Source organism: Salmonella sp. 2020_1395 (assembly GCF_043848115.1).
Taxonomy (GTDB): domain Bacteria; phylum Pseudomonadota; class Gammaproteobacteria; order Enterobacterales; family Enterobacteriaceae; genus Salmonella; species Salmonella enterica.
In genome coordinates this window covers 287,688-345,358 of record NZ_JBCMFH010000003.1, presented here as the reverse complement: position 1 = coordinate 345,358, position 57,671 = coordinate 287,688, and the positions used below count along the sequence as shown (strand labels likewise).

At 51.2% G+C, this 57,671-nt stretch carries 50 protein-coding genes and 2 pseudogenes (2 of these 52 cut by a window edge); 41 read left to right on the top strand and 11 right to left on the bottom strand.

Annotated elements, in window-relative coordinates; genetic code table 11:
- Positions 1 to 125: the beginning of a fimbrial protein gene (locus ACH0WD_RS06500; protein ID WP_000062038.1), read on the bottom strand. It extends 412 nt beyond the left edge of the window; only the first 125 of its 537 coding nucleotides appear in the window; its start codon is at positions 123 to 125; its stop codon lies beyond the left edge, outside the window.
- A gap of 663 nt (positions 126 to 788) precedes the next feature.
- Here ACH0WD_RS06500 and ACH0WD_RS06495 point away from each other — a divergent pair.
- The 9 genes and pseudogenes from ACH0WD_RS06495 to ACH0WD_RS06455 all read left to right on the top strand — a co-directional run bounded on the left by ACH0WD_RS06495 (position 789) and on the right by ACH0WD_RS06455 (position 7,548).
- Positions 789 to 1,523, top strand: a complete 735-nt coding sequence (locus ACH0WD_RS06495; RefSeq protein WP_001005862.1) for a membrane protein — start codon at positions 789 to 791, stop codon at positions 1,521 to 1,523.
- A pseudogene (locus tag ACH0WD_RS06490) lies at positions 1,496 to 1,796 on the top strand (hypothetical protein). Before ACH0WD_RS06495 ends, ACH0WD_RS06490 begins: the two are co-directional and overlap by 28 nt.
- 510 nt (positions 1,797 to 2,306) lie before the next feature.
- Complete coding sequence (locus ACH0WD_RS06485; protein ID WP_000868293.1) at positions 2,307 to 3,881, top strand: EAL domain-containing protein; 1,575 nt, start codon at positions 2,307 to 2,309, stop codon at positions 3,879 to 3,881.
- A 99-nt stretch (positions 3,882 to 3,980) separates the two neighbouring features.
- On the top strand, positions 3,981 to 4,724 hold the full coding sequence (locus ACH0WD_RS06480; RefSeq protein WP_000081365.1) for a transcriptional regulator: 744 nt from the start codon (positions 3,981 to 3,983) through the stop codon (positions 4,722 to 4,724).
- A complete protein-coding gene (locus ACH0WD_RS06475) occupies positions 4,697 to 5,185 on the top strand; it encodes a hypothetical protein (RefSeq protein ID WP_000545949.1) in 489 nt (162 codons plus the stop codon). The genes ACH0WD_RS06480 and ACH0WD_RS06475 overlap by 28 nt, the downstream gene beginning before the upstream one ends.
- Positions 5,186 to 5,586: 401 nt before the next feature.
- Positions 5,587 to 6,111, top strand: coding sequence for an Ail/Lom family outer membrane beta-barrel protein (locus ACH0WD_RS06470; RefSeq protein WP_000830237.1), 525 nt, complete (start codon positions 5,587 to 5,589; stop codon positions 6,109 to 6,111).
- 143 nt (positions 6,112 to 6,254) lie between these two features.
- Complete coding sequence (locus ACH0WD_RS06465; RefSeq protein WP_000610827.1) at positions 6,255 to 6,896, top strand: helix-turn-helix transcriptional regulator; 642 nt, start codon at positions 6,255 to 6,257, stop codon at positions 6,894 to 6,896.
- A 10-nt stretch (positions 6,897 to 6,906) separates the two neighbouring features.
- A complete protein-coding gene (locus tag ACH0WD_RS06460; RefSeq protein ID WP_000737127.1) occupies positions 6,907 to 7,131 on the top strand; it encodes a membrane protein in 225 nt (74 codons plus the stop codon).
- Positions 7,132 to 7,188: 57 nt separating this feature from the next.
- A complete protein-coding gene (locus tag ACH0WD_RS06455) occupies positions 7,189 to 7,548 on the top strand; it encodes a DUF4156 domain-containing protein (RefSeq protein ID WP_000722978.1) in 360 nt (119 codons plus the stop codon).
- Positions 7,549 to 7,617: 69 nt separating this feature from the next.
- Here the strand turns inward: ACH0WD_RS06455 and mdsC are convergent, their stop codons facing one another.
- From mdsC to mdsA, 3 genes are read right to left on the bottom strand one after another with little or no spacing between them, the layout of a single operon-like run.
- Entirely contained in the window at positions 7,618 to 9,075 is a 1,458-nt protein-coding gene (mdsC, locus tag ACH0WD_RS06450) for a multidrug efflux transporter outer membrane subunit MdsC (protein ID WP_001616214.1), read from the bottom strand.
- A 16-nt stretch (positions 9,076 to 9,091) separates the two neighbouring features.
- Complete coding sequence (gene mdsB, locus ACH0WD_RS06445; RefSeq protein ID WP_000673140.1) at positions 9,092 to 12,259, bottom strand: multidrug efflux RND transporter permease subunit MdsB; 3,168 nt, start codon at positions 12,257 to 12,259, stop codon at positions 9,092 to 9,094.
- Positions 12,256 to 13,482, bottom strand: a complete 1,227-nt coding sequence (gene mdsA, locus ACH0WD_RS06440; RefSeq protein WP_001254848.1) for a multidrug efflux RND transporter periplasmic adaptor subunit MdsA — start codon at positions 13,480 to 13,482, stop codon at positions 12,256 to 12,258. The genes mdsB and mdsA overlap by 4 nt, the downstream gene beginning before the upstream one ends.
- Positions 13,483 to 13,758: 276 nt before the next feature.
- Between mdsA and golT the strand changes: the two genes are divergently transcribed.
- The 13 genes and pseudogenes from golT (at position 13,759) to foxA (ending at position 29,970) form a co-directional block, all read left to right on the top strand.
- Entirely contained in the window at positions 13,759 to 16,047 is a 2,289-nt protein-coding gene (golT, locus tag ACH0WD_RS06435; RefSeq protein ID WP_000083302.1) for a gold/copper-translocating P-type ATPase GolT, read from the top strand.
- Positions 16,048 to 16,058: 11 nt separating this feature from the next.
- Positions 16,059 to 16,523 carry an Au(I) sensor transcriptional regulator GolS gene (gene golS / locus ACH0WD_RS06430; RefSeq protein WP_001020583.1) on the top strand — a complete coding sequence of 155 codons (465 nt, stop codon included), beginning with the start codon at positions 16,059 to 16,061 and terminating at the stop codon, positions 16,521 to 16,523.
- A gap of 77 nt (positions 16,524 to 16,600) precedes the next feature.
- On the top strand, positions 16,601 to 16,795 hold the full coding sequence (golB, locus tag ACH0WD_RS06425; protein WP_001159470.1) for a gold resistance metallochaperone GolB: 195 nt from the start codon (positions 16,601 to 16,603) through the stop codon (positions 16,793 to 16,795).
- A gap of 291 nt (positions 16,796 to 17,086) precedes the next feature.
- The gene (locus ACH0WD_RS06420) at positions 17,087 to 18,340 is read left to right on the top strand and encodes an MFS transporter (protein WP_000288503.1); all 1,254 of its coding nucleotides are present in this window, start codon (positions 17,087 to 17,089) and stop codon (positions 18,338 to 18,340) included.
- Positions 18,341 to 18,528: 188 nt separating this feature from the next.
- Entirely contained in the window at positions 18,529 to 20,487 is a 1,959-nt protein-coding gene (locus tag ACH0WD_RS06415) for a site-specific DNA-methyltransferase (RefSeq protein ID WP_000910350.1), read from the top strand.
- Positions 20,488 to 20,496: 9 nt separating this feature from the next.
- A complete protein-coding gene (locus ACH0WD_RS06410) occupies positions 20,497 to 23,469 on the top strand; it encodes a type III restriction-modification system endonuclease (protein ID WP_023785350.1) in 2,973 nt (990 codons plus the stop codon).
- 276 nt (positions 23,470 to 23,745) lie between these two features.
- A complete protein-coding gene (gene ssaA, locus ACH0WD_RS06405) occupies positions 23,746 to 23,847 on the top strand; it encodes a small effector SsaA (protein ID WP_000934834.1) in 102 nt (33 codons plus the stop codon).
- Between the two features lie 116 nt (positions 23,848 to 23,963).
- Complete coding sequence (locus ACH0WD_RS06400; protein ID WP_000393704.1) at positions 23,964 to 25,367, top strand: cytochrome ubiquinol oxidase subunit I; 1,404 nt, start codon at positions 23,964 to 23,966, stop codon at positions 25,365 to 25,367.
- Positions 25,364 to 26,374, top strand: coding sequence for a cytochrome d ubiquinol oxidase subunit II (cydB, locus tag ACH0WD_RS06395; RefSeq protein ID WP_000151047.1), 1,011 nt, complete (start codon positions 25,364 to 25,366; stop codon positions 26,372 to 26,374). The genes ACH0WD_RS06400 and cydB overlap by 4 nt, the downstream gene beginning before the upstream one ends.
- Complete coding sequence (locus ACH0WD_RS06390; RefSeq protein WP_305954967.1) at positions 26,320 to 26,505, top strand: DUF2474 domain-containing protein; 186 nt, start codon at positions 26,320 to 26,322, stop codon at positions 26,503 to 26,505. The genes cydB and ACH0WD_RS06390 overlap by 55 nt, the downstream gene beginning before the upstream one ends.
- Positions 26,424 to 26,616: pseudogene (locus ACH0WD_RS06385) on the top strand (hypothetical protein). The gene ACH0WD_RS06390 and the pseudogene ACH0WD_RS06385 overlap by 82 nt, the downstream one beginning before the upstream one ends.
- Positions 26,617 to 26,711: 95 nt before the next feature.
- Positions 26,712 to 27,716, top strand: a complete 1,005-nt coding sequence (foxR, locus tag ACH0WD_RS06380) for a ferrioxamine uptake transcriptional regulator FoxR (protein ID WP_000074598.1) — start codon at positions 26,712 to 26,714, stop codon at positions 27,714 to 27,716.
- 145 nt (positions 27,717 to 27,861) lie between these two features.
- Complete coding sequence (gene foxA, locus ACH0WD_RS06375) at positions 27,862 to 29,970, top strand: ferrioxamine B receptor FoxA (protein ID WP_001127726.1); 2,109 nt, start codon at positions 27,862 to 27,864, stop codon at positions 29,968 to 29,970.
- Between the two features lie 40 nt (positions 29,971 to 30,010).
- Here the strand turns inward: foxA and ACH0WD_RS06370 are convergent, their stop codons facing one another.
- A complete protein-coding gene (locus ACH0WD_RS06370; protein WP_000433132.1) occupies positions 30,011 to 30,643 on the bottom strand; it encodes a LysE family transporter in 633 nt (210 codons plus the stop codon).
- A 231-nt stretch (positions 30,644 to 30,874) separates the two neighbouring features.
- Between ACH0WD_RS06370 and yahO the strand changes: the two genes are divergently transcribed.
- Positions 30,875 to 31,150 carry a DUF1471 family periplasmic protein YahO gene (yahO, locus tag ACH0WD_RS06365; protein WP_000848026.1) on the top strand — a complete coding sequence of 92 codons (276 nt, stop codon included), beginning with the start codon at positions 30,875 to 30,877 and terminating at the stop codon, positions 31,148 to 31,150.
- Between the two features lie 135 nt (positions 31,151 to 31,285).
- Here yahO and prpR read toward each other — a convergent pair whose 3' ends face one another.
- Entirely contained in the window at positions 31,286 to 32,911 is a 1,626-nt protein-coding gene (gene prpR, locus ACH0WD_RS06360; RefSeq protein WP_000205272.1) for a propionate catabolism operon regulatory protein PrpR, read from the bottom strand.
- 265 nt (positions 32,912 to 33,176) lie between these two features.
- Here prpR and prpB point away from each other — a divergent pair, with 265 nt between their 5' ends.
- The 4 genes from prpB to prpE all read left to right on the top strand — a co-directional run bounded on the left by prpB (position 33,177) and on the right by prpE (position 38,774).
- Positions 33,177 to 34,064: a methylisocitrate lyase gene (prpB, locus tag ACH0WD_RS06355; RefSeq protein ID WP_000052221.1), complete on the top strand. Its 888-nt coding sequence runs from the start codon at positions 33,177 to 33,179 to the stop codon at positions 34,062 to 34,064.
- Between the two features lie 122 nt (positions 34,065 to 34,186).
- Positions 34,187 to 35,356, top strand: coding sequence for a 2-methylcitrate synthase (prpC, locus tag ACH0WD_RS06350; RefSeq protein WP_000132749.1), 1,170 nt, complete (start codon positions 34,187 to 34,189; stop codon positions 35,354 to 35,356).
- 39 nt (positions 35,357 to 35,395) lie between these two features.
- Entirely contained in the window at positions 35,396 to 36,847 is a 1,452-nt protein-coding gene (locus ACH0WD_RS06345; RefSeq protein ID WP_000107078.1) for a bifunctional 2-methylcitrate dehydratase/aconitate hydratase, read from the top strand.
- Positions 36,848 to 36,887: 40 nt separating this feature from the next.
- Positions 36,888 to 38,774, top strand: a complete 1,887-nt coding sequence (prpE, locus tag ACH0WD_RS06340; protein WP_000010212.1) for a propionate--CoA ligase — start codon at positions 36,888 to 36,890, stop codon at positions 38,772 to 38,774.
- Positions 38,775 to 38,877: 103 nt separating this feature from the next.
- On the opposite strand, the gene hemB is transcribed toward prpE, so the two are convergent.
- A complete protein-coding gene (gene hemB / locus ACH0WD_RS06335; RefSeq protein WP_000130724.1) occupies positions 38,878 to 39,852 on the bottom strand; it encodes a porphobilinogen synthase in 975 nt (324 codons plus the stop codon).
- 512 nt (positions 39,853 to 40,364) lie between these two features.
- On the opposite strand from hemB, the gene ACH0WD_RS06330 reads away from it, so the two are divergent.
- Both ACH0WD_RS06330 and iprA read left to right on the top strand, forming a co-directional pair.
- Positions 40,365 to 43,337: an autotransporter outer membrane beta-barrel domain-containing protein gene (locus ACH0WD_RS06330; RefSeq protein ID WP_000556510.1), complete on the top strand. Its 2,973-nt coding sequence runs from the start codon at positions 40,365 to 40,367 to the stop codon at positions 43,335 to 43,337.
- 85 nt (positions 43,338 to 43,422) lie between these two features.
- The gene (iprA, locus tag ACH0WD_RS06325) at positions 43,423 to 44,046 is read left to right on the top strand and encodes a hydrogen peroxide resistance inhibitor IprA (RefSeq protein WP_000950242.1); all 624 of its coding nucleotides are present in this window, start codon (positions 43,423 to 43,425) and stop codon (positions 44,044 to 44,046) included.
- Positions 44,047 to 44,089: 43 nt separating this feature from the next.
- On the opposite strand, the gene ampH is transcribed toward iprA, so the two are convergent.
- Positions 44,090 to 45,247, bottom strand: coding sequence for a D-alanyl-D-alanine-carboxypeptidase/endopeptidase AmpH (ampH, locus tag ACH0WD_RS06320; protein WP_000830777.1), 1,158 nt, complete (start codon positions 45,245 to 45,247; stop codon positions 44,090 to 44,092).
- Between the two features lie 346 nt (positions 45,248 to 45,593).
- On the opposite strand from ampH, the gene sbmA reads away from it, so the two are divergent.
- Together sbmA and yaiW are read left to right on the top strand one after the other, a co-directional pair.
- On the top strand, positions 45,594 to 46,814 hold the full coding sequence (sbmA, locus tag ACH0WD_RS06315; RefSeq protein WP_000477024.1) for a peptide antibiotic transporter SbmA: 1,221 nt from the start codon (positions 45,594 to 45,596) through the stop codon (positions 46,812 to 46,814).
- Positions 46,815 to 46,828: 14 nt separating this feature from the next.
- A complete protein-coding gene (gene yaiW / locus ACH0WD_RS06310; RefSeq protein WP_001271421.1) occupies positions 46,829 to 47,923 on the top strand; it encodes a surface-exposed outer membrane lipoprotein YaiW in 1,095 nt (364 codons plus the stop codon).
- A 37-nt stretch (positions 47,924 to 47,960) separates the two neighbouring features.
- On the opposite strand, the gene ACH0WD_RS06305 is transcribed toward yaiW, so the two are convergent.
- A complete protein-coding gene (locus ACH0WD_RS06305; protein WP_000763139.1) occupies positions 47,961 to 48,269 on the bottom strand; it encodes a YaiY family protein in 309 nt (102 codons plus the stop codon).
- Between the two features lie 267 nt (positions 48,270 to 48,536).
- On the opposite strand from ACH0WD_RS06305, the gene ACH0WD_RS06300 reads away from it, so the two are divergent.
- A complete protein-coding gene (locus ACH0WD_RS06300) occupies positions 48,537 to 48,752 on the top strand; it encodes a DUF2754 family protein (protein ID WP_001239242.1) in 216 nt (71 codons plus the stop codon).
- A 25-nt stretch (positions 48,753 to 48,777) separates the two neighbouring features.
- Here the strand turns inward: ACH0WD_RS06300 and ddlA are convergent, their stop codons facing one another.
- Positions 48,778 to 49,872 (bottom strand): D-alanine--D-alanine ligase, encoded by a 1,095-nt coding sequence (gene ddlA / locus ACH0WD_RS06295; RefSeq protein ID WP_001096588.1) that lies wholly within the window; start codon positions 49,870 to 49,872, stop codon positions 48,778 to 48,780.
- Between the two features lie 77 nt (positions 49,873 to 49,949).
- Here ddlA and ACH0WD_RS06290 point away from each other — a divergent pair, with 77 nt between their 5' ends.
- The 5 genes from ACH0WD_RS06290 (at position 49,950) to adrA (ending at position 54,474) form a co-directional block, all read left to right on the top strand.
- Positions 49,950 to 50,663 (top strand): extensin family protein, encoded by a 714-nt coding sequence (locus tag ACH0WD_RS06290; protein WP_000480792.1) that lies wholly within the window; start codon positions 49,950 to 49,952, stop codon positions 50,661 to 50,663.
- 168 nt (positions 50,664 to 50,831) lie between these two features.
- The gene (locus tag ACH0WD_RS06285; RefSeq protein WP_000446765.1) at positions 50,832 to 52,043 is read left to right on the top strand and encodes a multidrug efflux MFS transporter; all 1,212 of its coding nucleotides are present in this window, start codon (positions 50,832 to 50,834) and stop codon (positions 52,041 to 52,043) included.
- Between the two features lie 296 nt (positions 52,044 to 52,339).
- Positions 52,340 to 52,600 carry an anti-adapter protein IraP gene (iraP, locus tag ACH0WD_RS06280; protein ID WP_001518423.1) on the top strand — a complete coding sequence of 87 codons (261 nt, stop codon included), beginning with the start codon at positions 52,340 to 52,342 and terminating at the stop codon, positions 52,598 to 52,600.
- 349 nt (positions 52,601 to 52,949) lie between these two features.
- Positions 52,950 to 53,270, top strand: coding sequence for a phosphate starvation-inducible protein PsiF (gene psiF, locus ACH0WD_RS06275; protein WP_000705165.1), 321 nt, complete (start codon positions 52,950 to 52,952; stop codon positions 53,268 to 53,270).
- Between the two features lie 91 nt (positions 53,271 to 53,361).
- On the top strand, positions 53,362 to 54,474 hold the full coding sequence (gene adrA / locus ACH0WD_RS06270) for a diguanylate cyclase AdrA (RefSeq protein ID WP_000484097.1): 1,113 nt from the start codon (positions 53,362 to 53,364) through the stop codon (positions 54,472 to 54,474).
- A gap of 14 nt (positions 54,475 to 54,488) precedes the next feature.
- Here adrA and proC read toward each other — a convergent pair whose 3' ends face one another.
- On the bottom strand, positions 54,489 to 55,298 hold the full coding sequence (proC, locus tag ACH0WD_RS06265) for a pyrroline-5-carboxylate reductase (protein ID WP_000412193.1): 810 nt from the start codon (positions 55,296 to 55,298) through the stop codon (positions 54,489 to 54,491).
- A gap of 139 nt (positions 55,299 to 55,437) precedes the next feature.
- Here proC and ACH0WD_RS06260 point away from each other — a divergent pair, with 139 nt between their 5' ends.
- The 4 genes from ACH0WD_RS06260 to ACH0WD_RS06245 all read left to right on the top strand — a co-directional run.
- Entirely contained in the window at positions 55,438 to 55,893 is a 456-nt protein-coding gene (locus ACH0WD_RS06260) for a YaiI/YqxD family protein (protein WP_000158137.1), read from the top strand.
- A 184-nt stretch (positions 55,894 to 56,077) separates the two neighbouring features.
- Complete coding sequence (gene aroL, locus ACH0WD_RS06255; protein ID WP_000983569.1) at positions 56,078 to 56,623, top strand: shikimate kinase AroL; 546 nt, start codon at positions 56,078 to 56,080, stop codon at positions 56,621 to 56,623.
- A gap of 26 nt (positions 56,624 to 56,649) precedes the next feature.
- On the top strand, positions 56,650 to 56,841 hold the full coding sequence (yaiA, locus tag ACH0WD_RS06250) for a protein YaiA (protein WP_001143161.1): 192 nt from the start codon (positions 56,650 to 56,652) through the stop codon (positions 56,839 to 56,841).
- Between the two features lie 250 nt (positions 56,842 to 57,091).
- Positions 57,092 to 57,671, top strand: partial view of an AroM family protein gene (locus tag ACH0WD_RS06245; RefSeq protein WP_001276437.1) — the 5' portion only. It continues 98 nt past the right edge of the window; only the first 580 of its 678 coding nucleotides appear in the window; it begins with the start codon at positions 57,092 to 57,094; its stop codon lies off the right edge, out of view.

Genomic DNA, 57,671 nt, shown 5'->3' with positions numbered 1-57,671 from the left:
ACGACAGAGCACGTTTCATCAGAGACTTCCCCTTGAAAGGTGATGGTGTTATCAGAAACAGCCATCGCGCTGCTGGAGACAAGAAGTGAGCCTGTGATCATTGCTAAATACTTTTTCATAGACATATGATAATGTTCCTGTATTAATCTTTACTTTTTCAGGACGAGTGCAATTCGCCCGAATGTTTCGTGCTTATGGAGGAGTGGTAAAAATAACGATCATTAACTCTATTTTTGGATGTGAGCTATACCCTCCTGACTATTGATAATGCGATATAAAACAAACAGACTTATTTCTCTTATCATGAAATAGAGCGATAAGCGCTTTCGTCCATACATCTCATTGGTACAACTGATAGTGTTATCATTTGATTGAGTGTAATCCGATAACAATTCTCTCCGCGTCTGAATAGATAGACTATGTTGCAATACAAACCTGCACATTTTTGCTATGTAAAATCCGTATCAGTTAAACCTCCCGATGGATAATACGATGGTGAGATTAAGGTAAATTTTCTGAAATGTGCTTCTGAAACAGTATAATTAGTCTTACTTTTTTCTTACTTTTGGCCTTTCAGAAGTTTCCTGAGTTTGCGTTAAGGTAAAGAAAAGTGTTCAGATTTACCTATAACTGTTTGATTTGTAATGTGCAGGTAATACTTGTGTCAATTATTGTTTACTATAAGTGAGACTTATAAGTTAAACTCAGGTTAATTAGGGGGCTGAATTCTTTTTTGAGCATGATAATATGTCGTCTGAATGATGGATGCAGTTACCTTTAGGATTGTCATGAATGAAAGCATATTTTTACTTGATAAGCGTGTTGTATTTGATAGTACGAAGATGACCTTATCGCATGGTAATGAGATAATCAGAATATCAGAAGCTGAGACCCATCTGCTTCTTGCTTTTTGGCATGGTCTTTACAAAAAAGAAGATATTATTCATTTTGTTTGGGAAAATCGTGGAGGCTGCGTCTCAGAATCAAGTTACTATAAACTCATTAATCAAATGAGAAATGATTTTAGTAGCATCGGTCTACAGCCATCTGATATCGTAACTCGCCCTCGGGTGGGGGTATCGCTGTCTGTTGCCATTGAACCTATAAAAAAAATCACCTCCCTAAAGGTGAGTGATGAAAACGTTAAAGGCACCCCGACTCGGGAGAACGTATTTTACAAAATTAAACGTCACAGCGTATTTGTGGTATTAACAGGAGCTATTCTTCTGGCATTGCTCTATGGTGTATTTACTATATATAAAGCGCCTGTTCGTAACAGCCCTGATAGTTTTTTTACATATCTTGGCGAATATAACGATTATGCAATCTATAAAACAAAAGAGGATAAGGTCACATTAAGTGAAGTAGTTTTTGCTTTTAACTCTCTAAAAATTAAAATTTACCGGCAAAATGGACGCCATCTTTATTATATCAGGGAGCCTAACATGAATATTTTTCTGCAATGCTTAAATCCTGTTGAAATGGCGGTGCCAAAATGTATTACAGTAAAAGAACGTTACTGATTATATTTGTAATATTTATCGCCATTGCCGCAATCGGATCGATAATAGCGCTTGAGTGGGTAAATCGTGACTCTTATAGAACCAATAATCTTATATGCACGACAAAATCAGAAGCGTATATTGAACCACGAAAATTGTACATGGATGGTGGACTTGTGCTGGATCTTAAATCCGGCAGGATTACCCTACACTACGATGTTACTACCGATACGAAAGAGAAACGGCTTTTTTTTCGTGATATCTGCATCAGCAAACTACGCAGAACGGGTATGAAAACATTTACTTTTAAAGTCAATTCAGTTAAGACTTTTGAGTCTGATACTGCTGGCGATTTGTTTTCCTGGTTGAGACTGTTACAGCCTGGTACGATTAATGAGTTAAAGATGGTCAAAATTGGGAAAAATACCTACATGTTTTCGCTTAATCGGCATTTGTATAATGTGTGTACCACCAGTAGTAACGTTGAGTTGTAGCCAATAATCCCTGTATTGATGGGAATTCGTTCCGTGATTTATGCCTCATCAGGCAGCGAACCTGGCATCAGACTAACATATTGAATGCGTCTGTATTTTAGATATCTGCTATCGCTTATTTTAACGATAGTATCCTGCACCTGTTGGGTATTGATATTTTCTTGTCTATTTTCGGCACAGGGAGTGCCATCTTGCTATCATTAAGAACGTATAACCTATCTCTCAATATTGCTTTTCTATATTAATGTTACTTTAGTTATCCTATAAAAGCGTACAGTGGCAAAAGGAAGGCCGGTAAGAGGGCAATGATTTGAAAGTAAGAAAGCTATTTCTGATGTTGTTTATTGCCGTTCCACTGATCGTAATGATATTGGTGGGGTTACTCGCGGGTATCTTCCAGCTAAAACGAGATATCGCCGTCAGCGCCAATACGCTGCTGCGGTTTAGCGCGGATATATCTGCCGCCTCCTGGCAAGTCGCCGGAAAAGCCGCCAGACTGGCTGAGAGTTCCTGTACTGACACGCTGAAAGAACTGTCCAGAACGCGGGCCTTCACTCCTTATGTCCGTGACATTGGGTTTCTGGAAAATGGTGATATCACTTGCTCCTTTGTCACAGGAACCGAACGCTATCATTTTTCCCGGCTGGCAGGGCTTTCTTTACCTGCTTCTTATCCGGAACGGTGGTTGCGATCTATCGGTAGTATGGCCGAAGGACCCGATCGCCTTGTTGTGGTTTATGTGAAAAAAGTAGCAGCGAATAAAGCGGCCTTCGTCATTGTGGATTCGCAGTATGTCCAGGAGCTCATGGAGATATTGGCTGCAGAGAGAGCATCAGCCTTTAGCCTGACATTCGGCGCAGGGGAGGCAATTACCAGCGCTGCGACGTTGCGCGGTAAGGCGTTTTTAACGCAGCGCTTCACCTCAACCGATCACACTATCCAGCTGATGGTGCGAACCCCTTTCTCAACGTTATCGGCATACTGGTTACAAAACCTTTTTATTTTTGTTCCGCTGTCATTGTGTCTTTCTGTAGGGATGATATTGTTCTACAGGCGCTGGTATTTAAAACGTTTATCTCTGGCCCGGGAGATTGCCAGGGGAATAACGCACAATGAGTTTACGGTACATTATCAACCTGTTTTTAATGTTAAACACGGTAGTTGCGGTGGCGTGGAGGCGCTAATGCGCTGGCCGCAACCGGATGGCCGTTTTATAACCCCGGATATTTTTATTACCGCCGCAGAAAATGAAGGCATGATTATTCCACTCTCTCGTCATCTGTTCGAACTGATTGCTCATGACGTGATAAACTGGACTGTACCGGATGATTTCTATATCAGCGTAAATATATCGCCTGCGCATCTTATGGATGACGGTTTTATACAAGATATAGAGGCGCTCAGGACTCGTTTGGGAACGATAACGCTTATGTTGGAGCTCACCGAACGTAGCCTGATTGTAGAACCTTCACAGGTCGCAGAAAAACTTTCAACGCTCCGTGAAAAAGGCGTGTTAATAGCGATTGATGATTTTGGAACCGGCTATTGCTCACTCTCCTATCTCCAGCAATTACCTGTAGACTCTCTTAAAATAGACAGAACGTTTATCGATACCATTGATACCAGCAGCAATGATGTTCCTGTCCTGGATACTATCATTACGCTGAGTCAGCGACTGGGGCTCAATGTGGTTGCCGAAGGGGTCAGTACCCAGCACCAATTGCGTTACATCTTAAGCCACGGGGTAGGATTCGTTCAGGGATTTCTTTATGCCAGGCCGATGGGGGCTAATGACTTTATGAGCTGGCTTGGCAAGTCGGCCCAGAGGCAAAATGGTCTGCTCAAGGGGGAAAACGAATCTGCGAGTGGTCTGGTGGCTGAATAATACAGGAGCTCGCTACGGAAAAAAATTCAATAGCGCGATATATCCTGGTAATATGTTTATGCCGTGAAGAAACGTGATAGCACTGGGGCGGATATTTTTATGAGTCAGAACAATTATCTGATTGACAAAAGAGTTATTCTTGATTGTGAACGAATGACGCTTTCCTGCGCCGGAGAGTCGATAACGATATCTGAATCGGAACGCAGTTTGCTTATCGCTTTTCATGAAGGCCTTTTTAAAAAAGATGATTTAATTAACTATGTCTGGGGGCGCAAAGGTGTCGTGGTCTCTGATGCCAGTTATTATAAATTGATTAACCAGCTACGAGGGTCATTTGATAAAATTGGTCTTAAGGGGGCGTCTGTTGTGACTCGTCCTCGCGTGGGTGTTTTACTCTCAGTTTCCATTGAACCGTTGAGTGATGAGGCGCAAAATACGCCGTTGCCTGCTGTTGCTGAAACAGAATTATCGACGGTTGAAGTGCGACGCGATGACACTATTATCCCCCCAATACCGGGCGCTGTGAATAAAAAAGATTGGCTCTACTTTTGCTTGGCCGCGCTTCTAATGTTTTTTATGATGTATAAAGTTAAGGGTGAAAATATTGATTACTTTACCCTTCAGGGTTCGTATGATGGATACACTTTTTATAGTGTCGGGCATGATAAAACCCATCTGACGGATATCGTTGAAGCGTACTCTGAGATGAGTAATGAAATACATAAACAAAACGGAAAAATCATTTATTACATTCGCGTTCCTAATACAAATATTTTTGTCCAGTGTCTTAACCAACTTGATATAGCGGAGCCGAAATGCATTTCTATAAAAGAACGTTATTAAGCGTGGCGACGCTTGGTATGTTGGCTGTTTCAGTCGTACTGATGGTAGTTTGGGTACGAAACAGTAGCCATAGTTCTATTAATACTAATGAATTTTTATGCACGACAAGAACGGTAACGACGATACAGCCTAAAGATATCCATGCCGATGGCAGTCTTGTTCTTGATTTTAAGATGAAGAGAATTACGCTTCAATATGAAATAAAAACAAAAGATAACGGTGTAAAAATATTATACCGGGACGTATATATGAAAAATTTACATCGAACAGCGCCTGGTGTTTATACGTTCGAAGTATCCCAGGTAAAAGTCTTTGCCACGGACACGGCTGGCGATCTGTTATCATATTTACGGGTTCTGCATCCGGAAGCGGCTAATGAGATTCGAATATCTAAAGTGGGTGAGAAAACCTTTTTTTATTCTCTTAATCGGCAGCTTTATAACGTTTGTACCGCGCAGTAGATCTGAATGTTGTCTGAATGTGTCAGAAAGCGAGTTGCGAAATTGCCCTCCGCAAGGGTAAAGGTTAACTCAATAATCAATTAAAATACATGCAAAACAATGAGTTATGAATTTTTTACTCGTCAGGGAGGTAACTGATACTCGCTGATAACCTCTCGCAGTCCGCCTGACGGATGCGATGCCAGGATCGGGTCTGAAGCAACTATGAATCCGCCATTAATAAAAAAGTAAGAACTCTGTAAGACTGATTTCATATCCATTATCGAATATATCAGGTTATATTACCTCCGCAGTTGGCATGACTGGTAATAAGCGCATTAGGTGCTCTTAATCTAAATGCTATTTGTGTGCCATAAGTTCCGGTACCGCCTTAATTATATATCAAAAATGGAGTGGTTTTAATGAAAAGACGGTCTTCGTTCCTTGTTTTTTTAGGTTTATTATTAGCGTCACCTTTAGCTTTGGCTAACGATCAGCACACCGTATCGTTTGGTTATGCACAAACTCATCTCAGTTCATTGAAAAATAGCGATAGCAAAGATCTGCGAGGCTTTAATTTTAAATATCGTTACGAGTTTAATGAGACCTGGGGGATGTTAGGCTCATTCACCGCGACGCGCAATGAAATGGAGAACTACACCTGGAAAGAGGGGAAATTGCATAAAAATGGTTCCGATTCTGTAGACTATGGTTCTTTGATGTTTGGACCAACATATCGTTTTAATGACTATGTGAGCCTGTACGGTAATGCGGGTATAGCGACGATGAAATTTAATAAACACTCAAAAGAAGACTCCTTTGCCTACGGCGCTGGCGTAATATTTAATCCAGTTAAGAGTATATCTATCGATGCATCATGGGAAGCCAGTCGTTTCTTCGCTGTGGATACCAATACATTTGGTGTCAGCGTAGGTTATCGCTTCTGATATTAAAAGTATAAGCGTTACGTTTATGGCAAGGAATTAAAAATAATATGGCGCTGCTACAGAATAGGGATGGTTATGAGCGCTCAGGTAATCTTAAGAGGAAGATAAAACACTCACCGTAGCGTTATTCTATTGATGAAATTATGATAAATTCACTATCGGAACAACTTCCGTTAAAAACGATAGGTATAGTTTTAACGGATGATTATTATACTTATTTAGGCATCGCTTCACTCTTTGAGGATGGGAAGTGCTTTATGTTCCCACTCAATGGAGAATATAATTCGTGTCAGATATCAGCTAGCGAAGATATCATAATTATTATTGATGGACGAGTTTTGATTCAGGGGGTCTGGAAAGGTTTTAAGGCGCTCATGCAGCATTATCCACATGCTCGTCGAATCTGGCTCACGCGCAGAGATATTGGAAAACTTTATCCACATGGCTGCGATAGAGATCCTGATATCGATCCCGATTTGGCAAAGCCTGTTTTTATTGAGCATTTCATTAAATACGCTTGTGCAAACGAAGTAGCGGTCGGTGAACTTGCGCCGTTGACAAAAAAGGAGGAGGAGTTGTTATGGCACTTTTTATATAAAAAGTCGATGAGTCAGATCGCCAGTAGCTATGGCATGAGTCGTAAGACTTTGTACATTCATAGATTGCGTATCTGTCGTAAATATGGCTTCAAACGCTTTTTCCATTTGCTATTTATTTACCAAAGAAGTCGCCATATCTTCGCATCTAAAATTTGCCGTGTAGACAAAAACGCCGATCAGGCTTGAAGCAAACAAGATGAAAAAGTTAACGATGAGAGAGTGTGAAAGCATCAATCCTACTATGCTGCTTGCCATTAAGATACTTATCTCGGCGCTTGACGAAAAAACAAAAATAAGGCTCAGAGAGCATATTGAAAAAACTGAACAAGAAATAGCCTCAAGCATACATGATAGCATCATGACAGAGACTTTTCTTCAGCAAATGAAAGACATTCGTTACATCTTAAATATAGTTCCTTGACGGCGTTCAGAAGCAAGAACGCGTTATTATTTAATGATTAATAGACCAGGTATTAGTATGAAAAAGATCTTAGTATGTTTCGTCGGCTTGGCTTTAACCGCATGTAGTGCTAATTCGTTGAATTATGGCGCTGAACAGGTACGGGTGATGACCAGCGAGCCAGGTAAGGAATGCAGTTACTTAGGGGATATCACGGGCAGCCAGGGGAATTTCTTTACCGGTGGCTGGACTTCCAACAGTAACCTGGAAACGGGTGCCCGTAACGATCTGAAAAACAAAGCTTATAAAATGGGCGGAAATACGGTAGTCCTGTTAACCCAGCGTGCAGGCCAGACAGGAAGTTCATGGCACGGTTCGGGCTCAAGCAAACAAACGAATGTCACGTTAAGCGGGAACGTTTATCGTTGCCCTCGTTAACCTTATTTTGCAGGTAATATATGCCTGTTTAGCGCGCGCGCCGCACTGGCGACGCGCGCGCTATTTGGGCTAACCTTGCTTTTTCTCACTGTATTCCCGCCAACCGCCGCCTAATGCTTTATACAGGTTAATGATATTTAACTGTTGCATGAGCCGTGTGCGCACCAGACGCTGCTGCGCGCCATAAAGCATACGATGGGTATCAAGCAGCGTAAGGTAGTCATCGACGCCTTCCTGAAAACGGAGTCCGGCCAGCTCATAGGCGATTTGACTGGCTTCAACCGCGCGTTGTTCTGATTGCACCTGGTCATTCAGCGTACGCTGTCCCGCCAGACCATCCGCCACGTCGCGAAAGGCTTGCTGAATAACGTTTTCATAGCTGGCGATTTCAATCTGTTTTTGGACATGCGCCCTATCCAGGTCAGCGCGTAATGCGCCGCCGTGAAAGAGAGGCAAGGTGATTTGCGGTAGAAAACGCCAGCTTCCCGATCCCGGTTCAAAGAGTCCGCTAAGAGACGCGCTGGCCGTTCCCGCCGTGCCTGTCAGGCTGATGGTCGGGAAGAAGGCGGCGCGCGCTGCGCCTATCCGGGCGTTTGCGCCACGCAGCCTGTACTCGGCGGCGCGAATATCCGGGCGGCGTACCAGCAGATCTGACGGTAATCCGCCTGGCAATGTGGTCGGGATCGCGCCTTCCGTAAGCGTGACCGCCTCGTTTAGTCGACGCGACAGCTCAGGCGTGAGCGGCTGGCCCAACAGCAATTCAAGCGCGTTACGATCCCGCGCCAACTGTCGCGTATACGCCGCGCGATTGATTTCCGCAGAACGCAGCGCGATCTCCGCCATACGCAGATCGAGCTGTGTGGCGTTGCCTGTTCGGGCAAGCTGGGTTGTCAATGTGTATGAACTTTTTTGCGCGGCCAGCGTATCTTCGGTTAAGCGCAGCAGCTCCCGGTCAGCCCGTAGCGTCAGCCAGGCGCTGGCGACTTCGGAAACCAGGCTCATTCGCGCCGCAATGTACGTCTCATCAAGCGCCATATAGGCGGCTAATGCCTGGTCGCTAAGGCTTCGCACTCGCCCCCAGAGATCCAGTTCCCAGGCCGTCGTCGCCCCAGCCATCTCGTAGCGTCGGTTAATCTCAGGCTCGTCCGTGACGCTGAGATCGGCGGGAGTGCGACCGGCGTCCATGGCGGTGGCGATGCCGAGCGTCGGCAGCATCTCCGCGCGCTGAATACGGTATAACGCCCGGGCGGCTTCAACATTGAGCCCTGCCTTGCGTAAATCCCGATTATTGCGTAACGCGATCGCGATCAGTTCCTGTAGAAGCGGATCGTGGAAGAAATCACGCCAGCCAATGTCAGCGGCATCCGGCGCGCCAGAAACGGTTGACGTTGCGTAGGGATAGACCATCGCAGTCGGCGATGCGGGGCGTTCGTGCTTCGGCGCCATCGTACAGCCAGCAAGCGTGGTGACGAAAGCAAGCGTCGCCAGCGTGGCGGTCTGCCGATAGCCTGTAAAAGTGATCTTCATTATGCCATTCCCATCATTATGCTTGCTGATCATGCGAATCAACGCGGTTCTCACGCTTTAATGCCATCCTGCGAACCACCACGTAAAATACAGGCGTCAATAACAGGCCGAAGAGCGTGACGCCCAACATGCCGGCAAACACGGCGATGCCCATCGCATGTCGCATTTCCGCGCCGGCACCCGTCGCGAGTACCAGCGGTACTACACCTGCGATAAAGGCGAATGAGGTCATCAGGATAGGACGCAGACGCAGGCGGGACGCTTCCAGCACGGCGGTCAGCGGGTCTGCGCCGTCGTGTTCTTTGGCGCGGGCAAACTCGACAATCAAAATGGCGTTCTTGGCCGCCAGGCCGACCAGCACCACGAAACCAATCTGCGTAAAGATATTGTTATCTCCGCCAGATACCCACACGCCGACAATGGCTGAGAGTAATGACATAGGCGCAATAAGCAGGACGGCGAAGGGCAGCGACCAACTGTTGTACTGCGCCGCCAGGATCAGGAAGGCCAACAGCACCGCCAGCGCAAAGATAGCAAGCGCGGAGTTGCCGGCCTGTTTTTCCTGATAAACCAGATCGGTCCATTCGAAGACCATCCCTTCCGGTAACGTTTCACGCACGATCTTTTCAATCGCGTCCGTCGCCTGTCCGGAGGAGAAACCCGGAGCCGGTCCACCGCTAATATCTACCGAGGGGAAGCCGTTGTAATGGATGATTCTGTCCGGCCCCGACTGGCGCATAATCGTGACGAAAGCGCTAAGCGGGATCATCTCGCCCTTCGCATTGCGGACTTTAAGCAGGCCGATATCCTCTTGCTGCATACGGAATGGCGCATCGGCCTGCGCCATCACCCGCCAGGTACGGCCAAATCGGTTGAAATCGTTGACGTAAAGCGAGCCGAGGTTAATTTGCAACGTTTCAAAGATGTCGGTGAGCGATACCCCCATTGATTTCGCCTTCACTCGGTCGATATCCACCTGTAATTGCGGGGCGTTCGTCTGGAAACTGGCCAGCATATTGGCCAGTTCGGGCGTCTGCATCGCCTTAGACATAATCTCGCTTTGCACCTTTGTCATCGCTTCAAATCCCAGTTCCGCACGATCTTCAATCTGCAATTTAAAGCCGCCCGTCGCGCCAAGCCCTGGAACCGGCGGTGGCGGGAAGATGCCAATAAATCCGTCGGGAATGTGGCTAAATTTGTGCATTAGCTTTCCGGCGATAGCGTTAGCGGAAAGCGAAGGATCTTCACGCTCGTCAAAGGGTTTCAGCATGGCGAACATCAGCGCCGAATTTGGCACATTTACCGGGCCGTTAACCGACAGGCCGGGGAAGACGACGACGCTTTCGACGCCGGGTTCCGCCAGTGCGATAGCGGACATCTGTTTTACGACCGCCTCTGTGCGATCCAACGATGCGCCGCTTGGGAGCTGGGCGATGCCGACGAGATAGTATTTATCCTGCGCAGGCACAAACCCGTTCGGCACCTGATGGAAGCCAAGCCAGGTCAGCCCCACAAAGCCAGCATAGAGCACCATCACAATGACGCTGCCGCGCACGGCCCGACGGACGGCGCTAACATAGCGGTTCGACGCGCTGTCGAAGAAACGGTTAAAGCGATGGAAAAAACCGCCAGTGACCGTGCCCATCAACCGCGTTAGCCAGTCAGCCTTCGCAGTATCGTGGTGCGGTCTTAGCAAAATGGCAGCCAGCGCAGGGGAGAGCGTCAGCGAGTTAATGGCCGAAAGGATGGTCGAAATAGCGATGGTCAACGCGAACTGACGATAAAACTCACCCTGCAGGCCCGCCAGGAATGCGGAAGGGATAAAGACCGCCGTCAGCACCGAGGTAATAGAAAGAATGGGACCAGTGACTTCATCCATCGCCTTCTTTGCCGCCTCTCCGGGACTTTTGCCCTGCGAGATATGCCGTTCCACGTTTTCGACCACAACGATGGCGTCATCGACAACGATACCTATCGACAGGACCAAACCAAACAGCGAAAGCGTATTCAGCGAAAAGCCAAACAGGTGCATCAAGGCAAAGGTGCCGACCAGCGAAACGGGAACCGCCACCAGAGGAATAATGGACGCCCGCCAGGTTTGCAGGAACAGCACCACGACAAGGACGACCAGCACAAGGGCTTCCAGCAACGTAATCGCCACCGATTGTAGCGATGCGCGCACGAAGACCGTAGGATCATAGGCAATCCGGTATTCGATATCCTGCGGGAAGTTTTGCTGCAACTCATCCATTTTGCCGCGAATCGCGTTAGAAACGTCAATCGCATTGGCGCCCGGACTTTGAATAATCTGTAACGCTGGCGCCGCTTCGCCATTCAGTAAACTGCGCAGCGTATAGGCATCAGCGCCCAGCGTGACGCGGGCGACATCACGCAGACGCGTCACCTCGCCGTCAGCGCCGATTTTTACCACAATCTCGCCGAACTGTTCTTCGCTGGTCAGGCGGCCCAGCGTGTTTACCGTCATCTGAAAAGCGGCGGAGGCCTCCGGCTGCTGCCCGACGGAACCGGCGGCGACCTGTACGTTTTGTTCCCGCAACGCCGTAACGATATCACTGGCGGTAAGACCGCGGTTGGCGATTTTCGCCGGGTCCAGCCAGACGCGCATGGCGTACTCGCCCGCGCCCCAGACGAGAACATCGCCGACGCCAGGTAAACGGGCCAGCTCGTCGCGAACCTGCCGGATGGCGAAGTTAGACAGGTAAAGCGAGTCATAGCGTTTTTGCGGCGAGACAAGATGGACCACCATCAACATATCGGGGGACGTTTTCTCCGTTACAATGCCAATTCGCTGGACTTCTTCGGGCAGGCGAGGCAGCGCACGGGATACCCGGTTTTGCACCTGAATTTGCGCCATATCAGGATCGGTTCCCTGTTCGAAGGCGATAGAGATAACCATGCGGCCATCAATGGCCATCTGGGTATTCATATACAACATGCCGTCAACGCCGTTGATCACCTGTTCCAGCGGCGCGGCTACCGTATCGGCAATCACTTGCGGGTTAGCGCCGGGGTAGCTGGCGCTAACCTGTACCGTGGGCGGCGTAACGGCCGGATATTCACTCAGCGGCAGTTTTAAAAAGGCGATAGCGCCAGCCAGCAGCATTAACAGCGACAGGACGATGGCGAAGATGGGGCGTGCAATGAAAAAGTGGGTGAATTTCATTGGCGCACCGCCTTCGGCGCACTGTCGCCGTCCGCTTTAGTCAATGTCGCGGTCTGTTTGTCGGTCACATTCTGCCGCATCGGCACCAGACGCGGCGCAACGGTCATGCCAGGACGCACCAGCCCCTTGAGGATGATTTTTTCTCCCGGCAGTACTCCCTGTGTAACGACGCGGAGTCCATCGACCATTTGTCCCAGCTCAACCGGACGATACTCCACCTGATTCTCCTTGCCGACGATCAGCACATAGTTTTTGCCCTGATCGGCGCTCACCGCCAGATCGTCAATTAGCACGGTTTCCCGCGGCTCGCCGATGGGCAAACTGATTCGGGCAAACAGGCCGGGAGAAAGCATTCCGTCGGGGTCAGGAATCACGGCACGCGCCCGGATAGTGCCGGTGCTGCGGTTCATCTGATTGCCCATAAAGTCGAGTACGCCCTGATAAGGCAGCCCGTTATCGGTGGTTAACCCCATGTTGACTACCGGTGGATTTTTGTCGGAGCGGGTATGTCGTAACGCCTTCAGCCAGGTGGCTTCGTCAATATCGAAATACACATACATGGGATTGTGAGACACGATAGTCGTCAGAAGCGTGGCGTTACCCGCTACGCCGCCGCTGACCAGATTGCCCCGGGTCACCAGTATGCGGTCAACGCGTCCGGCAATGGGCGCGGTAATACGGGTCCAGGAGAGTTCAAGGCGCGCTGCGGCGACGGCGGCTTTGGCCGATTGCATCTGCGCCTGTCGCGCATTACGCGTGGCGGTGACATCGTCAGCGTTTTTACGTGATACGGCGCCGCTGGCGACCAGTCGTTGAATGCGATCGAAATCCGCCTGCGCCTGGCGGGCCAGTACTTCAGCCTGACGTAATTGCGCGACGGCGGTGTCGAGGGCGACCTCGAACGGGCGCGGATCGATCTGGAACAGCAGTTGTCCGCGGCTTACCAGACGTCCTTCCGGAACGCTGACGGCGTCAAGGGTTCCTCCCACGCGCGAACGCAGCTCCACGGTCTCCGGCGCGGCCAGAAAACCGGTGAATTCCGCCGTAGGCGCGAGTGTGCGGCTAAGGGCTTTAGCAACCGGTACCGACGGCGGAGGCGGCGCGCTGGCCGGTGGTCCGACGGCGTTGTCTTTATCCCATAGTGCTTCGCCGGCCATATAAATCACGCCCCCGATGGCGGCGATGACGCCGGCTATCAACATAATTTTGAATGTTCTACGCATGTCGTTTCCCTCTTTACCGCAGCGTGTCGGCCATTCCGCAACGCTGCCGCAGAATTTTTGGCAAAGGCTAGGCGTTACAACGAAGGAAAGGTCAAGCGTTCCTGACGGGTTTTTTCGGGGCGTGGGTCGGCATCGTGGCGTAAATGTCTCGCATCATCCTCTTTTATGAGCCATCTCACATTCTCGCCGAACCGTGCAGCCTGAATACGCTTGACCTTCCCACAATGGCAAGCTTTAGGCTTTCTGATACCGAATAGTCAGGATGGGGAACTCGTCATGAGTCAGTCAGAAAATCGTCACGACACGATAAGCTTGCTTATTGAAGGTATGACCTGCGCGTCGTGCGTCGCTCGCGTTGAAAAAGGTATTAAGGCTGTGCCTGGCGTAACGGACGCTACGGTGAATCTGGCGACGGAGCGCGCCACCGTTCGCGGGACGGCGTCGGCGGAGGCGGTGATCGCGGCGATTGAAAAAACGGGGTATGAGGCGCGACCGATAGAGACGGCGGGGCAGGGTGAAGACGACTCTGAAGAGAAAAAAGAGGCCGAGCGCGTCAGGCTGAAGCGCGATCTGATTCTCGCCAGCGTGCTGGCGCTCCCCGTTTTTGTGCTTGAAATGGGTTCGCACCTTATTCCTGGTATGCACGAGTGGGTGATAAAAACGATTGGCCTGCAACAAAGCTGGTACTGGCAATTTGCACTGACCCTGTTGGTGCTGACGATCCCCGGTCGCCGTTTTTACCTTAAAGGGTTCCCGGCGCTGGCGCGTCTGGCGCCGGACATGAACTCGCTGGTCGCCGTGGGAACCGCTGCGGCGTTCGGCTACTCGCTGGTGGCGACCTTTACGCCCGACCTGTTGCCTGAAGGGACGGTAAACGTCTATTACGAGGCCGCCGCAGTGATTGTCGCGCTTATTCTGCTGGGGCGCTTTCTGGAGGCAAGGGCGAAGGGGCGGACTTCCGAAGCGATTAAACGTCTGGTGGGGCTACAGGCGCGGGTCGCGCATGTGTTACGCGAGGGCCGCATCGTGGATATCCCTGTCGACGAGGTTGTGCTGGGAGACTGTGTGGAGGTTCGGCCAGGCGAGCGGATACCGGTTGACGGCGAAGTGACCGAAGGCCGCAGCTTCGTTGACGAGTCGATGATTACCGGCGAACCGATACCGGTAGAGAAATCCGCAGGAAGTGCGGTGGTGGGCGGTACCGTAAACCAAAAAGGCGCGCTCACGCTGCGGGCGACCGCCGTCGGCGGACAGACCATGCTGGCGCAAATCATTCGTCTGGTGGAACAGGCGCAGGGTTCAAAACTGCCGATTCAGGCCGTCGTGGATAAAGTGACGCTGTGGTTTGTCCCAATGGTAATGCTTATTGCTGCGCTGACCTTTGTGGTATGGCTGGCGTTTGGGCCGTCGCCTGCGCTGACTTTCGCTCTGATCAATGGCGTTGCGGTTCTGATTATCGCCTGTCCTTGCGCGATGGGCCTGGCGACGCCGACCTCCATTATGGTGGGAACCGGTCGTGGGGCGGAAATGGGCGTGCTGTTCCGTAAGGGGGAGGCGTTACAGCTACTCAAAGACGCTAAGGTGGTGGCCGTAGACAAAACCGGGACGCTTACCGAAGGCCGCCCGGTACTGACCGATCTCGACGTGGCCAGCGGCTTTGAGCGCCGTGAGGTGCTGGCGAAAGTCGCGGCGGTAGAATCGCGTTCAGAGCATCCGATTGCCCGTGCGATTGTCGTGTCGGCAGAAGAGGAAGGGATCGCGCTACCAGGCATGAACGGCTTCGAATCGGTGACCGGGATGGGCGTATACGCTACCGTTGCCGGTACGCGTGTTGACGTGGGGGCTGATCGCTATATGCGCGAAATTGGCGTGGATATTAGCGGCTTCGCCACCACCGCCGAACGGTTAGGGCAGGAAGGGAAATCGCCGCTCTATGCGGCTATTGACGGTCAACTGGCGGCGATTATCGCCGTGGCCGATCCGATCAAACCCAGTACGCCCGCCGCAATTAACGCTTTACATCAGCTCGGCATTAAGGTCGCCATGATCACTGGCGATAATGCCCGCACGGCACAGGCTATCGCCAGACAGTTAGGAATTGATGATGTGGTTGCCGAGGTATTGCCAGAAGGGAAAGTCGAGGCGATACGGCGCCTGAAAGCGGCGTATGGGCAGGTGGCGTTTGTCGGCGATGGCATCAACGATGCGCCAGCGCTGGCGGAGTCCGACGTGGGGCTGGCGATTGGCACCGGCACCGATGTGGCGGTGGAATCCGCCGACGTCGTACTAATGTCCGGCAACCTGCAAGGCGTGCCGAATGCTATCGCGCTGTCTAAAGCGACCATCCGCAATATCCACCAGAATCTGTTCTGGGCCTTTGCTTACAATACGGCGCTGATTCCTGTCGCGGCAGGCGCGCTATTTCCGGTCTGGGGCATATTATTGTCCCCGGTATTCGCCGCAGGGGCGATGGCGATGTCGAGCGTGTTCGTGCTGGGCAACGCTTTGCGGCTGCGCCGTTTCCGGGCGCCGATGGCAACCCCATCCGACACATCCACGACATGAGGAGGAGCGTCATGAACATCGGTAAAGCAGCTAAAGCATCGAAAGTTTCGGCCAAAATGATTCGCTACTATGAACAGATTGGTCTGATTCCCGCGGCAAGTCGGACGGATTCCGGCTATCGGGCCTATACCCAGGCTGATGTTAATCAATTGCATTTTATACGCCGCGCGCGCGACCTCGGCTTTTCAGTTGCTGAAATCAGCGACTTACTGAATCTTTGGAATAACCAGTCGCGGCAAAGCGCTGACGTCAAACGCCTGGCGCAGACGCACATTGATGAACTGGACAGACGTATCCAGAACATGCAGCACATGGCGCAAACCCTCAAAGCGCTGATTCACTGCTGCGCCGGCGACGCGCTGCCAGATTGCCCCATTCTGCATACGCTTGGACAACCTGACGATAGCGAGCCGGAGGCGCGTACCGGAGCGGTATTGCGCCGTCCTCGTCGCCACGGACTGGCAAAGCGTCTGTAAGTCCTGAGATTACGCTTGACCTTCCAACACTGGCAAGGCCCAGACTGGCAACAGTTCCCACACAAAAGGAGTTCACTATGCAGTTCCATATTGATGACATGACCTGCGGCGGCTGCGCCAGTACGGTAAAAAAGACGATTCTGACTCTTGATGCTAATGCGACGGTGAGAACCGACCCGGCGACGCGTCTGGTTGACGTTGAAACGTCGCTATCCGCGGAGCAGATTGCCGCCGCCCTGCAAAAGGCTGGTTTCCCGCCGCGCGAAAGGTAATCGGCAATGGCGATCGGTCTGGCGACAGGCCGGTCGCGATACGCTAGCCACGCTTCGCTTTTCTTTGCGTGAGATAATCCCCATAAAAAATGTGACAAATCATGTGCCAGTAAGCTTTGTTAATAATATGTAATGATTTGTCTATTTTTGCTAACATTTTACCTGCTATATACAAAAAGATAACAAATAAGTAGCGCAACGCTACCTTGTTACGTCGCTTTGACGACGAGAGCGTTCCAGCGTTTCGCCGCTTCAAAGCTTGATGTTATTTTTTGATGCAGGACACTACCTATGTACACCCCCCTGAACTGGACGACGACACAACGACATGTGGCGTTTGCCAGCTTTACCAGTTGGATGCTGGATGCGTTTGATTTCTTTATCCTTGTCTTTGTACTTAGCGATCTCGCCGAATGGTTTCACGCTTCCGTATCGGACGTTTCCATTGCGATTATGCTGACCCTGGCGGTACGTCCCATTGGCGCGCTGCTATTTGGCCGAATGGCGGAAAAGTACGGACGTCGACCGATACTGATGCTCAATATTCTGTTCTTTACGGTGTTTGAACTGCTTTCCGCCTGGTCGCCCACCTTCATGGCATTTCTGATTTTTCGGGTCATGTACGGCGTGGCGATGGGCGGGATATGGGGCGTCGCGTCATCACTGGCGATGGAAACCATTCCCGATCGTTCGCGTGGCCTGATGTCGGGCATTTTTCAGGCGGGCTATCCCTGCGGCTATCTGTTCGCCTCGGTTATTTTTGGCCTCTTCTACAGTATGGTAGGCTGGCGCGGTATGTTCCTGATTGGCGCCCTGCCTGTTGTCTTGCTGCCTTATATCTGGTTTAAAGTGCCGGAATCCCCCGTCTGGCTGGCGGCCAGAGCGCGTAAAGAGAATACCGCGCTGCTTCCTGTTCTGCGCAAACAGTGGAAGTTGTGTCTGTATCTGGTGCTGGTCATGGCGTTCTTTAACTTTTTCAGTCACGGCACGCAGGATCTCTATCCTACCTTCCTGAAGATGCAGCATGGTTTTGATCCGCATCTGATCAGTATCATTGCGATTTTTTATAACATTGCCGCCATGCTCGGCGGTATTTTCTACGGTACGCTATCGGAACGTATTGGGCGTAAAAAAGCGATCATGATCGCCGCCTTTCTTGCGCTTCCGGTACTCCCGCTATGGGCATTTTCCAGCGGATCATTCACGATTGGTCTGGGCGCGTTCCTGATGCAGTTTATGGTGCAGGGCGCCTGGGGTGTCGTGCCGACCTGGCTGAACGAGCTGGTTCCGGCGAATGCGCGCGCCGTGCTGCCAGGGTTTGTTTACCAACTCGGTAATTTACTGGCGTCGGTTAATGCGACGTTACAGGCCCGCATCGCGGAAACGCATGGCGGAAATTACGGGTTGGCAATGGCGATCGTGGCTGGCGCGGTGGCTATTTTAATCTGTGTATTTGTGGCATTTGGTCGCGAGACCCGGGGAGTCGTCATCTCCGGTACAGATAGCGACGCCCTCCCGGAGTCGGCCATCAGTCATCGCACGTAAACACTACGCTCCTGGCGCATACTGTCGCCGGGAGCACGCCTTCCCCCCGTCGTTTTCACGCCCTTTCAACGAACAACAAAGGTTAATGATGGCATCTGCCTTTCGTGACCATTACAATCATCGCTTACTTTTTTCTTTATAAGAAATTGATTGTTGGACCTTAAAATTATCAACGGAGCGAAGATATCATGTTGAAAGATAACCAAAAACATAACGAGTCTGTTGCCCCGAATAGCGCCTTTCTGTCTGAGTTACAACGTGCATTACCGGAATTTTTTATCGCCGATCGCTATAACGAGCAGGGTGAACTGATCGCGAAAGGCGGATTTGATCTCGCCAAATTTGAGCGCGCGCTGAAAGCGCGTAATATTGATGAGCTGACTAGCGGTTATCAGATTGATTTTATTGGCAAAGATTACGCAAAAAAACAGGCGGGTGAAAAATCCGTTACCGTTATCGTTCCTGACGTGGAACACAATACTCTGGCAGAAAATAAAAACAGCCATAATCTTTTTCTGACCGGAGATAATCTGGATGTGTTACGCCATCTGCAAAATAATTACGCCGATACCGTCGATATGATCTATATCGATCCCCCTTATAACACCGGATCGGACGGGTTTGTCTATCCCGATCATTTTGAATATAGCGATCGGGCGTTGCAGGATATGTTTGGTCTTAATGATACTGAACTGGCACGTTTAAAATCCATTCAGGGTAAATCGACGCACTCCGCGTGGTTATCTTTCATGTATCCGCGTCTTTTCCTGGCCAGGAAGCTCCTGAAAGATACCGGGTTTATTTTTATCTCTATCGACGATAATGAGTACGCCAATCTTAAATTAATGATGGATGAGATTTTTGGCGAAGGCGGATTTGTCACCAATGTGATGTGGAAGCGCAAAAAAGAGATTTCTAACGACTCTGATAACGTTTCCATCCAGGGGGAATACATTCTTGTTTATGCCAAAACCGGTCAGGGCGCTTTACGTTTAGAACCGCTTTCTAAAGAGTATATTCAGAAATCCTATAAAGAACCGACCGAACAGTTTCCAGAAGGGAAATGGCGACCGGTGCCGTTAACGGTGTCAAAAGGGCTGAGCGGCGGCGGTTATACCTATAAAATTACCACGCCGAACGGTACGGTACACGAAAGACTATGGGCTTATCCTGAAGCCAGTTACCAAAAACTGGTGGCCGATAATCTGGTCTATTTTGGCAAAGATAACGGCGGTATTCCCCAGCGAGTCATGTACGCGCACCACAGTAAAGGGCAGCCAACGACCAATTACTGGGATAACGTAGCGTCGAATAAAGAGGGGAAAAAGGAGATTCTGGATCTCTTCGGCGACAACGTTTTTGATACGCCGAAACCGACCGCATTATTGAAGAAAATCATCAAGCTCGCTATCGATAAAGACGGCGTCGTCCTGGACTTTTTTGCCGGTTCCGGCACTACGGCCCATGCGGTGATGGCGCTGAATGAAGAAGATGGGGGGCAGCGCACGTTTATTCTGTGTACTATCGATCAGGCATTAAGCAATAACACTATCGCGAAAAAAGCAGGTTATAACACTATTGATGAAATCAGCCGCGAGCGAATTACACGCGTTGCGGCGAAGATCCGCGCCAACAATCCCGCGACCAATAGCGACCTCGGTTTTAAACATTATCGTTTTGCCACTCCGACACAGCAGACGCTGGACGATCTGGATAGCTTCGATATTGCTACCGGCCATTTTATCAATACCAGCGGTCAACTGGCCGCTTTCACCGAGTCAGGATTTACCGACATGATCAATCCTTTTTCCGCCAGAGGATTGGGCGTGCCGGGCGGCGCAAGCGGCGAAGAGACCTTATTAACGACATGGCTGGTCGCCGATGGTTATAAAATGGATATTGACGTACAGACCGTTGATTTTTCCGGCTATTGCGCCAGGTATGTTGATAATACGCGCCTGTATCTGATTGATGAACGATGGGGAACCGAGCAGACCCGCGATCTTCTCAACCACATTGGTACGCATCAGCTTCCGGTTCAGACTATTGTCATTTACGGCTACTCTTTCGACCTTGAATCCATTCGTGAACTGGAAATCGGCTTAAAACAGCTTGATCAAAAAGTGAACCTGGTGAAGCGTTATTAAGAGGGGATGATGATGAATATTTTACTGGAAGAACTTCCCCATCAGGAACAGGCGTTAGCGGCGATTCTGGCGAGTTTCACCGGTATCGATCACGCGCAGGCCGATCATAATCACTATGCTAATCCGCTGATTAAGGAACGTTACGACGATAAGGCCAATATTGACGTTAAAATGGAGACCGGGACGGGCAAAACCTATGTCTATACCCGGTTGATGTATGAACTGCATCAGAACTACGGGCTCTTCAAATTTGTGCTGGTGGTGCCGACACCAGCCATTAAAGAAGGCGCGCGGAACTTTATCACCAGCGATTACGCCAGACAGCATTTTTCACAGTTCTACGAAAATACGCGGATGGAACTTTGCACCATTAACGCCGGTGATTTTAAAGTAAAGTCGGGGCGTAAAAATTTTCCGGCCCAGCTATTAAGTTTTACTGATGCCAGCCGTCGTGATAGCCATACGATTCAGGTTTTGCTGATCAATGCGCAAATGCTCAATTCCGCCAGTATGACGCGAGACGATTACGATCAAACGCTACTGGGTGGGCTGACGTCGCCTGTTAAAGGGCTGCAAATGACGCGACCGGTGGTCATTATTGATGAACCGCATCGTTTTGCGCGAGATAACAAATTTTATCGAGCGATTCAGGCTATTCAGCCGCAAATGATCGTCCGCTTTGGCGCTACCTTCCCGGATATTGTCGAAGGTAAGGGTAAAAATAAATGTGTACGTAAAGATTACTATCGCCGGCAACCGCAGTTTGATCTCAACGCGGTGGACAGTTTTAACGATGGTTTGGTGAAAGGTATTGATATTTATTACCCAAATCTCCCCGAAGAACAGGCCAACAATCGTTATATCGTTGACAGCGTCACGGCAAAGAAATTAATCCTCCGACGGGGGAGCAAAATTGCCGAGGTTGGCGTGGGCGAAAATCTCGCCGATGTCGATGCAGGATTTGAAGGCAGTATCGAATATGCCGGCAGTAAAATGTTGTCGAACGATCTGGAGCTGGAGGCAGGAATGGCGCTGGTGCCAGGAACCTTTGGCGCGAGCTACCAGGAACTGATTATTCAGGACGCCATTGATAAGCATTTTGATACCGAGCAGGCAAATTTCTTACGCAGCAATGAGCCAGAAAATAATGCCCCGCGTATTAAGACCTTAAGCCTTTTCTTTATTGACAGTATTAAAAGCTATCGTGATGACGAAGGCTGGTTGAAAGTCACTTTTGAGCGTTTGCTGAAAAAGAAACTGACGCAACTGATTGACGATTATCAGCGCAAGACCCTGCCGCGAGAAGTGGAGTATCTGTCGTTTCTGCAGGCCACGCTCGCCAGCCTGCACTCGGATAACCAAAACGTCCACGCTGGTTACTTTGGCGAAGACCGCGGAAGCGGCGATGAGGCGATCCAGGCTGAAGTAGATGATATTCTGAAAAATAAAGAGAAGTTGCTCAGTTTTTCAGACCATCACGGCAACTGGGAAACGCGCCGCTTTCTGTTTTCAAAATGGACGCTTCGCGAAGGCTGGGATAACCCGAATGTTTTTGTCATTGCTAAATTACGTTCTTCCGGTAGCGAGTCGAGCAAAATTCAGGAAGTGGGGCGCGGCCTGCGGCTACCGGTAGATGAAAACGGCCATCGCGTTCATCAGGAAGAGTGGCCGTCCCGACTGTCGTTTCTGATTGGTTATGATGAAAAAGCGTTTGCCAGTATGCTGGTTGATGAGATTAATCGCGACAGCAAAGTTCAGCTTAACGAGCAGAAGCTGGATGAGGCGATGATCACTCTCATCGTCACCGAGCGGCAAAAAGTCGATCCTGCGTTTACGGAGCTTCGTTTGCTGGAAGATCTGGATGATAAAAAACTGATCAACCGGAGTAATGAGTTTAAACCCAGCGTCACGCTTAACGGGGAAACCAAAAGTGGTTTTGCGTGGCTACTGGAGTTCTACCCTGAGCTGACGCAGGCGCGGGTGCGAGCGGATCGCATTCGTGACAATAAGCCCGCCTCCCGGCTGCGAGTCAGGTTACGCAAAGAGAATTGGGAACAACTTAGCAGTATCTGGGAGCAGTTTTCCCGCCGTTATATGCTGCAATTCGAGCGTAGCGGCGCTTCTCTGGAACAGATTGCCGCCGAGGTGCTGCGCGATCCGGCGCTGTATATACGCCAGAAGCCAAGCCAGGTGCAACAACGGCTGGTATCGAATGAAGATAATGGCCGTTTTGAAGTGGCGCAGCGGGAAGGCGAATTAGCCGCCAGCGAATTTATGGCGGGCATGAAATATGGCCATTTTCTTAAGCAACTGGCGTTACGCACCAGTCTGCCGGTTAACGTCCTGCACCCGGTGTTAATGGCGATGCTGCGTGATGTTTTGCACGGAGATTCACGCTATTTAAGCGAGATCTCGTTGGACAATATGACCCGCGCATTACAGACGCGGATTAATGCGCATTTTGCGCAGCGCCACGATTATCTGCCTCTCGACTTCCAGGCTTCAACGTCGGTATTTGATTCCACGGCACGGCAGTTCAGAGAGGAGATTAGCGCTGAAATTGTGGGAAAAAATGTGGATGAGAATGCGATAGACGATCCCCGTTCTCTCTATCAAATACCGCCGTTGCGTTATGACAGCGTCGATCCAGAATTGCCGCTATTAAAATACGATTATCCGCAACAGGTTTCTGTGTTTGGCAAACTGCCTAAGCGGGCCATTCAGATCCCCAAATATACGGGGGGCTCTACTACGCCGGATTTTGTGTACCGTATTGAGCGTCAGGACGCCGACAGCGTTTATTTACTGGTTGAAACTAAAGCAGAAAATATGCGCGTAGGCGATCAGGTTATTCTTGATGCGCAACGTAAATTCTTCGATATGCTGCGTCGGCAAAATATCAATGTCGAGTTTGCGGATGCGACCAGCGCGCCGGCGGTATTTTCTACGATCAATGGCTTGATTGAGGGGAAGGCAAACTAACGGGTTTGAATAGACCTTAACGGTTATCTTTTTGATAGACCATATAAAATGGCCGCCGCGCAGCGAGCGTTGCGGTCATTCTCCCTGTGCTAATCCCCCGCCCCGTAAACCGCGTTGACTTGAAGGTTATCGTTTTACGTCTATTCTTAACTTTCAGCTACGCGTATTTTGCTGAAATTGCAAATAGTCTTGAGGACGCTGTTTTTTTGTTTTGCCGTTATTTTTATAACGGCCAGGTAGATATTGCCAAGTGAATGTAACTAAGGGAGACATGTTATGCTAAATAGATACTACCGTTTCGCTGTCGAAAAAGACGACCCCTCCGAAGCGCCAGAGTCGGGCGATAAGCCTGACAGCCAACCGCAAAAAAAATCGTAATTTATCTGGATATTCCCCGACGTTTATACGTTTGGGGAAAATAACCGTTTCGTTTCAACCTGGTTGCGAACAGTGAATATTTTACACGAAGTGACTATATATAAACGGGAGGGAACATGGAGTTTGATGCATTCTTTTTAGCGAGACTCCAGTTTGCCTTTACCGTCTCTTTTCATATTATTTTCCCCGCGATTACGATTGGCTTAGCCAGTTACCTGGTGGTACTGGAAGGTTTATGGCTAAAAACGCGTAATCCTGTCTGGCGCTCGCTCTATCAGTTCTGGCTCAAAATTTTTGCCGTCAACTTCGGGATGGGCGTGGTCTCCGGTCTGGTCATGGCTTACCAGTTCGGAACGAACTGGAGCGGTTTCTCCCAGTTCGCCGGCAGTATCACCGGGCCTTTATTAACCTATGAAGTGCTCACCGCATTCTTCCTGGAAGCGGGATTCTTAGGCGTGATGCTTTTTGGCTGGAACAAAGTCGGGCCGGGCCTGCATTTCTTGTCTACCTGTATGGTGGCGTTGGGCACGTTAATGTCGACGTTCTGGATTCTGGCGTCTAACAGCTGGATGCATACCCCGCAGGGATTTGAAATTCACAACGGTCAGGTGGTTCCGGTGGACTGGTTCGCGGTGATTTTCAACCCGTCGTTCCCATATCGCCTGTTGCATATGTCCGTTGCGGCGTTTTTAAGTAGCGCGATGTTTGTCGGCGCGTCCGCTGCCTGGCATTTACTGAAAGGTAACGATACGCTGGCTATCCGCCGTATGTTCTCGATGGCGTTATGGATGGCGGTCGTGGTGGCGCCCGTTCAGGCATTGATTGGCGATATGCACGGCCTTAATACCCTGAAGCATCAGCCGGTCAAAATTGCCGCGATTGAGGGGCACTGGGAAAATACGCCCGGCGAGCCAACGCCGCTTACGCTGGTAGGCTGGCCGGATATGGAGGCGGAACGGACCCGCTATGCGCTTGAGATCCCGGCGTTGGGCAGTCTGATCCTGACGCATAGCCTGGACAAACAGGTGCCTGCGCTAAAAGATTATCCCAAAGAGGATCGCCCCAACTCTACCGTGGTGTTCTGGTCTTTCCGTCTGATGGTGGGCATGGGCGTACTGATGATCTTCCTGGGGCTGGCCAGCCTGTGGCTACGCTACCGACGCCGACTGTATCATTCGCGGCCCTTTATGCACTTTGCGCTGTGGATGGGGCCGTCCGGGCTTATCGCCATCCTTGCCGGATGGGTGACGACTGAAGTAGGACGTCAGCCGTGGGTGGTCTATGGCCTGCTGCGAACGCGTGATGCGGTTTCCGCGCACAGCACCTTGCAGATGAGCATCAGTTTGCTGGCCTTCTTTGTGGTCTATTCCCTGGTCTTTGGGGTTGGCTATATTTATATGATTCGCCTTATCCAGAAAGGGCCGCAGCCGGCGGAGACACCGACCGCTGAAACCGATGGCAGACCCGCGCGTCCTATCTCTGCCGTGGGAGAATCGCTTGAGCAGGAGAAACGCGAATGACCATCGATCTTCCGGTTATCTGGTTTGCTATTATCGTGTTCGCCACGCTGATGTATATCGTAATGGATGGGTTCGATCTGGGCGTCGGTATCCTGTTTCCGTTTATTCGCGATAAACACGATCGCGATGTTATGGTGAACTCGGTCGCGCCGGTATGGGACGGGAACGAAACCTGGCTGGTGCTGGGCGGGGCCGGGCTTTTTGGCGCTTTCCCGTTGGCTTATGCTGTCATCACCGACGCGCTGACTATCCCGCTGGTGGTTATGCTGCTTGGTCTTATCTTTCGCGGCGTCGCTTTTGAATTCCGTTTTAAAGCCACCGAGTCGCATCGCGCGTTCTGGGATAAATCCTTTATCGTCGGGTCAATCCTGGCGACCTTTGCCCAGGGGGTTGTGGTGGGGGCGGTGGTGAGCGGTTTTCAGGTGGAAGGGCGAACCTTTAGCGGTTCGCAGCTTGACTGGCTGACGCCGTTTAACCTGTTCTGCGGCGTCGGTCTGGTTGTCACCTACGCGCTGCTGGGCGCTACCTGGCTGATTATGAAAAGCGAAGATCCGCTGCATAGCCGGATGTGCGCGCTGTCGCGCCCGTTGTTGATCGTCTTGTTGCTGGTGATGGGAGGCGTCAGCGTGTGGACGCCGCTCACCCACGACGACATCGCCGAGCGCTGGTTCACGCTGCCCAATTTATACTACTTCCTGCCGGTGCCTGTGCTGGTGTTGGCTTTTAGCGTCTGGCTATGGCGCAGCGTGAAAAAACCAGAATCCCATGCGCGTCCATTTATTCTCACGCTAGGATTGATTTTTCTGGGGTTCAGCGGGTTAGGCATCAGTATTTGGCCGAATATTATTCCACCGGATATTTCGCTGTATGCCGCCGCCGCGCCGCCGCAAAGTCAAAGCTTTATGCTGGTTGGGGCGCTGATAATCATCCCGATTATTCTGGCTTATACCTTCTGGAGCTACTACGTCTTCCGTGGAAAAGTGCGACATGGAGAGGGATATCACTGATGGTTAAAGTGAAAAAATGGTCGCGGCGAGTCGTATGGATGGTCGCGATATGGTGCGCCAGCGTGCTTCTGCTGGCGGGCGTCGGAATGTTGTTCAGACTGCTCATGACCTCCGCAGGATTTCGCTCCTGACTGATATCCCCCGGACGCGCTTTCGTCTCTCGCGAAAGCGCGTTTTTATCGACAGATCGGCGTTTATCGATCACCTTTGCTCGCCTTATCTCTCCCCTCAACAGCGGTTGATAATTATTCTCATCTTTATTGTCGTTCCCGGGCCGCAGTGATATGGTTACACAGTGGCTAACGCTCTGGTATAACGCAGATAAACGGTATTGATAATGTCTCCGATCTCCTGTCACTCTTCCGCCGCCCCGGCGATGAAAAAGATCTTTTCCGTCAGCGACTTCATCGCGTTTGGCGAGCGTTATGGCATTGATTACCGCTTCCCTGCGTTACCGCAGTATACGCAGAGTAGTCCCGTACTTCATGGCGATATCGAAGAGATAGCGCTTCCCGGCGGGATTTGCATTACACGCTCGGATGTTCACGTGTTACAACCTTATGAAACCACCTCTCGCCATAGCAGTCCGCTGTATATGCTGGTGGTGTTGGAAGGTAACGTCGCGCTGGCTGTCAATGAGCAGACCTTTTTATTGAGCGCGGGGATGGCGTTTTGCTCGCAACTGAGTGAGCAGCAGACGATACGCGCCCATCACGGCGCAGACAGTAAATTGCGCACCTTGTCGCTGGGAATGTACCCGGACGGCGGATGGCGGGAGCGTTTGCCTGTCTCGCTGGCAGACGAGTGGGAACATCGCGCGGCCTCGGCGAGGGTCTGGCAGGTGCCGGAGTTTCTGCTTTCGGGGCTACGTTATGCGCAGCAGCCCGGACCTCATGCGGCGTCACGCCAGTTAATGCTGGAAGGCATCATGCTGCAATTACTGGGCTATGCGCTAAATCTATGTCAGCCCGCAACGCAAAAACGCGGGCTTCCCGTCACCGGTGAATACCAGCGGCTGGAGCTCATTCGGCGTTTACTGGAGCAGACGCCGGAAAAAGCCTACACGCTGAACGAACTGGCGCGTCGGGCGGCAATGAGTCCAAGTAGCCTGCGGTGCAAGTTTCGCCATGCCTATGGGTGTACCGTGTTTGATTATCTGCGCGATTGCCGCCTGGCGCGCGCGCGTCGTTATCTGATGGAAGGATACAGCGTGCAGCAGGCCGCCTGGATGTCAGGCTATCAACATGCCACAAACTTTGCGACGGCATTTCGTCGGCGTTATGGCTGCTCGCCCGGCGAGCTGCGTGACGCGTCTCTGACGGCGTCCCGCCACTGTGCGTAACGCGCCCCGCCAGAACGGTAATATCCGCTGCTAACCCGGTTTTCTGCCGCTTTGGGTGATTTTTTATCATTGCGCATAGGCAATCTGGCGTTACGCATAGTGGTCCGTTATCTCTAAAAGGTAATAATTCTTATTTACAATAAAGATGCCTTTGGAGATGTTCATGTTTGCGACAACGCGTATGGCGCTATTGATAGGCGGAGCTATCGGCGGCGCGACTTTTCCTCTTTTTGCCCAGGAAACCACAAAAAATGATACCGTCATTGTCACCTCGCCCGTTCAGAGTGGCGCGACTAAGCTGGCGACGCCAGATATTGAAACGCCGCAGTCGGTATCCATTATTACCCGCCAGCAGTTTGAAGAGCAGGGCGCAACCAGCGTGCGTCAGGCGGTCAGCTACACCCCAGGCGTATACAGTAACCAGATAGGCGCCTCTAACCGCTTTGATTACATCGTATTGCGTGGTTTTTCGGACGGTAGTCTGGATAACGTCTATCTCGACGGGTTAAAAATGATGGGCGACACCAATTCGCACAGTTCGTTGGTGGTTGACCCCTGGTTTCTGGAAGATATCGAGGTGGTACGCGGCCCGGCGTCCGTTCTGTATGGACGTTCATCGCCAGGCGGCATTGTCGCGCTGACGTCGCGAAAACCGGCGTTTGATGCCGGAGGAGAAGTGAAGCTGTTTGCCGGCAATAACAACCAGCGCGGGGCGGCTTTTGATGTGACCGGCCCACTGGATGACAATGAACGTGTGGCGGCGCGTCTTAGCGGCATGACACGTTACGCCGATTCGCAGTTTACCCCCTTGAAAGAGGAACGTTATGCGCTGATGCCGAGCCTGACCTGGCGAATTACCGATCGGACGCGTCTTGATCTTATGGCCTATCTGCACCGTGATCCGCAAGGCGGTAGCCACTCCGGACTGCCTTATCAAGGCACGGTTGTACCTTATAACGGCAGAAAAATTTCTAACACTTTCTTTGAAGGTGAAGATGACTACGACAAATACGATCGCCGTGAAAATATGGTGGGTTATAACATTGAGCATCTGTTCGATAACGGCTGGTCGGTACGGCAAAAATTGCGCTATTTGCATACCAAAGTGACGTTGAATCAGGTCTATGCCGCAGGTTGGTTGAATGAAACGGCGCTGAATCGCGGCTATTCCGGCTCCGGGGAGAAAATGTCGGCTATCGCGCTGGATAATCAGCTCGACGGCAGCGTGGATACCGGGGCGATTAATCATCGTCTGCTGGTGGGGATCGATTATCAGGATCGCAGTAATCATACTACTGGCTATTATGGCGCGTTTCCGCCGATTGACGCTTTCAACCCTGTTTATGGCGCTCAGCCGGATTACATTACGTTGTATAGCCGTGAAAAACATAAGCTGCGGCAGACCGGATACTATTTACAGGATCAGATGTCATGGGATCGCTGGCGCTTTACGTTGGGCGGTCGTTACGATCGGGTCAGCGTGTCTAACATCGACAAACTTCATGATTCACGCAGCGATCTCGATAAAAACAACGTCAGCACCCGTGCTGCGTTGCTTTATCTGTTCGACAATGGCGTCGCCCCCTATCTCAGTTATTCTACCGCGTTTACGCCGACCAGCTTCGCCGACGAAAACGGCAATGTGCTGGAACCGATGAAAGGCAAGCAGTGGGAGGCGGGGGTAAAATACGAACCGCTGGGGGGGAACAGCCAGTTTAGCGCCGCCGTGTATCGTATTAACCAAACCAATATCGCGACCAAAGAAGAACCTACCGATCCGTACCGCTCGATTGGTGAAATTGAGTCTAAAGGGGTTGAACTGGAGGCCATTAGCCATTTGTCGGATAGCGTCCGTTTGCAGGCGGCGTATACCTATACTGATATCCGTTATAAGAAAAGTAGCCCGCAAGAGCAGGGTAAGCGCGCGGTTTATGCTCCACGGAACCAGGCCAGCGCCTGGCTAAGCTACGATGTGAAAAGCGGTCTGTTAGAGGGGCTGACTTTGGGCTCCGGCATCCGGTACGTCAACGGCGTGACCAGCGATCGCCTGAATACCCACACGTTGCCGTCCTATACACTGGTCGACATGGTAGTTGGGTATGATTTATCCAGCATTGGGTTAAATGGCTTGAGCGCCCAGCTCAACGTAAATAACCTGACGGACAAACGCTATGTCGCTGCCTGTAATTCGCTCTCTTATTGTTATTTTGGCGCCGAGCGTAGCATTGTAGGCAGCGTGTCATGGGCGTTTTGATAACGCTTATCGTCCGGTAGCAAAGGCTACCGGGCAAACATTAGCGGTACGTCACGCCTTCATAGAGAAGTCTGAGCGCAAACATCCCGATAATGGCGCCGATAACACGGCTGGCAATGCGCTGTATTCGTCCATAAGCGCGGCGGACTGCGGGGAGCGAAAAGGCCTGGCTGAGAAAAATACGCCAGATAACGGATGACAGCACAATTCCGGCCCAGGCCATTAACCTTGCCCATGTGGGCGTTTCTGCGCTAAGCGTTACGGAAAAAATACTGATAAAAAACAGTACGGTTTGCGGATTGGATAAATCGGTCATTAATCCCCGGCGAAAGAAAATTGTCCACGGGGCGGCAATCGGCGTCTGGAGCGTGCTCATTTGCGGCGTCGCCTGGTGGCGAATACTGTTCCAGGCGAACCATAATAAATAGGCGCCGCCGACAATTTTGATAAGAGAAAATACCGCTTCGCATTGCGTAATGAGCGTCGCCAGACCGAAAAGCCCCAGCCCGGAATAAAAGGCGTCTCCCGTGGCGACGCCCAGGCCGGTGATGACTCCCGCCCGGCGTCCTGATGCGAGGCTGGTTTGCACCACCACAAACAGATTCGCGCCGGGATTAAAAAAGGTTAACACAAACAGACTGACGGTAAGCACAACGGCATGAAACGGCTCCATAGGCAACTCTTCTCTTAGCCTCAAGAAATAACCTTCATCTTATTAATAGTCAAACCAGATGATTGCGAGTGAGATCACAAAGCAGGGGCGTTTTAATCCGCGTTGTTACGCCGACAGAGCGGGGGCTGACTGGATTTTTCCAGCAATCTACACTACTTATTTAATCAGTCCGAACGGCCTTTTTGTTCTGATAAAGCGATGATGGCGTAATAATAAAACGAGGGTTTTGCTATGAAAACTGGCTACAAGGTTATGCTTGGCGCATTAGCGTTTGTCGTGACAAACGTTTATGCCGCAGAAATCATGAAAAAAACGGACTTTGATAAAGTCGCCTCCGAATACACGAAAATTGGCACGATTTCCACCACCGGGGAAATGTCGCCGCTGGACGCCAGAGAAGATTTAATCAAAAAGGCGGATGAAAAAGGGGCGGATGTGGTGGTGCTGACGTCCGGGCAGACAGAAAATAAAATTCATGGTACGGCTGATATTTATAAAAAGAAATAAAAGCGTTGCATCATAAAAATACCCGCCTGGGTTTCCGGCGGGTATTTTTATTCCTGGCAACCGTCATCCGTTTTGCCGGATGACGGCCTGCAGTAAACGTAGCGCCATCAGGCATTCAGGACGCTGTCATTTGTCTTAATTACCCGACTGGTCTTTGGCACCTGCTTTTAAACGACGCCACAGAGTGGTGCGGCTAATCCCCAGATAACGCGCCGTGGCGCTCTTATCGCCCTTAAAGCGCGCCAGTACATCCTGTAACGTGTGCGCATCCACGGTTGAAGGCGTCAGTTCTGCTGTGTTCACCATAAGCTCAGGTAATAACTGCCGCATAAATTGCCTGTCCAGCGTTGGCGCGGGATCGACGCTTAAAAAAAGCGCCAGGCGCTCCATCATATTACGCAGTTCGCGAATATTACCGGGCCAGCGCCAGGCCAGCAAAAGCGGCTGACACTGTGTCAATCCATGACGTATCGATTCGGTAAACGGAATTTCCATCGCCGCCAGCGACTGTTTTAAAAAGCTTTCCGCCAGCGGCAAAATATCAGCCTGCCGCTCGCGCAAAGGAGGAAGCGTCAGACGCAGAATACTCAGGCGGTAAAAGAGATCGGGGCGAAAACGTCCTTGCATTATCTCCCGATCCAGATCGCAATGCGTAGCGCTGATCACCCGGACCTCCACCGGGATCGGCTGGTGTCCGCCGACGCGAGTGACGGCTTTTTCCTCCAGTACGCGCAAGAGTCGGGTTTGTAACGGCAAGGGCATTTCGCCGATTTCATCCAGAAACAGCGTGCCGCCGTGTGCGATTTCAAATAGCCCCGCCCGGCCTCCTCGTCGTGAACCGGTAAACGCGCCCTCTTCATAACCAAACAGTTCCGCTTCCAGCAACGACTCGGTAATCGCGCCGCAATTGACGGCGACAAAGGGAGGGGATGGCTTATTCTGACGGTGAGGCTGGCGGTGAAAAAACGTCTGGTGAATCGCCTGCGCCGCCAGCTCTTTTCCGGTCCCTGTTTCCCCCTGAATCAGCACTGCCGCACGGGAGCGGGCATAGAGCGTAATCGTCTGGCGGAGCTGCTCCATTTGCGGCGACTGGCCGCGTATATCGCCCAGTTCATACCGGGTTTGTAATCCCTTGCCGGATGGGTAATCCACGCGCTGGCGCCGTGTCAGACGGGTCATATCCAGCGCATCATGAAAAGCCTGACGAACGGTCGCCGCGGAATAAATAAAGATGGCGGTCATTCCCGCTTCTTCCGCCAGATCGGTAATTAATCCCGCGCCGACGACGGCCTCAATACCGTTGGCCTTAAGTTCGTTAATTTGCCCGCGCGCGTCCTCTTCGGTGACATAGCTTCGCTGTTCAAGACAGAGGTGAAACGTTTTCTGAAAGGCAAGTAAAGCCGGAATGGTCTCCTGATAGGTCACGATACCGATAGACGAGGTGAGCTTTCCCGCTTTCGCCAGCGCCTGTAATACATCGAATCCGCTGGGCTTGATGAGGATCACCGGTATTGACAGGCGACTTTTTAAATAGGCCCCATTCGAACCCGCCGCGATAATCGCGTCGCAGCGCTCGGTCGCCAGTTTTTTGCGAATGTAGGTCACCGCCTTTTCAAAGCCGAGTTGAATAGGCGTGATGGTCGCCAGATGATCGAATTCCAGGCTGATATCCCGAAACAGTTCGAACAGACGCGTTACGGAGACCGTCCAGATCACCGGTTTATCGCTATTATCGCGCGGAGCGCTGTGAGCAGTCGTCATCGCAGTAGGTTCATCTTTAAGGGGCGATTTTTTGTTTTAAACGTGTTTCATAAATGTTGCAATGAAACAGGGCGATTCGTTTCATGAAACGTTAGCTGACACGTTTTTCTTTTCCCTTAATCGCGCTTATTCATAACAGGAATGACTGTAATTACCTGTTTTTAAATCTCATTGTATTTAATTTTCTCGCAGCCTCTTTGCCTGGCATAGCCTTTGCTTTGGTGAATACATTCTGAGTAACAATTTACTAACATGAGGACGAGATATGTCTTTACATTCGCCGGGGCAGGCATTTCGCGCCGCGCTCGCTAAAGAGAATCCATTACAAATTGTCGGCGCTATTAATGCCAACCATGCTCTGTTGGCCCAACGGGCCGGGTATCAGGCTATCTATCTTTCTGGCGGCGGCGTAGCGGCGGGCTCGCTCGGACTGCCGGATCTGGGGATTTCTACGCTGGATGATGTGTTAACCGATATCCGGCGCATCACGGATGTTTGCCCGCTGCCGCTGTTGGTGGATGCGGATATTGGCTTTGGCTCCTCCGCCTTTAATGTCGCGCGGACGGTAAAGTCCATAGCCAAAGCGGGCGCCGCCGCGCTGCATATTGAAGACCAGGTTGGCGCTAAGCGCTGTGGACACCGTCCAAACAAAGCGATCGTCTCGAAAGAGGAGATGGTAGACAGAATTCGGGCGGCAGTGGATGCGCGCACCGATCCGAACTTTGTGATCATGGCGCGTACCGATGCGCTGGCGGTGGAAGGGCTGGAGGCGGCTCTCGATCGCGCGCAGGCTTACGTGGACGCGGGGGCAGACATGCTGTTCCCGGAGGCGATCACCGAACTGTCGATGTACCGCCAGTTCGCCGACGTGGCGCAGGTGCCGATCCTCGCCAACATCACTGAGTTTGGCGCGACGCCGCTATTTACGACCGACGAGTTGCGCAGCGCACACGTGGCGATGGCGCTCTATCCGCTGTCGGCGTTTCGCGCCATGAACCGCGCCGCAGAAAAAGTCTATACCGTGCTGCGCCAGGAAGGGACGCAAAAGAACGTGATCGACATCATGCAGACCCGCAACGAGCTGTACGAAAGCATCAATTACTACCAGTTCGAAGAGAAGCTGGACGCGCTGTACAGGAATAAAAAATCGTAGCCTGTAGGCCTGATAAGGCGAAGCCGCCTTCAGGCAATGCCGGATGGCACTACGTTTAACCCGCCTACGGTACGGCCTACACGCCTCAATACCCTACACATTACAATAATGACGAGGACAATATGACAGACACGACGATCCTGCAAAACAACACGCATGTCATTAAGCCTAAAAAATCGGTCGCGCTTTCCGGCGTACCTGCCGGAAATACCGCTCTGTGTACCGTGGGAAAAAGCGGTAACGATCTGCACTATCGCGGTTACGACATTCTCGATCTGGCGGAGCACTGCGAATTTGAAGAAGTCGCGCATTTACTGATCCACGGAAAATTACCGACCCGCGACGAGCTGAACGCGTATAAAAGCAAGTTAAAAGCGCTGCGCGGATTACCCGCCAATGTCCGTACCGTTCTGGAAGCGTTACCGGCGGCCTCGCACCCGATGGACGTGATGCGTACCGGCGTTTCCGCGCTGGGCTGTACCCTGCCGGAAAAAGAGGGACATACCGTCTCCGGCGCGCGCGATATTGCCGATAAGCTGTTGGCCTCGCTCAGCTCTATCCTTCTTTACTGGTATCACTACAGCCACAACGGCGAACGTATTCAGCCGGAAACCGACGATGATTCCATCGGCGGCCATTTCCTGCATCTGCTGCATGGTGAAAAGCCAACCCAAAGCTGGGAAAAGGCGATGCATATTTCGCTGGTGCTGTATGCCGAGCATGAGTTCAACGCTTCGACGTTTACCAGCCGGGTGATTGCCGGAACCGGTTCGGATGTCTACTCCGCGATTATCGGCGCGATTGGCGCGCTGCGCGGCCCGAAACACGGCGGAGCGAATGAGGTGTCGCTGGAAATTCAACAGCGTTATGAAACACCGGACGAGGCAGAGGCGGATATCCGTAAACGCGTGGAAAACAAAGAGGTGGTGATTGGCTTTGGACATCCGGTTTACACCATCGCCGACCCGCGCCATCAGGTGATCAAACGGGTGGCGAAACAGCTTTCAGAAGAAGGCGGCTCGCTGAAGATGTACCACATCGCTGACCGTCTGGAAACGGTGATGTGGGAGACAAAAAAGATGTTCCCGAATCTCGACTGGTTTTCGGCGGTCTCCTACAACATGATGGGCGTCCCTACCGAAATGTTCACCCCGCTGTTTGTCATCGCCCGCGTAACCGGCTGGGCGGCGCACATTATTGAACAGCGTCAGGACAACAAGATTATTCGCCCCTCTGCCAACTATACCGGGCCGGAAGATCGTCCGTTTGTCTCGATAGACGATCGTTGCTAACTCACTCTTATTAAAAATAAAACGCAGGAAACGTACCCTATGTCTACCCAAGAACTGAACATCCGCCCGGAATTTGACCGCGAAATCGTCGATATCGTGGATTACGTGATGAACTACGACATCACCTCAAAGGTGGCGTACGACACCGCGCATTATTGTCTGCTCGACACGCTCGGTTGTGGTCTGGAAGCGCTGGAATACCCGGCCTGTAAAAAATTGCTTGGGCCGATCGTGCCAGGCACGGTGGTGCCCAACGGCGCACGCGTGCCGGGCACCCAGTTTCAGCTCGATCCGGTACAGGCAGCCTTTAACATTGGCGCGATGATCCGCTGGCTCGATTTTAACGATACCTGGCTTGCCGCCGAGTGGGGCCATCCTTCTGATAACCTGGGCGGTATTCTGGCGACGGCTGACTGGCTGTCACGCAACGCCGTCGCCGCCGGCAAAGCGCCGCTGACCATGAAACAGGTATTGAGCGGGATGATCAAAGCCCATGAAATTCAGGGCTGTATCGCGCTGGAAAACGCCTTCAACCGTGTCGGGCTTGACCATGTGCTGCTGGTGAAAGTGGCCTCGACCGCGGTTGTCGCTGAAATGCTGGGGCTGACGCGCGATGAGATCCTCAACGCGGTATCGCTGGCGTGGGTGGATGGGCAGTCGTTGCGCACTTATCGTCATGCGCCGAATACCGGTACGCGCAAATCCTGGGCGGCGGGCGATGCGACTTCGCGCGCGGTACGTCTGGCGCTGATGGCGAAAACCGGCGAGATGGGCTATCCCTCGGCGCTCACCGCCAAAACCTGGGGCTTCTACGACGTTTCATTCAAAGGTGAAACGTTCCGTTTCCAGCGTCCTTATGGCTCCTACGTGATGGAAAACGTGCTATTCAAAATTTCTTTCCCGGCAGAATTCCACTCGCAAACCGCCGTCGAAGCGGCGATGACGCTGTATGAGCAGATGCAGGCCGCGGGTAAAACGGCAGCGGATATCGAGAAAGTGACCATCCGTACCCACGAAGCCTGTCTCCGCATTATCGATAAAAAAGGCCCGCTCAATAACCCGGCGGACCGCGATCACTGTATCCAGTATATGGTCGCCGTGCCGTTGCTGTTCGGACGGTTAACCGCGGCGGATTATGAAGACGAGGTGGCGCAGGACAAGCGTATTGACGCCCTGCGCGAGAAAATCGTGTGTTATGAGGACCCGGCTTTTACCGCCGACTATCACGACCCGGAAAAACGTGCTATCGGCAATGCGATCACCGTGGAGTTTACTGATGGCTCACGCTTTGGCGAGGTTGTCGTGGAGTATCCGATTGGTCATGCGCGTCGCCGCGCCGACGGTATTCCGAAGCTTATCGAAAAATTTAAAATTAACCTGGCGCGTCAGTTCCCGACTCGCCAGCAGCAACGCATTCTGGATGTCTCCCTGGACAGAGCCCGCCTGGAGCAGATGCCGGTTAACGAATACCTCGATTTATATGTCATCTGAGCCAGCCAGCAGTAAGGCGTAAGTTCAACAGGAGAGCGTGATGTCTTTTAGCGAATTTTATCAGCGTTCCATTAACGAACCGGAGGCGTTCTGGGCCGAGCAGGCCCGGCGTATCGACTGGCGACAGCCGTTTACGCAGACGCTGGATCATAGCCGTCCACCATTTGCCCGCTGGTTTTGCGGCGGCACCACTAACTTATGTCATAACGCCGTCGACCGCTGGCTGGATAAACAGCCGGAGGCGCTGGCGCTGATTGCCGTCTCATCAGAGACCGATGAAGAGCGCACATTTACCTTCAGCCAGTTGCATGATGAAGTCAACATTGTGGCCGCCATGTTGCTGTCGCTGGGCGTGCAGCGTGGCGATCGCGTATTGGTCTATATGCCGATGATTGCCGAAGCGCAGATAACCCTGCTGGCCTGCGCGCGCATTGGCGCGATCCATTCGGTGGTCTTTGGCGGTTTTGCCTCGCACAGCGTGGCGGCGCGCATTGACGATGCCAGACCGGCGCTGATTGTGTCGGCGGATGCCGGAGCGCGGGGCGGTAAAATTCTGCCGTATAAAAAGCTGCTTGATGACGCTATTGCGCAGGCGCAGCATCAGCCGAAACACGTTCTGCTGGTGGACAGAGGGCTGGCGAAAATGGCATGGGTGGATGGGCGCGATCTGGATTTTGCCACGTTGCGCCAGCAGCATCTCGGTGCGAGCGTGCCGGTGGCGTGGCTGGAATCCAATGAAACCTCGTGCATTCTTTACACCTCCGGCACTACCGGCAAACCGAAAGGCGTCCAGCGCGACGTCGGCGGTTATGCGGTGGCGCTGGCAACCTCGATGGACACCATTTTTGGCGGCAAGGCGGGCGGCGTATTCTTTTGCGCATCGGATATCGGCTGGGTCGTCGGCCACTCCTATATCGTTTACGCGCCGCTGCTGGCAGGCATGGCGACTATTGTTTATGAAGGACTGCCGACGTACCCGGACTGCGGGGTCTGGTGGAAAATTGTCGAGAAATACCAGGTTAACCGGATGTTTTCCGCCCCGACCGCGATTCGCGTGCTGAAAAAATTCCCGACGGCGCAAATCCGCAATCACGATCTCTCCTCGCTGGAGGCGCTTTATCTGGCCGGTGAGCCGCTGGACGAGCCGACGGCCAGTTGGGTGACGGAGACGCTGGGTGTGCCGGTTATCGACAATTATTGGCAGACGGAGTCAGGCTGGCCGATCATGGCGTTGGCCCGCGCGCTGGACGACAGGCCGTCGCGTCTGGGAAGTCCCGGCGTGCCGATGTACGGTTATAACGTCCAGCTACTCAATGAAGTCACCGGCGAACCTTGCGGCATAAATGAAAAGGGAATGCTGGTGATCGAAGGGCCGCTGCCGCCGGGCTGTATTCAGAGTATTTGGGGCGACGATGCGCGTTTTGTGAAGACTTACTGGTCGCTGTTTAACCGTCAGGTTTATGCCACTTTCGACTGGGGGATCCGCGACGCCGAGGGGTATTACTTTATTCTGGGCCGTACCGATGATGTGATTAATATTGCGGGTCATCGGCTGGGGACGCGAGAAATAGAAGAAAGTATCTCCAGCTACCCGAACGTAGCGGAAGTGGCGGTAGTGGGGATAAAAGACGCTCTGAAAGGGCAGGTAGCGGTGGCGTTTGTCATTCCGAAGCAGAGCGATACGCTGGCGGATCGCGAGGCGGCGCGCGACGAGGAAAACGCGATTATGGCGCTGGTGGACAACCAGATCGGTCACTTTGGTCGTCCGGCGCATGTCTGGTTTGTCTCGCAGCTCCCCAAAACGCGTTCCGGAAAGATGCTTCGCCGCACGATCCAGGCGATCTGCGAAGGCCGCGATCCGGGCGATCTGACAACCATTGACGATCCTGCGTCGTTGCAGCAAATTCGCCAGGCGATCGAGGAATAGCCGTAAGCCGGATAAGCCGCGTCCGGCAACGGGTTAGACTCAGCGACTGAATAGTGGGGTGTAAAGTCGGGAAAGGGCGGCAGCGCGCCGCCCTGTAACAGAATTAACGCAGAATATTTTTCTCAGCCAGATCCAGCGCGAAGTAACTGAAAATCAAATCGGCGCCGGCGCGTTTAATCGAGCCCAGACTTTCCAGCACGACCTTTTCTTCATCGATGGCGCCAGCCATAGCAGCAAATTTAATCATGGCATATTCACCGCTCACCTGGTAAGCGCCAAGCGGCAACTCTGTGCGTTCGCGGATTTCACGCAGCACGTCCAGATACGCGCCAGCCGGTTTCACCATTAAGCAATCCGCGCCCTGGGCTTCGTCGAGCAGTGATTCGCGAATCGCTTCACGGCGGTTCATCGGATTCATTTGATACGTTTTGCGGTCGCCTTTTAACGCGGTGCCCGCTGCTTCACGGAAGGGGCCGTAGAAAGAAGAGGCGAACTTGGTGGAGTAGGACATTATTGCCGTATCGGTAAAACCGGCGGCATCCAGCGCCTGGCGGATAGCCTGGACTTGTCCATCCATGGCCGCGGAGGGCGCAATAAAATCTGCTCCAGCCGCCGCCGCGATAACGGCCTGCTTGCCGAGGTTGGCCAGCGTCGCATCGTTATCCACGCCGTGTTCGCACAACACGCCGCAGTGGCCGTGCGAGGTGTATTCGCAGAAGCAGGTGTCGGACATGACGATCATCTCCGGCACGGTTTGCTTACAGATGCGGGACATTCTTGCCACCAGACCGTCTTCTTTCCAGGTATCGCTGCCGGTGTCATCAGTATGGTGAGAAATGCCGAAGGTCATAACGGAACGAATGCCAGCATTTGCGATACGTTCAATCTCTCGCGCCAGCTGCTTTTCCGGGATACGCATTACGCCGGGCATGGCATCAATAGCTTTGTAATCGTCGAGTTCTTCTTCAACAAAGATCGGCAACACCAGGTCGTTCAGGCTAAGTGTTGTCTCTTCAAACATAGCGCGCAGCGCAGCGGATTTGCGCAGGCGGCGAGGGCGATGGATAAGGTCTGTCATGGTCTGCCTGATGTTTGTGGAATCGAAGGCCCAGTATACCTGAATCTGCAGGCAGATGTTTTACGAAAACGGTCCTTAACGTAGCAGGCGCAGCCCCGGCGGCGGCAGAACATGGCGCTTCTTTTATATACCGAAGATTAATACCTCAGGCACTATATCATTTTAAATAAGAATTAGTTTTACGTTGTTTTTAGTTTTATTTCATCGTCATTTAAGTAAATGTGGGTTTTAACATTATTCATATTTATTTTGTTTTTCTTTAATCCATATTTATCTTATATGTATTTTGTTTTTTTATTTTCTTGTAAGGTCATGAAAAAGAATGCTTTTCAATTATAAAGTTTACTTTTATTACGTCTTTTTAATTCATGTCCGAATCCGGACTGAGGATAAAGAATAATTGAACCTTTTAGCAATGACGCCGCATAATCCTTCTTGCTAAACATCTCTATGTTTTTATGCATTGATAATTGATGGATCAACTATATTACGTCCCTGAGGAGGGATGACAAATGCACTCCTGGAAAAAGAAACTTGTAGTCTCACAATTAGCATTGGCTTGCACTCTGGCAATCACTTCTCAGGCGAATGCTACTACTTACGATACCTGGACTTACATTAATAACCCTACTACGGCTCTTGACTGGGCCAATATGGATAATCCAGGTACAGTCGATGGTAACTATGTAAACTATAGCGGCTTTGTCTACTACAACAACGCCAATGGTGATTTCGATCAGACGTTCAACGGTGACACTGTTAATGGTACGATTTCTACCTATTATCTGAACCATGACTATGCCACTGATTCAGATAACACTCTGAACATTACGAATTCGAATATACATGGTTCAATTACTTCAAAGCTGCCTTTCGGCTACTGGAGTATTACACCAGCTTCTATTGACCCTGTAACTGGAGCTGTTACCCCTCGTATGTATAACGGTTATACATACGACAATGGTACTACCATTACTGATACAAATTGGTACGACGGTGATGTATTTACGCTGAATATTTCAAACTCTACTATTGATGATGATTATGAAGCGCTTTATTTCACTGACACTTATTTGAGCGGTGATGATGGTACTACAACTAAAACGACTAATGAGTCGTTCTATACGGCTTTAGGGGTTGCAGTAGATCTGAACGTAGAGAGCAATATCAATATTGCTAATAATTCTCGTGTTGCGGGTATTGCTTTGTCTCAGGGGGATACAACCAATACTGCGTATACATCCGAGTACCATCAGTGGGACAATAATATTAGCGTCTCCAACTCTACTGTGACTTCTGGTTCAGAAATTCCGTTGGAAGATGACTATGACGGAGCAAAATACTTCTTTGGTAACTCTGCTGAACCTAGTGACTATAATGGTGATGGTAGTGTAAATGATGTAGCACTGTCTTTCTCTGACAACGCTGATTCTAATTACTCCATGAAGAACAATGTTTACTTCGACCATTCTACCTTATTGGGCGATGTAGAGTTTTCTAGCCACTGGAATAATGATGGTGAATTCTTCTATTCAACAGGCTATGACAGCAACGGCGATGGTGTTAAGGATACCAACGGCGGCTGGATTGATGACAGTCAGAATGTTGATGAGCTAAATATTACTCTGGATAATGGTAGTAAATGGATTGGTTCGGCTAATATTACTGCCGATGCTATTGCTCCAGCTAATATGTACGACGTTGCATATAATAGCCTTACCCCTGGTGCGACTATTGAAGCTAACGATTGGGATCGTGTTATTGACAACAAAGTATTCCAAAGTGGAGTATTTAACGTTGCATTAAACAATGGTTCAGAGTGGGATACTGTCAACTCTTCCATTATTGATACCTTAGCTGTAAATAATGGCTCTCAGGTAAATGTTACAGACTCTACCCTGGTATCAGACACCATTGGATTGACCAACGGTTCTAGTATGAATATCGGTGAAGATGGTCAGGTAGCAACTGATCATCTGACTATCGATAGCTACAGTACTGTTGCGCTGAATGATGATGTGACTCATTATGGTGATTATTCACTGTATGCCAATACTATCACTGTAACTAATGGTGGTATGTTGGATGTTAACGTTGATCAGTTTGATAATGGTGTATTCAGCACTGATAAACTGGAACTGACCAGCGGCAATACTGCTGATCACAACGGTAATGTTGTTTCTGGCGTGTTCAATATCCATAGCAGCGATTATGTTCTGAACGCTGACCTGGTGAACGACCGTACCTGGGATACCACTCAGGCTAACTATGGTTACGGTACTATCGCGATGAACTCTGACGGTCACCTGACCATCAACGGTAATGGCGATATCAACAACGGCGACGAACTGGATAACAGCTCTGTTGACAATGTTGTAGCGGCTACCGGTAACTATAAAGTGCGCATCGACAACGCTACTGGTGCCGGTTCTGTTGCGGATTACAAAGGCAACGAGCTGATTTATGTTAATGACGTAAACACCGATGCTACCTTCTCTGCAGCAAACAAAGCTGACCTGGGTGCTTACACCTATCAGGCTAAGCAGGAAGGCAACACTGTCGTGCTGGAACAGATGGAACTGACCGACTACGCTAACATGGCGCTGAGCATTCCTTCTGCGAACACCAATATCTGGAACCTGGAACAAGACACCGTTGGTACTCGTCTGACCAACGCTCGTCATGGCCTGGCGGATAACGGCGGCGCATGGGTAAGCTACTTCGGCGGTAACTTCAACGGCGACAACGGCACCATTAACTACGATCAGGATGTTAATGGCATCATGGTCGGTGTTGATACCAAAGTTGATGGTAACAACGCTAAGTGGATCGTTGGTGCGGCAGCAGGCTTCGCGAAAGGCGATCTGAGCGATCGTACCGGTCAGGTGGATCAGGACAGCCAGTCTGCCTACATCTACTCTTCCGCTCGTTTCGCAAACAACATCTTTGTTGATGGTAACTTGAGCTACTCTCACTTCAACAACGATTTGTCTGCTAACATGAGCGACGGTACTTACGTTGACGGCAACACCTCTTCTGACGCCTGGGGCTTCGGCTTGAAACTGGGTTATGATCTGAAGCTGGGTGATGCAGGCTACGTAACGCCTTACGGCAGCGTATCCGGTCTGTTCCAGTCTGGCGACGACTACCAGCTGAGCAACGACATGAAAGTTGACGGTCAGTCTTACGACAGCATGCGTTATGAACTCGGTGTAGATGCAGGTTATACCTTCACTTACAGCGAAGATCAGGCGCTGACCCCGTACTTCAAACTGGCTTACGTTTACGACGACTCCAACAACGATGCTGACGTAAACGGCGACTCTATCGACAACGGCGTAGAAGGTTCTGCGGTACGTGTTGGTCTGGGTACTCAGTTCAGCTTCACGAAGAACTTCAGCGCCTACACCGATGCTAACTACCTCGGCGGCGGTGATGTTGATCAAGACTGGTCTGCAAACGTTGGTGTTAAATATACCTGGTAATCATTTTCTCTCAGGAGAAATAAAGGTAATTTAAACTGAAAAATGCCCGTCAAGGACTTGACGGGCATTATTGCAAGGAATGCATATGTTATCTTTAAGCAAGCCACTACAGGAATTCTACAGACTCGATAAATGCCTTTCTAAGCATGGTACGCGTTTCGAGTTTGTTAATGATAAAGAGATTATCTGTTCACCTGATGAAAGTAATACCCATACCTTTGTTATTTTAGAGGGGGTTGTTTCGTTAGTTCGGGGTGATAAAGTTCTTATTGGTATTGTGCAGGCCCCCTTTATTTTCGGTTTAGCCGATGGTGTGGCGAAAAAAGAGGCACAATATAAATTAATTGCGGAGAGCGGTTGCATCGGTTATCGCCTCTCATCATCACAAACTCTCGCCATCATTGAGCAAAACCAACTGTGGCGTGAAGCCTTCTGTTGGATAGTATGGAAAAGTCAGGTACTGGAACTTCGTGACAAGCAGCTCATTGGTAATAATTCTTACGACCAAATTCGTGCGACGTTAATGACAATGATTGAGTGGGATGAAGAACTTCGCTCACGTATTGGTGTTATGAATTATATTCATCAACGAACGCGCGTATCGCGATCGGTGGTGGCGGAAGTTCTCGCGGCCCTGCGTAAGGGTAATTACATTGAAATGAATAAAGGCAAACTGATCAGTATTAACCGTTTGCCCTCCGAATATTAACAAAAGGTTGCGCCTCGTCTGATATAGCGCGAGGCGCGACGACTCAGGATGCAGGAATAGCAATCGGTTTATTGCCGCTTAGCTCAGTAACCAAATCGTTAATCCCGTCGCTCATATTGGTAAAACGAGTGAGGGGGGAACGGGTTACGACCACAAAAGCGCCAATATTATATTGCGGGATCATCGCCATATAGGTAATAAAACCGCCGCCGCCTCCTGTTTTCTGGATAATGCCAGGACGTCCGTCTTTTGGCGCCATATAGACCCAGCCCAGACCGAGCGCGTCGGCTTTACCCGGTACGTCCATCCCGATGATTTTCTTTAACTGTGTGCGCTGATAAATCAACGTTTGCATACGATCGGCCTGTTGGCTACGGTGATAGAAATCTGACGACAGATACTGTTGCATCCAGCGCATCATATCTCCTGGCGTAGAATAGACCCCGCCGCTGCCAATGGCAGCCAGCGTATTATTACAGGGGCTTGCGCCTTTTTCTGCCACCATCAGACGCTTACACTGATCGGGAGAAGGGGTAAACGTGGTGTCTTTCATTCCCAGCGGGCGGGTAATCTTTTCTTCAAACAGTTGCGTATAAGGTTTGCCGGAGGCGGTCGCCAGCGCGTCGGCTAACAGGTCGAACGCCAGATTGGAATAGGCCGCCTGCGAGCCTGGCGCGACTTTTAACGTTGCTGTGGAGAGCCAGTTCCAGCGTTGTTCGCGGGTTGGCCAGACAAATACCGGACGATGCGCCGCGCCGCCGGGCTGTTCTCGCGGAAGCGCGCTGGTATGGGTCGCTAAGTTGACCAACGTAATCGGCGTGCCTTGATACGTCGGGACATGCGCGCCGGGAGGCGCATATTTGCTGAGCGGATCGTTTAATTTTACCGTTCCCTGATCGAGCAATTTTACCAACATTTCACTGGTCATGAGCTTGGTGAGAGAAGCGATACGAATGACCGAATCAAGCTGTGGACGAACATTATTGCCCGGTCTGGTGTCACCGAAACTACGAAACACGCGTTGATTGCCGTCGATCACCACCAGCGCCATGCCCGTGGCGCCGCTACCATAAAAGATATGCTCGGCATAACGATCAACGATATCAGAGGCAAAAACCGGATCGGCAATCGGCTGAGCCGCCTGGACAGAAGTAAGTGATGCCGCAAACAGCATGGCAGTAAAAAGCAGACTACGTTTCAACGGTGATGTCCATAAGTGAAATAACGGTGGTTATGCGTATTTATACTACCCGGCGGCACATTGCAAAACGTTAAAGAGAAAAAAGTGGGTGAAAAAACGTAACGGCGGGTTTTCGTGATGGAGAATGTTTACTTTTGTGATAGAGCGCTTGTGATAACCTGATAGCGTCAGCGTGCCTGCTGTGTATGAAACTCGTCGAAACAATTCTGTTGAGCAGAAATGCGAACTAAGCGTCACAACGTAGGTCACAATGCCTGGTTTAGCCCTTTCATTTGCGTGGGCATGGCGTGCTATTGCCGCCGTCACAGCAGCCGTAATAAAGATAAGAAGTTAGCAGGAGAGCATGATGTTTAAATCTTTTTTCCCAAAGCCAGGGCCGTTTTTCATGTCGGCGTTTGTTTGGGCGCTGATCGCCGTCATTTTCTGGCAGGCGGGAGGAGGAGATTGGGTGGCGCGACTTGTAGGGGCATCCGATGAAGTGCCTATCAGCGCAGCGCGCTTCTGGTCGCTGGACTATCTGATTTTTTATGCTTATTACCTGATTTGCGTGGGATTATTTGCAACGTTCTGGTTCATCTATAGCCCGCACCGCTGGCAGTACTGGTCGATACTTGGCACCTCGCTCATTATTTTTGTCACCTGGTTTTTGGTGGAGGTTGGCGTCGCGGTTAACGCCTGGTACGCGCCGTTCTATGATTTGATTCAAACGGCGCTCAGCTCGCCGCACAAGGTCACTCTTGGTCAATTTTATCATGAAGTGGGGGTGTTTCTCGGTATTGCGCTTATCGCCGTAGTGATCGGCGTGCTGAACAACTTCTTTGTCAGCCACTATGTATTTCGCTGGCGTACCGCAATGAATGAGCACTATATGGCGCACTGGCAGTACCTGCGCCATATCGAAGGGGCCGCCCAACGTGTGCAGGAAGACACCATGCGTTTTGCCTCTACACTGGAGAATATGGGCGTGAGTTTTATCAATGCCATCATGACGCTCATCGCCTTTCTGCCGGTGTTAGTCACCCTGTCAGCGCATGTGCCGAATTTACCCATCGTAGGACATATCCCTTACGGCCTGGTCATTGCCGCCATAGTCTGGTCATTAATGGGGACGGGCCTGCTGGCGGTCGTCGGGATCAAATTGCCAGGGCTGGAATTTAAAAATCAGCGAGTGGAAGCCGCTTATCGTAAGGAGCTGGTCTACGGTGAAGATGACGCCAGCCGCGCCACGCCGCCCACCGTCCGTGAACTGTTTAGCGCGGTGCGTCATAACTACTTCCGTCTCTACTTTCACTATATGTATTTCAACATCGCGCGCATTCTCTATTTGCAGGTCGATAACGTTTTCGGTTTGTTCCTGCTGTTTCCTTCCATTGTTGCCGGTACGATTACGCTGGGGCTGATGACGCAAATCACCAACGTGTTTGGCCAGGTGCGCGGTTCGTTCCAGTATTTGATTAACTCCTGGACGACGCTGGTGGAGCTGATGTCTATTTATAAACGTTTACGTAGCTTTGAACGTCAGTTGGATGGTCAGCCAGTTCAGGAAGTGACCCACTCTTTTAGCTAACAGAAGGAAACGTTATGTCGGCGGCGTCCCGTCTTTATCCTCTGCCTTTTCTGGCGGTTGCCATATTGGCTGGCTGTAGTAGTCAATCCGGGCAGCCGGTGAGCAAGGGCGAGAAGCCTGTCGACGTGGCAAGCGTAGTACGTCAGAAAATGCCGGCCAGTGTCAAAGACAGAGAGGCCTGGGCGAAAGATATCGCGACAACATTTAAGAGCCAGGGGCTGGCGCCGACGGTAGAAAATATCTGTTCGGTGCTGGCTGTCGCCCAGCAGGAGTCCGGTTATCAGGCGGATCCTGTCGTGCCGGGGCTAAGTAAAATCGCCTGGCAGGAGATTGATCGCCGCGCTGAACGACTACACATCCCGCTGTTTCTGGTGCACACCGCGCTGAAAATTAACTCCCCCAACGGCAAGAGCTATAGCGAACGCCTGGACACGGTAAAAACCGAAAAACAGCTTAGCGCTATTTTTGACGATTTTATCAATATGGTCCCTATGGGGCAGACGCTATTTGGCTCATATAACCCGGTGCATACGGGCGGCCCGATGCAGGTCAGCATTGCCTTTGCCGAACAGCACGCGAAAGGCTATCCGTGGAAGATGACGGGAACGGTACGTCAGGAGGTCTTTACGCGCCGTGGCGGGTTGTGGTTTGGAACCTACCATTTGCTGAATTACCCGGCGAACTACAGCGCGCCTGTTTTCCGCTTCGCCGACTTCAACGCGGGATGGTACGCCAGCCGTAACGCTGCGTTCCAGAATGCCGTCAGTAAAGCCAGTGGGGTAAAACTGGCGCTGGATGGCGATCTGATTCGTTATAACAGCAAGGAACCGGGCAAAACAGAGTTAGCGGTGCGCAAACTGGCAGGGCAGTTGGGAATGAGTGAGCGTGAAATTCGCAGCCAACTGGAGAAAGGCGATAGCCTGGCGTTTGAAAAAACGGCGCTCTACAAGAAAGTCTATAAACTGGCCGAGGCCAAAACGGGCAAGACGCTTGCGCGGGAAATGTTGCCCGGTATTCAACTGGAAAGTCCGAAGATCACACGCAAGCTGACGACCGCCTGGTTTGCTAAACGAGTTGATGAGCGGCGGGCGCGGTGTATGGGGCGATAAATTTCGCGCTGGGATACTTTCTCCAGCGCGCTAAGGTTTATTGGTGACGGTGACGCCAGCGTAAAAACGCGGCGATAACGGCGAAAATGAGGCAGCCCGTGAGGAAGGGCACCAGGCCAAAAATCGTCCCGACGCCCAGCCCAATCTCTACCCGCGGTCGACCTGTATCCTGTACCTGCATCAGATGCTCATAGATGCCCGGCGCATGAACCAGCAGGTTTAAGAGTTGCGCTCCGGCCCAGAAGCAAAACAGTACAAATATGGCGTAAGCAATATTTCCGGGCGTAGAGGAGGTTTCTCGATGCTTCCCGCTGAACAGCGATTTTGAGAGAGTGAAATCAGCCATAAAGACCTCCAGGATGATCGGCTACGATCTGGCGTTATGCCATCGGCTTACTGTGAAGTCTGACAGGTCATTGTGTTTGTCAATATCAGAATCATGGTAATTTCACATACGGAATGTATCCATCGCGTAAATTTTTGTTAGTTGTCACAAAACGATCACTTTTATCAAAATCAATTAACATTTAAGAAATTCCGTATCCCCCACAGACTCGCTCGCCAGAAGTATGCAAAAATACGTTTTTGTTGCTGTTAATACGTCGGAGTCGTTATGCGTTTGCCTGTAAAAATTCGTCGTGACTGGCACTACTATGCCTTCTCTATTGGCCTTATCTTTATTTTGAATGGCGTCGTAGGATTGCTGGGATTTGAGGCGAAAGGATGGCAAACCTATGGTGTTGGGCTGGTAACGTGGATTATTAGCTTCTGGCTGGCGGGGTTCATCATTCGCCGGCGCGAAGATGGTGAGGTAAAAGACGCCCGATAAACGTTGCGCTATCGGGCGTGCGCTATTACATCGTGGTTTTTAAGGCGTTATTCGCCGTATGGCGTTCCAGCGCCAGCTCAATCAGACGGCTGATCAAATCGGTATAGCCCAATCCGCTCGCCTGCCAGAGTTTTGGATACATACTGATATTGGTAAAACCTGGCAGCGTATTAATCTCGTTAATCACGACCTCATTGTCTGCCGTTAAGAAGACATCGACACGCGCCATACCCGCGCATCCCAGCGTCTGATAAGCCTGGATCGCGATCGCGCGGATCTTGTCATTCACCTCGGAAGGGATCTGCGCAGGCACGACAACTTGTGCGCCATTATCATCAATATACTTAGTATCGTAGGCGTAAAATTCGCTGTTCAGTACGATTTCGCCGCAGGTACTGGCCTGTGGGTTATCGTTACCTAATACGGCGCATTCGATCTCGCGCCCTTTGATCCCTTGCTCCACCACCACTTTATGATCGAATTCGAAAGCCAGCGCGACCGCCTGCTGATATTGCGCTTCGTTAGCGACTTTACTGACGCCGACCGAAGAGCCCTGATTGGCGGGCTTAACGAACAGCGGCAGTCCCAGACGGGATTCAACCTCGGCAAAACTAAACGCGTGACGATTCGTTCGGGTGAGTGTGATAAACGGGGCGATATTCAGTCCTGCATCGCGTAGCAGTCGTTTGGCGACGTCTTTATCCATGCAGGCTGCGGAGCTCAGCACGTCTGAACCGACAAACGGTAAGTTTGCGACGCGCAGCATCCCCTGCAATGAGCCGTCTTCGCCCAGCGTACCGTGGACGATAGGAAAAATAACATCTACCGTCGGTAGCGGCTGCCCGTTCTGAGCGTTAATCAATTGGTGTTGGTGTTTGCCAGGCACCTGGGCCAGACTGATTGCCGAAGGACGTAGCGCGATATGTGCCGGATCGTCTGCATTCTGCAAATAATTTTCCGCATCGTTAACATGCCATTGTCCTGCCTTATCTATCCCTAACAGCACCACGTCGAAGCGGGTTTTATCGATCGCATCAACGATATTTTTCGCTGATTGCAAAGACACTTCATGTTCCGCCGACTTACCGCCAAATACTATTCCTACCCGCAATTTCGCCATCTTAAAAACCCATTCCATCGAATGCAAAGCGTATACATTACCACGACAAAACGCGGGTTTCGCGGGGTTCTGCCATAATGTTTATGGGATGTGAGAACGGAGGCCGCGTGAGAGGTAAGGGTTTTCTGATTATTGTGCTGTTGGGCGGCATTGGCGGGCTGGGATATCGTTATCTTCCCTCTTACTATAATCCTTTTGCTCCGCTACAACTTGCCGATCCGCCAGGCTGGATCACTACCTTCAAACTACAGCGCCTTACGCCGTCGCAGTGCCGGGAGCTGTTGACGGCGGCCAATCAACAGGGATTAATTTCATCACAACCTGTTGCGGATAGCGCTGGTGAATGTCCCTTGTCCCATGTTGTGCGCGTCAGAGATTTTGGCCAGGTCAAACTGAGCAGCAGTTTTTTAGCCTCCTGCCCGCTGGCGCTGCGCTCCGCGCTGTTTGTCGAACAGCAGGCAAAACCTTTAACAGAAACGTGGATGAAGCGCCGCCTGACCCGCATCGAACATCTGGGCAGCTATGCCTGCCGTAATATTTATCACCGCCCGGATGCGCGTCGCAGTGAACATGCCAGCGCAGAAGCGCTGGATGTCAGCGGGTTTCAGCTATCAGATGGCCGAAAAATCACTGTTCTGCGCGGCTGGGGGCGTGAGGAGACGGGGCCCTGGTTACGCGCTATGTTAAACGCCAGTTGCCATTATTATGGCAATGGGCTCGGGCCTGACTATAACGCTGCGCATGCTAACCATTTTCATCTTGGAATGCGGGGCTACGGCGTGTGTCGTTAAAGCATAAACGTCTGCCTTGCGCGGCTATATAATGTGACATGTTTCACAAAAATGATGAACGGGGAGACAAAATAGCAAAGTGTGACGTATCGCACCTCTGGAACCACCAGGAAAAAGAGAACTTGCTAAGCTAACGCGTATTTTCAGCTACTTACCGTTACGAGTCTTATGGAATCCTGGAAAGTTAATCTAATTTCCGTTTGGTTTGGATGTTTTTTTACCGGGCTGGCAATCAGCCAAATCCTGCCATTCTTACCCCTTTATATTTCCCAGCTTGGCGTCTCTTCCCATGAAGCGTTATCAATGTGGTCCGGGTTAACGTTTAGCATCACGTTTCTTATTTCCGCCATTGTGTCGCCGATGTGGGGCAGTCTCGCCGATCGTAAAGGGCGTAAACTGATGCTATTGCGCGCGTCGCTCGGGATGGCGATAGCTATTCTACTGCAGGCATTTGCGACCCATGTCTGGCAACTTTTCCTGTTGCGCGGAATCATGGGGTTAACGTCAGGCTATATCCCCAATGCCATGGCGCTGGTAGCCTCTCAGGTACCACGCGAACGTAGCGGCTGGGCGCTCAGTACGCTTTCTACCGCGCAGATCAGCGGCGTTATCGGCGGGCCGTTAATGGGCGGCTTTGTCGCGGATCATATCGGGCTGCGGGCGGTATTTCTGATTACCGCCATACTGTTGGTGGTGAGCTTTCTGGTCACGCTATTTTTAATTAAAGAAGGCGTGCGTCCGGTCATCAAGAAAAGCGAACGCCTGAGCGGTAAAGCCGTTTTTGCGTCGTTACCTTATCCTGCGCTGGTGATCAGTTTGTTTTTTACCACGATGGTCATTCAACTCTGTAATGGTTCCATCAGTCCAATCCTGGCGCTGTTTATCAAATCAATGATGCCGGACAGTAATAACATCGCCTTTCTTAGCGGGTTAATCGCCTCGGTGCCCGGTATCTCCGCGCTTATCTCCGCGCCTCGCCTGGGAAAACTTGGCGACAGAATCGGCACGGAAAGAATTCTGATGGCCACGCTTATCTGCGCAGTGCTGCTTTTCTTCGCGATGTCCTGGGTCACCACGCCGTTCCAGTTGGGGCTGTTGCGTTTCTTGTTGGGCTTTGCCGATGGCGCGATGTTACCCGCCGTACAAACGTTATTGGTGAAATACTCCAGCGACCAAATTACCGGACGTATTTTTGGCTACAACCAGTCATTTATGTACCTGGGCAACGTGGTTGGGCCGTTGATGGGCGCGACGGTATCGGCGATGGCCGGTTTCCGCTGGGTTTTTATCGCTACGGCGGCGATCGTGTTGATCAATATTGGACAACTGACCCTGGCGTTACGTCGTCGGCGTAACGCGCAAAAAGCGAAAGGCCAATAGCGGTGCATCGTAACGGCGCTTCTGCCGTTACGATATGGTTTAAATTAAAAGATATATTCTTTATCCGTGAAGTTTTTCTATAGGTGGCATAACCTTAAATTATGATATAGCGTGATTATTGTTTTTTGATGGTTTATTATCGTCTCGTTTTCGGTCTGAGAAACGTTTCGCTGCGGCGACAGTGATAATTATTTGTGTAAAGTTCTTCCTGTATCATAAAAATAGTACTTTCAGCCTCTAGGCAGTGGTTCTTCATAGTGATAACGTCACCCTGGAACTAATAAGGAAATATGGTCATGAAAAATCTCATAGCAGAGTTGTTGCTTAAGCTAGCCCAAAAAGAAGAAGAGTCGAAAGAACTGGTTGCTCAGGTAGAAGCGTTAGAGATTATCGTCACAGCAATGTTACGTAACATGGCGCAAAACGAGCAGGAGATGTTGATACGTCAGGTAGAGGGGGCACTTGAAGGCGTAAAGCCGGATGCCAGCGTTCCTGATCACGATACGGAATTGCTGCGCCAATATGTAAAAAAGTTGCTGAGACACCCCCGGCACTAATCGTATTTTAAAACAACACAGTTGTTATAACGTTACTTATTATGAAATACCATAGCCGCTTCGTTTTTATTTTCTTCTGGGTAATACAGGGCAAAATAAAAACGAAGCGGCTATGGTAATAACAGTGTAACGTTATGCGTTGTTCTTCTGCATCCTGCGTGACTGTGGATAATCGAATTGCACATTAGCCTACGGTTTGTCAATCAATAAAACATCTATTGCTAACGGTAAGTAATACTTTTACAGCCGGGTGGTATTTTTGCCAGTAACGGCCAGACTTATATAAAGTCCCTGGGATATTTCCCAAAGGGACCACGTGTAATGCGTACACTGACAAAAGGATGGTGCTATGAAAATAACATTACTGGTGACTTTACTTTTTGGCCTGGTCTTTTTAACCGCCGTCGGCGCAACCGAGAAACCGTTAACGCCGCAACAGCAGCGCATGACGACCTGTAATCAGCAGGCGACAGCGCAAGCGTTGAAAGGCGATGCGCGTAAAACCTACCTTAGCGACTGCCTGAAAAACAGTCAGTCAGCCCCTGGCGAGAAAAGCCTGACGCCGCAACAGCAGAAAATGCGTGAATGCAATGTTCAGGCGACGGAACAATCACTGAAAGGCGATGACCGTAGCAAGTTTATGAGCGCCTGCCTGAAAAAAGCGGCGTAGTGCTATCGGGTGAGTCCTGAAAAACACTCACCCGAAATTTCATACTCCCTCCATGCGCTCTGTTTCTATAATTTGGGAAAATTGTTTCTAAATGTTCCCAAAAATAATGAATGATGAAAATTTTTACCGAAAAGCGGTTGAACAGGCGGTAGCGCCGCCTGACCCTTCTGATGATCGTCAGCGCTCCGGATTGCGCTTCGCCCGGCGCATCAGGCTACCGCGTGCGGTGGGGTTAGGGGGGATGTTTTTACCGGTAGCCGCCGTGTTAGTGTCGCAACCTGTCTTTGGCGGCTGGTGGCTATTGCTGGTCGGCTGGTCTTTTGTCTGGCCGCATCTGGCGTGGCAGTGGGCGGCGAAAGCCCTTGATCCGCTACGCCAGGAAATTTACAACCTGAAAGTGGATGCGATCCTCTCCGGCATGTGGATCGCGCTGATGGGCGTCAATATGTTGCCTGCCGCCGCGCTGTTTATGATGATGAGCATGAATCTGATGGGGGCTGGCGGGCGGCGGCTATTCACTGTCGGAATGGGCCTTTTGCTGGCGTCATGTCTGGTGACGTTGCAGCTTACCGGGCTACCCGTCGCGATGCGAAGCTCATCGCTGGAAGTCACGCTCTCTTTGCCCGTCATTATGTTGTATCCGCTTCTGTTCGCCTGGGTAAGTTATCAAACGGCCATTAAATTAGCGGAACATAAGCGACGCTTGCAGGCGATGAGCTCGCGGGATGGCATGACCGGCGTCTATAACCGACGCCACTGGGAAATTTTATTACGTAATGAATTCGATCACAGCCGACGCCACCATCGGGAGGCGACATTGTTGATTATCGACATCGATCATTTTAAGAGCATTAACGACACCTGGGGGCATGATGTTGGGGATGAGGCTATTATCGCCCTGACGCGTCAATTACAGATAACGCTACGCGGGAGTGATATTATCGGGCGCTTTGGCGGCGACGAATTTGCGGTGATTATGTGCGGAACGCCGGCAGACAGCGCGATTACCGCCATGTCGCGAGTGCATGAACGGCTAAATACCTTACGCTTGCCGGGCGCGCCGCAGGTCATGTTACGCATCAGCGTGGGTGTGGCGCCGTTAACGCCACAAATCGGTCATTATCGGGAATGGTTAAAGTCTGCGGATATGGCGCTTTACAAAGCAAAGAATGCCGGACGTAACCGCACCGAAGTGGCGGCATGACGTCCAGCCGGGCTTCAGGATTTACTGAGCGCCTCTGATTTTTCCATACACTTCGTCATCGCTTCTATTACCGCAGCGCGGAAGCCACGTTCTTCCAGAACGCGTACGGCTTCAATCGTCGTTCCGCCAGGCGAGCACACCATATCTTTCAGTTCGCCGGGATGCTTTCCGGTTTCGAGTACCATTTTCGCCGATCCCATAACGGCCTGCGCGGCGAATTTATAAGCCTGAGCGCGAGGCATACCGCCCAGAACGGCAGCGTCCGCCATCGCCTCGATAAACATAAAGACATAGGCCGGCGAAGATCCGCTCACGCCAACCACCGGATGGATCATCGGCTCAGCAATTACTTCCGCCTCGCCAAAGCAGCGGAAAATATTCAGCACATCAGCCGTATCTTCCGGTGTGACCAGCGCGTTGGGCGTGACGGAGGTCATTCCTGCGTTGACCAGCGACGGCGTATTCGGCATAGCGCGAATGATTTTACGGTCGTGTCCCAGCGCGCGCGCAAGCTGATCAAGCGTTACGCCTGCGGCAATAGAGACCACCAGCGAGTCTTTGTTCAGGCTGGAGGAGATTTCACTGAGCACTTTCACCATAATGCCCGGTTTTACCGCGCCGAAAACGATATCCGCGACCTGAGCGACCTCCTGCGCGCTTTGCGCCGCATTAATGCCGTACTGATCATGCAGGGCGGCGACTTTATCGGGGGAGGGGGTGTAGACCCAGATCTGGCCGGGAAGTACCTGACCGCTGGCAATCAGTCCGCCAAGAATAGCCTTGCCCATATTACCGCAGCCAATAAAACCGATTTTCTTCTCCATCTCGTCACTCCCTATGTTTGTGTGTTATGGGGAATGGTTAGCTTAACGCGGATTGAAAACGGGCAGAAGGAGAAACAGCACTTTGATGAAAGGCAAAAGCGCGAGACAATAAAAGATTGTATATCGTACGGGAGACATTATGACCATCTGGGTGGATGCGGATGCGTGTCCGAATGTCATTAAAGAAATTTTGTACCGCGCCGCCGAGCGGATGCAGTTGCCGCTTATTCTGGTTGCCAATCAGGCCTTGCGCGTGCCGCCTTCGCGTTTTATCCGCACGCTCCGCGTGGCCGCCGGGTTTGACGTGGCGGATAACGAAATCGTGCGTCAATGCGAAGCGGGCGATCTGGTGATTACCGCGGATATTCCGCTGGCGGCTGAAGTGCTGGAAAAAGGCGCTGCGGCTCTTAATCCCCGGGGAGAACGCTATAGCGACGCCACGATTCGCGAACGTCTGACGATGCGTGACTTTATGGACACGCTACGCGCCAGCGGCGTACAAACGGGGGGACCAAACACTCTCTCGCCGCGCGATCGTCAGCATTTTGCCGCCGAGCTGGATAAGTGGTGGCTGGAAAGCCAGCGTAAAAAATAAATCCTGTAATGAAAAATTTACAGTTTATTCATTTCTGATTCTTGCTATAGTACTAATATTGTGACTTTAGTATCTTTGTGTAAATTATTATTTACATTTATGCGTTGTACTAGTTAGATGATATGATTATAACATTGCTGATATCAAATCCTGCGTATGCGCAGTTCCTGGGGGAACGCCTGCTATGATGCAACCTCTTTATCTTGTTGGCCCGCGGGGCTGTGGGAAAACCACCATCGGTATGGCGCTGGCGCAGGCAACCGGTTTTCGGTTTGCAGATACCGACCGCTGGCTGCAATCGCACGTGCAGATGAGCGTCGCTGATATCGTTGAAAAAGAAGGCTGGGGAGGGTTCCGCGCCCGGGAAACCGCGGCCCTGGAGGCGGTAAGCGCGCCTTCGACTGTCGTGGCGACGGGAGGCGGTATTATTCTCACGGAGTATAACCGACGTTATATGCACCGTGTTGGCGTAGTGATTTATCTGTGCGCGCCGGTATCCACGCTGGTTAACCGGCTTGAGGCTGAACCTGAAGCGGATCTGCGCCCGACCCTCACCGGCAAGCCGTTGAGCGAAGAGGTTCGGGAAGTGCTTGAGCAGCGTGACGCGTTGTATCGCGAAACGGCGCATTACATTATTGACGCGACGAAAGCGCCGGCCCAGGTCGTTTCTGAAATTATCGCGGCGCTGCCGCCGTCGACGCAACGGTTACAGGGAGATGTCTATACTTAACGCTCACCCAGAATAAAGGAAACGCTATGCCAACCAGACCACCTTATCCGCGGGAAGCTTATATCGTCACCATTGAAAAAGGCACGCCGGGCCAGACGGTGACGTGGTATCAGCTACGGGCTGACCATCCGAAACCTGATTCGCTCATCAGCGAGCATCCGACCGCAGAAGAAGCGATGGATGCGAAAAAACGTTACGAAGATCCGGATAAATCATAGACGCATGAACCACTCGGAAGGGATTCCGGGTACCCCTAAATTGTATCTCCATCACATTCTTGAAACATTTATACTGGCAACTAAAACCGTAAATTAAGCGATAACAATACAATATTGGAGTTATTTGGAATCTTTACACAATACGTTGCTCATCTGCTGCTACGCTTTCTGAGATTTGTAGGGCAGGTAGCGCGGTGAGCGTGTGAATATTTGCCCGGGAATTACGACGAAGTAATAAGGTGGAATAAAAATGAGTGCGTCGTTGGCAATCCTCACAATCGGCGTTGTGCCAATGAGCGAAGTGTTACCGCTTCTGACGGAATACATCGACGAACAACACATCACCCATCATAGCCTGCTGGGAAAAATGAGCCGGGAAGACGTTATGGCGGATTACGCTGTAGAGCCTGGCGACGATCCGCTTTTGACGTTGCTGAATGATAACCAGATAGCCCATGTTTCCCGCCAGAAGGTGGAGCGAGATTTACAGAGCGTTGTCGAGGTGCTGGATAACCAGGGTTATGATGTCATTATACTGATGAGCACCGCGGCGATTAAAAGTATGGCAGCCCGTAATTCTATTTTGCTTGAACCGCTGCGTATTATTCCACCGCTTGTCGCCTCTATTGTGGATGGGCATCAGGTGGGCGTGATTGTGCCTGTTGCAGAACTTCTGGCGGCCCAGGAGAAAAAATGGCAGGTATTGCAAATGCCGCCGGTGTATTCGCTGGCGAATCCGGTTCACGGTTCTGAGCAACAGTTAATTGATGCCGGGCAGGCGCTACTGGATCAAGGCGCGGATGTCATTATGCTGGATTGTCTGGGTTTTC

Coding starts and splice junctions, on each gene's coding strand:
- ACH0WD_RS06495 (WP_001005862.1), top strand. CDS start 789: ATGAATGAAAGCATATTTTTACTTGATAAGCGTGTTGTATTTGATAGT.
- ACH0WD_RS06480 (WP_000081365.1), top strand. CDS start 3,981: ATGAGTCAGAACAATTATCTGATTGACAAAAGAGTTATTCTTGATTGT.
- ACH0WD_RS06475 (WP_000545949.1), top strand. CDS start 4,697: ATGCATTTCTATAAAAGAACGTTATTAAGCGTGGCGACGCTTGGTATG.
- ACH0WD_RS06470 (WP_000830237.1), top strand. CDS start 5,587: ATGAAAAGACGGTCTTCGTTCCTTGTTTTTTTAGGTTTATTATTAGCG.
- ACH0WD_RS06465 (WP_000610827.1), top strand. CDS start 6,255: ATGATAAATTCACTATCGGAACAACTTCCGTTAAAAACGATAGGTATA.
- ACH0WD_RS06460 (WP_000737127.1), top strand. CDS start 6,907: ATGAAAAAGTTAACGATGAGAGAGTGTGAAAGCATCAATCCTACTATG.
- ACH0WD_RS06455 (WP_000722978.1), top strand. CDS start 7,189: ATGAAAAAGATCTTAGTATGTTTCGTCGGCTTGGCTTTAACCGCATGT.
- mdsC (WP_001616214.1), bottom strand. CDS start 9,075: ATGAAGATCACTTTTACAGGCTATCGGCAGACCGCCACGCTGGCGACG.
- mdsB (WP_000673140.1), bottom strand. CDS start 12,259: ATGAAATTCACCCACTTTTTCATTGCACGCCCCATCTTCGCCATCGTC.
- mdsA (WP_001254848.1), bottom strand. CDS start 13,482: ATGCGTAGAACATTCAAAATTATGTTGATAGCCGGCGTCATCGCCGCC.
- golT (WP_000083302.1), top strand. CDS start 13,759: ATGAGTCAGTCAGAAAATCGTCACGACACGATAAGCTTGCTTATTGAA.
- golS (WP_001020583.1), top strand. CDS start 16,059: ATGAACATCGGTAAAGCAGCTAAAGCATCGAAAGTTTCGGCCAAAATG.
- golB (WP_001159470.1), top strand. CDS start 16,601: ATGCAGTTCCATATTGATGACATGACCTGCGGCGGCTGCGCCAGTACG.
- ACH0WD_RS06420 (WP_000288503.1), top strand. CDS start 17,087: ATGTACACCCCCCTGAACTGGACGACGACACAACGACATGTGGCGTTT.
- ACH0WD_RS06415 (WP_000910350.1), top strand. CDS start 18,529: ATGTTGAAAGATAACCAAAAACATAACGAGTCTGTTGCCCCGAATAGC.
- ACH0WD_RS06410 (WP_023785350.1), top strand. CDS start 20,497: ATGATGAATATTTTACTGGAAGAACTTCCCCATCAGGAACAGGCGTTA.
- ssaA (WP_000934834.1), top strand. CDS start 23,746: ATGCTAAATAGATACTACCGTTTCGCTGTCGAAAAAGACGACCCCTCC.
- ACH0WD_RS06400 (WP_000393704.1), top strand. CDS start 23,964: ATGGAGTTTGATGCATTCTTTTTAGCGAGACTCCAGTTTGCCTTTACC.
- cydB (WP_000151047.1), top strand. CDS start 25,364: ATGACCATCGATCTTCCGGTTATCTGGTTTGCTATTATCGTGTTCGCC.
- foxR (WP_000074598.1), top strand. CDS start 26,712: ATGTCTCCGATCTCCTGTCACTCTTCCGCCGCCCCGGCGATGAAAAAG.
- foxA (WP_001127726.1), top strand. CDS start 27,862: ATGCCTTTGGAGATGTTCATGTTTGCGACAACGCGTATGGCGCTATTG.
- ACH0WD_RS06370 (WP_000433132.1), bottom strand. CDS start 30,643: ATGGAGCCGTTTCATGCCGTTGTGCTTACCGTCAGTCTGTTTGTGTTA.
- yahO (WP_000848026.1), top strand. CDS start 30,875: ATGAAAACTGGCTACAAGGTTATGCTTGGCGCATTAGCGTTTGTCGTG.
- prpR (WP_000205272.1), bottom strand. CDS start 32,911: ATGACGACTGCTCACAGCGCTCCGCGCGATAATAGCGATAAACCGGTG.
- prpB (WP_000052221.1), top strand. CDS start 33,177: ATGTCTTTACATTCGCCGGGGCAGGCATTTCGCGCCGCGCTCGCTAAA.
- prpC (WP_000132749.1), top strand. CDS start 34,187: ATGACAGACACGACGATCCTGCAAAACAACACGCATGTCATTAAGCCT.
- ACH0WD_RS06345 (WP_000107078.1), top strand. CDS start 35,396: ATGTCTACCCAAGAACTGAACATCCGCCCGGAATTTGACCGCGAAATC.
- prpE (WP_000010212.1), top strand. CDS start 36,888: ATGTCTTTTAGCGAATTTTATCAGCGTTCCATTAACGAACCGGAGGCG.
- hemB (WP_000130724.1), bottom strand. CDS start 39,852: ATGACAGACCTTATCCATCGCCCTCGCCGCCTGCGCAAATCCGCTGCG.
- ACH0WD_RS06330 (WP_000556510.1), top strand. CDS start 40,365: ATGCACTCCTGGAAAAAGAAACTTGTAGTCTCACAATTAGCATTGGCT.
- iprA (WP_000950242.1), top strand. CDS start 43,423: ATGTTATCTTTAAGCAAGCCACTACAGGAATTCTACAGACTCGATAAA.
- sbmA (WP_000477024.1), top strand. CDS start 45,594: ATGTTTAAATCTTTTTTCCCAAAGCCAGGGCCGTTTTTCATGTCGGCG.
- yaiW (WP_001271421.1), top strand. CDS start 46,829: ATGTCGGCGGCGTCCCGTCTTTATCCTCTGCCTTTTCTGGCGGTTGCC.
- ACH0WD_RS06305 (WP_000763139.1), bottom strand. CDS start 48,269: ATGGCTGATTTCACTCTCTCAAAATCGCTGTTCAGCGGGAAGCATCGA.
- ACH0WD_RS06300 (WP_001239242.1), top strand. CDS start 48,537: ATGCGTTTGCCTGTAAAAATTCGTCGTGACTGGCACTACTATGCCTTC.
- ddlA (WP_001096588.1), bottom strand. CDS start 49,872: ATGGCGAAATTGCGGGTAGGAATAGTATTTGGCGGTAAGTCGGCGGAA.
- ACH0WD_RS06290 (WP_000480792.1), top strand. CDS start 49,950: ATGTTTATGGGATGTGAGAACGGAGGCCGCGTGAGAGGTAAGGGTTTT.
- ACH0WD_RS06285 (WP_000446765.1), top strand. CDS start 50,832: ATGGAATCCTGGAAAGTTAATCTAATTTCCGTTTGGTTTGGATGTTTT.
- iraP (WP_001518423.1), top strand. CDS start 52,340: ATGAAAAATCTCATAGCAGAGTTGTTGCTTAAGCTAGCCCAAAAAGAA.
- psiF (WP_000705165.1), top strand. CDS start 52,950: ATGAAAATAACATTACTGGTGACTTTACTTTTTGGCCTGGTCTTTTTA.
- adrA (WP_000484097.1), top strand. CDS start 53,362: ATGTTCCCAAAAATAATGAATGATGAAAATTTTTACCGAAAAGCGGTT.
- proC (WP_000412193.1), bottom strand. CDS start 55,298: ATGGAGAAGAAAATCGGTTTTATTGGCTGCGGTAATATGGGCAAGGCT.
- ACH0WD_RS06260 (WP_000158137.1), top strand. CDS start 55,438: ATGACCATCTGGGTGGATGCGGATGCGTGTCCGAATGTCATTAAAGAA.
- aroL (WP_000983569.1), top strand. CDS start 56,078: ATGATGCAACCTCTTTATCTTGTTGGCCCGCGGGGCTGTGGGAAAACC.
- yaiA (WP_001143161.1), top strand. CDS start 56,650: ATGCCAACCAGACCACCTTATCCGCGGGAAGCTTATATCGTCACCATT.